The following is a 57,671-nucleotide window of genomic DNA, read 5'->3' as shown; positions in this document are numbered from 1 at the left end:
CTCATTGGCCATATTAACATGGATAGATAACCATAAAAAGCAAACAAATCTCCAACTGTAAGAGCACCTTTGATTACAAAAATACCTCCCAAAATTATCATTACAATTAATGATACATTAGTAAGAAATTCTATACGAGGATAATACTTACCAACCACGCGGTTTTGTTCCATATTAAGATTATAATTTTCTTTATTCATTGATAAAAACTTAGATATTTCATATTTTTCTCGGGCAAAAGCTTTTACTAATCTAACTCCTGCAATATTTTCCTGAGCTGTTGTATTTATTACAACAGCTTGATCACTTATTTTGCCGTAACAAGTGTCAACATCCTTTTCCAATTTTATTGCTAGATATGCTATTGGTAAAATAATTAGCATACAAACTGTAGCTAGTTGCCAATTCATATTAAATAATAGAAAAGTAACAATCACAAAGTATATTATATTTTCTACAAATAGTCTTAAACCAAATGAGATGGTTCTCCATATGATGTCTACATCTTCATTTATTCTTGACATCAGTTCGCCCGTATTCATGCTGTCAAAATAACTAAAGGAAAGAGTTTGTATATGATCGAAAAGATCCTGTTTTATATCCACATTAACTTTAGCTGAAAGAACATCAAATATATATTCTTTCACGTAGCCTAATATGGTTCGACCAATAGTCACTCCGAAGATTGATAGTAATACTCCAGTAAGAAGATAGATTTTTTTGTTTTTGATAATTTCGTCAATAACAATTTTCTGAAGATATGGATTAAACATATCCAAGATTATACTAAATAGCATTGCTAAAGATGGAACTATCAGTAGTAGTTTATACTTCCAAACATACTTAAAAATTCTTCGCATATATTTGTACCCCCCTTTAAAAAAAATAAAGCCATGAATTTTCCATGGCTTTACTCCGTTGACAACATAATAAAAGCCATGGATTTGATAATCCATGGCTACAAGACAAATTTATAAATGCGCTAATAGTTTTTTGCACGAAAATTTCTCGTAGGAGCAAGGTTATCAAAATTAGAAAATATAGTAAAATTACACGCTTGTTTGCCCAAATTTACATTCAAAGCAATAACACTACTGAATCTTGACATAACTCTTACCTCCTTAAAAAAATCATCGCTATTACAGATTAACGCTTTTATGTTAAGATGTCAATACAATTCTAATAATTATTAAAAGTGTTTTTTTATAGTAATTTATTTGCTATTTAAAAATCTTTCTCCCACTTCTGCTACATCCCCTGCTCCAACTGTTAACAGCAAGTCTCCATCATTCAGAATAGTTTTTAAATAGTTCGTTATTTCATCAAAGCTGTGAAAGTTTGTACATTTTTTTCCTCGTTTTCTAATAAGATTACCTAACATTTCTGAGCTAACGACCCCGGTATCTTTTTCTCTTGCTGGATATATGTCTGCAAGTACCAGCTCATCAGCATTGTCAAAGGCAGAGGAGAATTCATTAAGTAGAGCTAGAGTTCTGGAATAGGTATGAGGTTGAAATACACAAACTATTCTGTTATGAGGGTAATTTTGAGCAGTACTCAAAGTAGCTTTTATTTCTGTAGGATGATGAGCGTAATCATCTATAACCGTTATGCCATTAAGCTTACCTTTAAATTCAAATCTTTTATGAGTCCCATTAAATGATTGAAGTCCATTAATAATAGCTTCATTATTTATATTAAATATTAATGAAACAGCTATGCTTGCTAATGCATTTAATACATTATGTTTTCCTGGTACATTTAAACTTATATCAAACAATTTTATATCATTTCGGGTTACGGTGAAGGACGCACAGCCCTTTTTATTAAACTTTATTGAAACAGCTTTAAGTTCAGCGTTGTTAAAACCATAACCCAGAGTAGTGCATTTAGCTTTATCCATAAGCTCTTTCACTCTCTTATCTTCATTGAAACCTACTAAAAATCCGTTTGAAGGTATAAGGTTTGAAAACTTTTCAAAAGCATTTTGTATATCGTCAATATCTTTATAATAATCCAGATGATCCGCATCTATATTTAATATGATACCTACATAAGGAAAAAATTTAAGAAAAGAACCTTTATACTCACAAGCTTCTGTTATGAAGTAATCACTTTTGCCAGTGCGTACATTTCCATTAATTAAATCCAACTCTCCACCAACTAAAATAGTAGGATCCATAGAGGCATTTACAAATATATGAGAGAGCATTGAAGTAGTAGTAGTTTTTCCATGGGTTCCAGAAATAGCTATATTATTTTTGTGGCTTTTCATAAGGGCACCTAAAAATTCTGCTCTACTGACTAAAGGCATATTTAGTTCCTTTGCTGCTACAATCTCTGGATTGTCGTTTGAAACTGCAGCTGTGTAAACGACGATATCTGCCTGTTCAACGTTTCTTTTATTATGTCCTTCATATATTACGGCACCAGAATTCTTTAATTTTTGAGTCATAGGTGACAATTTCATATCTGATCCGGAAACTTTAAAACCATAGCTTAACAGTATTTCAGCTAGACCGCTCATGCTTATTCCACCTATACCTATAAAGTGCACTTTTTTATTTATGTCATCAATTAAACTAAAATTCAAAGATATCACTCCCTAAAAATTGTGTATTACTTGAGAAACTATATTCAAAAATAGCATCCAGTATTAATTATATACATCTTTTCATAAAAAAAATACTAAGAAGCTAACTTTTTAGCATAATATATAAAAATTAATGAATTAAACCAAAGTAATAGTACATAATAGCATTAAAGTATTTTTATTGACCTTATTTAAATAGAAGGAAAATAATTTTGTTAAAACTTTGAATATGACTTATAAATTTATATTTTAAACCATTTAATGTTGATATTATGTTAAATTTAGACTAAAATATGAATAATAATAAAAATGGCATTGTTGTCAGTGTCTTAACTGTTTTAAAGTATAAATTATATGTGTGGTGATAATGTGAGCAAGTTTAGCAGAAATAATAGAATTTCCGCTATAACAAAGATTCTAATGGATAATCCTAATAAAGTTATAAATTTGAATACATTCACAGAGATGTTGAAAGTTGCAAAGTCGACTATCAGTGAAGATGTTGTTATGGTGAGACAAACGTTAGCTTTATTAGAAATGGGTAGAGTAGAAACTGTATCAGGAGCTTCTGGAGGAATAAAGTACATAGTTAATATAGGTCAGGAGGAAACTGAAAGATTTATAGAGGAGTTATGTGCTGCTATGAGTGATAGCAGTAGAATAATACCTGGTAATTACATTTATATGTCTGATATAATGTATAATCCTGAAATAATTAATAAGGCTGGAATTATACTAGCTTCAAGATTTATAGATGCAAATCCGGATTATGTGGTTACAGTAGAGACGAAAGGTATACCTTTAGCGTATGAAGTAGCTAAAAAATTAGGAATACAATTAGTTATAGTCAGAAGGCATAATAATAATTTCACGGAGGGACCAATAGTTACAATAAACTATGTTTCAGGTACTAGTGGAAGAATTCAAAATATGTCATTGCCCAAACGAGCCTTAAAGAAAGCCAGTAGATGTATATTTATAGACGATTTTATGAAGGCCGGGGGTACAACTCTTGGAATTATTGATTTACTTAAAGAATTTGAAAGTGAGCTGGTTGGAATAGGAGTACTTGTAGATAATGTTGATACTCCTAAGAAGTTAGTAAGTAAATATATATCATTAGTAGAATTCTCTGGGATTGATGATGGAAATCAAGTAAAAGTATCTCCAGCAAAACTCTATAAAAGATAAATTTTAAAAAAAATAAAAAATTTTCAAAAAAAAGAGGAAAAACGAAATAAATATAGAAATAGTATACATAAAGCATCTCGGAGGTGGATTGAAATGGTTATAACTGATGTTAGAATTAGAAAAATTGCAGCAGATGGAAAGATGAAAGCTATTGTTTCCGTTACCTTTGATAATGAATTTGTTGTTCATGACATAAAGGTTATTGAGGGACAAAATGGATTATTTATAGCTATGCCAAGTAGAAAAACTCCTGATGGAGAATTCAAGGACATAGCACATCCAATAAATACTGAGACAAGAGAAAAAATACAGAATGCTATTCTAGATGAATATGCAAAAGTAAAAACCGAAGAACCTGAGGCTGCAGAAAGTAGCGAAGAATAAAAAGGAGTATTATACTCCTTTTTATTTTTGAATTTTCTAAAAACACTATAGAGGTTGAAAATGTACAAACGATAAAATATAATAATAAATGGAATGTACAGGATAACTAATAATAAGATAATAAATTAAAGATTTATAGTTGTTTATTTATGGATAAATATATTCATATACTATTATATGGATTTTATATAGCAGTAAAATAAGTAACACAAAGAGGTGTTGAAATGTATAATTGTGCGCTAATCCTTGCAGCAGGAGAAGGCAAGAGAATGAAATCTAATACTCCTAAAGTATTACATAAAGTGTGCGGAAAGGAAATGGTTAACCACGTAATAGATACATTGAAATCTGCAGGAATTGAAGATATAAATGTTATAGTGGGTAAGTCAGCAGAACAGGTAAAAGAAAAGACTGGAGATAGAAATGCAAGTTACTCCTTGCAAGATGCTCAATTAGGTACTGCTCATGCAGTCAAGTGTGCACTAGAATTTCTTAAAGATAAGAAGGGAACAGTATTGATATTTACTGGAGATGCTCCTCTTATTACTAAGGACACTGTAGAAAAACTCGTAAGCTACAAAGATGAGGAAGATTACAGTGGTGTTATAGTGACATCTATAATAGAAAATCCTTTTGGATATGGAAGAATTTTAAGGGATAGGGATGGAGTCAAAGGAATTATTGAGCATAAAGACTGTAATAAAGATGAACTTCTTATAAATGAAATTAATGCTGGAATGTATGCGTTTGATATAGAAGACTTAGTTGAGAATATTGGTAAGATAAGTAATGACAATGTTCAAAAAGAATATTATCTTACGGATATAATAAAAATATTTGTAAAACAGAACAAGAAGGTAGGGTCTTTGCCTGTTCCATTTGAGGAAACTCTGGGTGTAAATTCACCACTAGAACTCTCTAAGGTTGAAGCAATAATGAGAAATAGAATTAACACTATGCATATGATAAATGGCGTAAAGATAATAGATCCTGTGAGTACTTATATTGATGTTGATGTTAAAATTGACTCAAATACAATTATATACCCCGGCAATGTGTTGCAGGGCAATACAGAGATAAAGGAAGGAACTATTCTATATCCTAATAGCAGAATAGAGAATAGTATAATAGGTGAAAATGTAACGGTTCAATGCTCTGTTATTTTAGACAGTACTATTGGCAAAAACAGTACGGTAGGACCTTATGCATACATACGTCCGCAAAGTGTTATAGGTGAAAGGACTAGAATAGGAGATTTTGTTGAAATAAAGAAATCTGTTATAGGAAACGGTACCAAGGTTTCTCATCTGACATACATAGGAGATGCTGAAGTTGGTCAGAACTGCAATTTTGGCTGTGGAACTGTAGTTGTAAACTATGACGGTAAAAAGAAATGCAAAACAATTATAGGAAACAATGCATTTATAGGATGCAATACAAATTTAGTATCTCCAGTAGAAGTTAAAGATAATACTTATATAGCAGCAGGTTCGACAATAACTGAAGAGGTGCCAGAGGAAAGCTTGGCAATAGCAAGAGCTAGGCAGGTAAATATCAAAGGCTGGGTGAGTAAAAGAAAAACGAAATAAAGTTGCTTTATGAGCTTTATATATAATACAAAAGGAGGCTTTTTAATGATAACCCATGGTAAAAATATAAAGATTTTTGCGGGCAATTCTCATCCGCAACTAGCAAAGGATATATCCGATGCTTTAGGAATCGCCATAGGTAATTCACATGTAGGAACATTTAGTGATGGTGAAATATCGGTTGATATTAACGAGACAGTAAGAGGTGCGGATGTATTTGTTGTGCAACCGACTAATGCACCAGTGAACGACAATTTGATGGAACTATTGATAATGATGGATGCTTTTAAAAGAGCTTCTGCCGGAAGAATAACAGCTGTAATTCCATATTACGGATATGCAAGACAGGATAGAAAGGCTAAGGCTAGAGATCCAATAACAGCTAAACTTGTAGCAGATCTTATTACTACAGCAGGAGCGGATAGAGTTCTTACCATGGACTTACATGCAGCTCAGATACAGGGCTATTTTAATATACCATTAGATAATCTTATGGGTGCACCTATACTTGCAAGATATTTTGTGAGCAAAGGGTTTAAAGAAAACGATGACGTTGTAATAGTTTCTCCTGATTTAGGAAGTGTTACAAGAGCTAGAAAATTTGCAGACAGACTTCAGGCACCTATTGCTATTATAGATAAGAGAAGACCTAGAGCTAATGTATGTGAAATCATGAACATAATAGGCGATGTAAAGGGGAAGATTTGCATACTAGTTGATGATATGATAGATACAGCTGGTACGATAGCAAATGCTGCAAATGCATTAATGGATTTGGGAGCAAAAGAAGTTTATGCTTGTTGTTCTCATGGAATACTATCAGGTCCTGCTGTGGAGAGACTCGAGAAGTGTGCTATAAAAGAACTAGTAATGTTAAATACAATTGACATGCCAGAAGATAAAAAGATTTCAAAAATGAAGGCACTATCTGTAGCACCAATATTTGCTGAAGCTATTAAGAGGATATATGAGGATATTCCTGTAAGTAAATTATTTGATGACATCTAAGATATAACAAAATGTATAACTTCAATTGAGTAAAACTGACTAGGATACTATGTAAAAGCATCTTAGTCAGTTTTTATATTAGTTAATTATTTGTAACTTTTTATAAAATAACATATATATTTTTTGTAGATGTGATAAATTAGTTATAGTAGCTATTATTATGTAGATATAGTTTACATGGAGGGTTAATATGGATGGGAAAATTGCAAAAATATTAGTTGTTGATGATGATGTTAATATAAGCGAAGTAATAAAAATGTATCTTGAGAGTTCAGGATATTCTACGAAAGTGTGTAATGATGGTAAGGATGTTCAGCAAGCTTTCATTGAATACAAACCGGATTTGGTTTTGTTAGATATTATGCTTCCACACATAGATGGTATAGATATACTTAAGTGGGTAAGAAAAGAAAGTCAAGTACCGGTTATCATGTTGACAGCTAAAGGAGAAACGTTTGATAAAGTTCTAGGTTTAGAGCTTGGAGCCGATGACTACATAGTAAAACCTTTTGAACCTAAGGAACTTGTAGCTAGAGTAAAAGCTGTGCTGAGAAGGTCAAACTCTGAATCTATAGGCAAAGAAATATTAAAGTTTCAGGATATAACTATTGATGTAAACTCTTATAATGTTATTTATAAGAGTGAAGAAATAAAGATGCCACCTAAGGAATTTGAATTACTTTACTTTTTGGCTAACAATAAAAATAGAGTTTTTACTAGGGAGCAACTGTTGTGTGAGGTATGGGGTTATGATTATCCTGGCGATTCCAGAACTGTAGATGTGCATGTAAAACGTTTGAGAGAAAAGCTTCAAGGAGGACCTAATTGGCAGATTGAAACTGTTTGGGGAGTAGGATATAAATTTGAGGTGAAATAAATGCAGAGTAGAAGCCTTAAGACAAAGACAGTAACTGTTTTTATAATTATTTTATATTGTGTGTCTTTTACATTTGCATTTCTCCTGTCAATATGGTTTAATCATTATTATTTTGTATCAAGAAAAAAACAATATGATATGCAAGCAAAAGTACTTGTAAAGAGATATGTTAAGACGCTTAAAAACGACAATTATGATTCAAGAAAAAGACTTCATGATGATACAATACTTGTTGGAAGTTATGTAGATGCAGATGTATTCATAACGGATAATATGGGATATGTATCTACAGAGTCTAATCCTAAATTTAAAAACATTGAATTCCAAAACTTTATGGCACCAGATATTGAAGAACTTAGACAGGGACAATCAATAGAAAAAAAAGGTGCTTATAAAGATGTGTTTAAAGAAGATATGTATATATATATGAGACCGGCGATGGATAATGGTATGTTTAAAGGTGCTGTAGCTATATTTACACCAATAAGCCAGATGAGACTTGAACTTGCAAAAATATATTCGTTAATATGGTCTTTAGCAGTTCTGATAGGCATGGCAGGCTCTTACTTAATGTATTATTTTACGAAGAAGATTATAACAGGGCCTCTCGATGAAATAAATAAAGCTGCAACAAAAATATCTAAGGGCGAAGTTGAAAGACGTGTGTATTTAAAATGCAATAATGAAATAAATGAGCTGGCAGAAGCATTTAATTCTATGGCTGATTCTCTTGAAAAAGTTGAGAAAAATAGAAGAGAGTTCATTTCTAATGTATCTCATGAACTTAGATCACCAATAACATCGATAAAAGGGTTTATTGGAGGAATACTTGACGGAGTTATACCAAGGGATAAAGAAAATTACTATTTATCCATTACCTATGAGGAAATTCAAAGATTGACAAGACTTGTAAATGATCTCTTAGACTTATCTGCTATGGAAGCAGGGAAATTTACATTGAGCATCACAGAGGTTGATGTTAACGAAATTATAAGATTATGTGTTATTAAATTTGAAACGAGAATAAATGAAAAGAAGCTTAAGGTGGATGTAGTACTTGAAGATGAACATTTATATGTGTTTGGTGATAGAGATAGGCTAATACAGATTGTCACTAATATACTTGATAATGCGGTAAAATATGTTAATGAGGGCGGCAATATAAAGATATCTACGAGAACAAGGTCAGATAAGGTTTTAGTGTCAATTTTTAATGATGGACCGCAAATACCTGATGAGGATTTAAAAAATATATGGGAGAGATTCTATAAATCTGATAAATCACGAACTTCAAAACAAAGCACTGGTTTGGGACTCCCCATTATACGAAATATACTTACGCAACTTGGGCAAGATATATGGGTTGAGAATGGTAAGAAGTACGGAGTTACATTTTATTTTACGTTGAAAAAGGTATGATGAATAAAGTTTTTAATATTAATGGAGGTTCTTTATGGAAAGAGAAAAGAATTCTACCTTTGAAAATAGAATATGGGGAGAAGCTGGAAACAATAAGCTTTATTCAACCGACGCAATTTCCAATGAACAACTTAAAAATTTTGCTAACGCTATCAATGCTAATGGGTCAATTTATTTTAAAAAGAATAAAACTAAGGCTAAAATAAAGTTTCTTATGAAAACAGTTATATTCATAACTATGGCCTCTTTTTCAGGAGCAATAACTGCGTCTATAATAGTAAGAAATGAGCTTGGATCGATGAAGCCGCGAGTTAATTCTGAATATAATAATTATGTTGTAGGTGATGATAGTTTAACATCAGCAGTGGGAGAAAAAACCGATGTTACCAGAGTTGCTGAGATGGTTGGACCTGCTGTTGTAGGCATAAGTAATAGCGCGGAGACATTTCTAGGTCAACAGGAGAACAAATTTTCAGGTTCTGGTATAATATTTGATTCTAACGGATATATAGTGACAAATTATCATGTAATTGAAGGATCTAATAAAATAATGGTAAAGCTGGCTAGTGACAATACAAAACCAGTAGAGGCTAAACTTATAAAATTCGACAAGTCTACGGATTTAGCAGTTATCAGAATAAATAAAAAGAGGCTTATCGCAGCTAAATTTGGAGATTCCTCTAAGGTTAGGGTGGGGGATGATGCCATAGCGATAGGAAATCCTCTTGGTGAAGCATTTGCTGGTTCAGTAACTGCTGGTATTATAAGTGCTACAAACAGAAAAATAGATGTCACTGATTCGAGTACTAATGAAAAGAGGACTTATAAGATGCTACAAACGGATGCCGCTATAAACTCTGGGAGTAGTGGAGGACCATTGTGCAATAGTGCGGGAGAAGTAATAGGAATAAACAGTTTAAATTTGAAGGATTATGCAGAAGGTATGGGATTTGCAATATGCAGTAACGATGTGAAAAAACTTATAAGCTCTATTGGAAATAATACAAAGAATTTTAAAGTTGACTTTGGAACAACTGGCGGGCCTACCAATGACCCTAATAAGGGTATATATGTTTTATCTGTTTCTCAAGATTCAATTGCTGATAAGTTGGGGATTAAACCTACGGATATAATCAAAGAAGTAAACGGCAAGCTAGTTACTACTTATGAAGAAATCAACTCAATAATTAATAAAGTCAGTTGCGGCGGAACAATCAAGTGTAAAGTTTGGAGAAGTGGAAAAATAGTAACTAAAAGTATTATATTAAAAAATTAGAAATCGCATTTTGTGCAAAGGAACCTTTATATTATCAGTAAAATACTATTACTGATAATATAATAGGCTCTTTTTATTGTTTAATTATATAATATGTTATAATATGTGAGATATATTTAAAAAATGAAAGGACAAAATATAAATATAAGACGAACTAAACGCACAGGACGGAATAGTTAAGAGAAAGTGCATTAAATAGGTATGGGAGTTAAGAGTAAAGAGAAAAGAGATAAGAGAAAAGTGAAGGTTAAAATTCAGCTATGCTGAATTTTGATTGTATAGATAGTTCTAATTATTTTAATAATACTTTTGGAATATTAGGTATTATCTTAGTTTTTAAAAAGTTATCGCTGATAATCAGGTTTAAATTCTCAGAAATTCTGCACAGCAGAATTTCTTCCTTCACTTTTCTCTCTACTCTTTACTCTTTTCTCTTACCTATTTAAAGCATGCACTAACTACTAAATATTATCTCCTTTTAATCCACTTTCTTGGTTCGCAATTTATTTATATTATCTTGGAGGAAAATAAATGTTTTTGATAGTTGGATTAGGTAATCCTGGTTCTGAATATACAGGTACAAGACACAATATAGGTTTTGGACTTGTTGATTTAGCTGCTAAGAAGTATAATATTGTAATTAATAGGATAAAATTTAAAGGTGAGTATGGTGAGGGAAAAATAGGAAATGAAAAGGTTGTTTTACTTAAACCTCAGACATATATGAACCTTAGTGGTGAAAGCCTAGCTGAAGTAGTTAAGTTTTATAAAATCCCTTTAGAAAACATTATAGTTATATATGATGACATGAGTTTGCAGTTAGGCAGACTTCGTATAAGACCTAAAGGAAGTTCTGGAGGGCATAATGGAATCAAGAGTATAATAAAATGCCTTGGAAGTGATACCTTTCCAAGAATAAAAATAGGTGTAGGACAGCCTAAGGGAGATTGGATATCACATGTTATGGGTAAGTTTAACAGTGATGATAGAAACAAAATAGATACTGTATATGATCAAGTATTACTAGCGATAGAAACTATAGTTTCAAAAGGAATAGATGAAGCTATGAATAAGTTTAATAGCTTTTCTGCATAAAAGATTTAGGATGGTGTTTATAAATGAGACTTAAGGGACTTATGGACCCGCTAAAGGAAAATGAATTATTTGAAGAGTTTATGAAAAAAATTAGAAATAGAGAATATCCTGGGGCTGTATGTGGACTTGCAGAATCTTCAAAAGCATATGTAATGGATAGCATATATGAGGAGCTCGATGAAAATGTTTTTATCATTACTCATAGCGACGTTGAATGTAAAAATATTTATGAAGATTTGAGTTTATATCAGAATAATGTATATTATTTTCCAAGCAGAGAAATGGTTTTTTATAATGTGTACGCTATATCTGGTGATTTAAGATGGGAAAGGCTCAAGGTTATTAGAGAGATACTTAGAAGGGGAAGAAAAATAATAATCACTTCTGTAGAATCATTAGCTGCCAATTATACCCCTATAAATTTATACAAGAAATACATGTTTAACATAAAAGTAGGGAACACAATTAATTTACAGGATATAGCTTATAAGTTAGTTGAGTGCGGCTATGAAAGAATGGATATTGTAGATGGTAAGGGACAATTTTCTATACGTGGTGGAATAATAGACATTTTTTCACCAATATCTAATCTGCCATATAGAATTGAACTTTTTGGCGACGAAGTGGATTCTATAAGAAGCTTTAATATTGAATCTCAGAGAAGTATCGATAAAGTTGAGAAAATAGAAGTATTTCCTGCAAAGGAAATAATAATTGAACAGAATAGTATCGATAGAGCTGCTGATTTAATGGAAGATGATTTGAAAAATGTGCTTACAGCATTTGGTAGTGATGACTTTAAAGAGGTTAGACAAAAGATAAGCTCTATAGTTAAGTCAAATTTAGAAACATTAAGGCAAACGGGTAGTTTTGAAACTATAGATAGCTATTTACCGTATTTTTATAAGACCCCATCTAGTTTCTTTGATTATATTGGTAACGGAGTAATTTTCTTAGATGATTATAAAAGATGTGAAGGAAAGCTTGATAGTATATATTATGAGTTTCAGGAAACTTATAAGTCTTTTTTGGAAAGAGGGGATATATTAAAGCGTCAGAGCAAGCTATTACTAGAAAGAGAAGAGCTTAAGGTAAGACTTGAACAATCTAATTTATTAATATTTAGTTCAATAGATAAAAGATTTGGTGTACCGTATGAAACCTATCTAGATTTTTCACAGAAAACCCTGAGTGGATATGGCGGTCAATTAAAACTTTTAATAGATGACATCAGAGAAAAAAAGAAAAATGGATTTAGAACGATTATATTATCCGGAACTCGCCCTAGGGGGGAGAGGCTGGTAAATACATTAAAAGAAAACGGTATAGAGAGCATATATAAAGATGTTGTAAATGATATAGCATGTGGAGAAGTTGTTATAACATTTGGTAATCAATTAAAGGGATTCGAATTTCCAGAACTTAAAGTGTGTCTTATATCTGACAAAGAAGTTTTTGGTGAAGCAAAGAGAAAAGATAGAAAACGTGTTCCTAAAAAAGGTGTAGGTAAAATAAAAAGTTTTACAGAACTTAAACCTGGTGATTATGTAGTTCATGTAAACCATGGTATAGGCGTATATAAAGGGATAAAACAGCTAGAAGTTGAAGGCTTAAAGAGAGATTATCTAGAAATAAACTATGATGCTGATGATAGATTATATGTACCTGTTGATCAATTGGACATGGTACAAAAATACATAGGAAGTGATGGTAAATCTCCTAAGGTAAATAAGCTTGGAGGGAATGAATGGGCAAAAGCTAAGGAAAAAGTAAAGAAGTCTATCAACGAGATAGCTGAAGATTTAGTGAAGTTATATGCTGCAAGGGCTACAGTAAAGGGATTCAGATATGGCAAGGACACTGTATGGCAAAATCAGTTTGAGGGTGAGTTCCCTTATGAAGAAACTCCTGATCAAATAACATCTATTCAGGAGATTAAAAAAGATATGGAATCAGATAAACCAATGGATAGACTACTTTGTGGTGATGTTGGATATGGTAAGACTGAGGTAGCTTTAAGGGCTGCATTTAAGGCTGTAATGGACGGCAAGCAGGTAGCGTTTTTAGTGCCGACAACTATTCTAGCCGAACAGCATTACAACAATATGATAAAGAGATTTTCGGATTTTCCTGTAAAAGTAGATATGGTAAGTAGATTCAGAACTTCTGCACAGGTAAAGGATACTTTACAGGCTGTTAAAGAAGGTAATATTGATATACTTATAGGAACTCATAGAATATTGCAAAAAGATGTAGTCTTTAAAGATTTAGGATTGCTGATAGTAGATGAGGAGCAAAGGTTTGGTGTAACACATAAGGAAAAGATAAAGAATCTGAAGAAAAACATAGATGTATTAACATTAACGGCAACGCCAATACCTAGAACACTGCATATGTCCCTTACAGGTGTAAGAGATATAAGTGTAATAGAAACTCCTCCAGAGGAACGATACCCTATACAGACTTATGTAGTTGAATATAACGACCAGCTAATGCGGGATGCAATCCTTAGGGAAATAGGCAGGAATGGTCAAGTGTATTTTGTATATAATCGAGTTGAGGATATAATGTCAATGGCAAATTACTTAACCAAGCTGATTCCTGAGGCTAGAGTTATCGTGGCTCATGGACAAATGACTGAAAGACAGCTTGAAAAGGTGATGCTTGATTTTATGGATATGCAATATGACATATTAGTGTGTACAACCATAATAGAAACAGGAATTGATATACAGAATGTAAATACGATGATAATATATGATGCTGACAAGATGGGACTTTCTCAGTTATATCAATTGAGAGGACGTGTGGGTAGATCTAATAGAATGGCATATGCCTATTTTACCTATAAGAAAGATAAAATTCTTACAGAAGTAGCAGAAAAGCGTCTTAAAGCAATAAAAGAGTTTACAGAGCTTGGATCTGGATTTAAGATAGCCATGAGGGATCTAGAGATAAGAGGAGCAGGAAACATGATGGGTTCCGCGCAGCACGGACATATGGCTGCTATAGGATATGATTTGTATTGTAGAATGCTTGAGGATACTATTAAACTTGTAAAGGGCGAGATAGATAGAGAACAAGTGGAAACTACTGTTGATATTATGGTAGATGGATATATACCAAATGCTTATGTTAAAGATGAAATGCAGAAAATAGAGGTTTATAAAAAGATAGCCTCAATCGGAAGTTTCGAAGATTTTATGGATGTTAAGGAAGAGCTTGAAGATAGATTTTCTGAAATTCCTCAATCTGTCTACAATCTTATGAATATTTCGTATATAAGAGGATTAGGAAAGAAGCTGAACATAGTAGAAATAAAAGAAAAAGGTTCAGAAGTTCATTTGGTTTTTGAAAATAAAGAAGCACTTACAGAAGCTATAGTTAAGGCTGTCATGGTTAAATATAGAAAAAAGGTCGTTTTCAAGTTTGGAGAAGCACCAATAATAGCTTACAAGATAATAGATACTAAGAAAGAGCAGGTGCTTGATGATCTAAAGGCTATGTTAAATTTTATGATTAAGTTAGAGTATGGAGAGGAAGTGAACGAGGAGACTAGCATAGCTTTAAAGTCATAATTGAATTCTTTAAGGTTTATGTTTATAATAAATAAGAACTGTTTGAAAAATTATAACGAGCGGGGGAATAATGTTGAATAGATTGAAAAAGATAATGGCAATGAGTGTAGCGGTCATATTTACTCTAAGCCTTTCCGGATGTATAGTAAAAACTAAGGAAGCTAAGGAGAACACTGTACTTGCAAAGGTAGGAGATAACAAAATATTAGTGTCTGATGTTAATAAGGCATTAAAATCCAATATAGCTACATTAAAACAGCAATATGGTAATGATTATTTAGAAAATGAAGATGCCAAATCTCAACTTCAGCAGTATTATGAATCAGCTGTAGACCAATTAGTTGAACAAAAACTTTTGTATTTAGAAGCTAAGAAGAAAAAATTGGTTCCGGACTTAAATAATATAGATGCTGAAGTACAGAAAGAAATGGATATGACTAAGGAAGAAAACTTTAATAATAATGATAAACAGTTTGAAACTGGACTAAAAAACTACGGTTATACACTAAAATCATATAAAGCTCTGTTAAAGAAGGAAATGAAAAAAAGTGTTGAAAGTTTTGCTGCTAACCGAGTTGTTTATGAACTAGATAAAAATATAACAGTAACTGATGATGAAATAAAACAATATTATACAACTAATGTTTCTAAATACACAAATAAGCCAGGTGCTACATTGTATCATATTTTGGTAAAGACTAAGAAACAAGCTCAGGAAATAAAAGATAGGATTGATAAGGGAGAAAAATTTGCAGATCTTGCAAAGAAGTATGGTACGGACGGCACAAAGGATAAAGGCGGAGAGCTTGGCTATTATGCCTATGATACTACAGAGCTGGATTCTGATTTTATGGCTGCAGCTAAGAAATTAAAAGAAGGAGAAGTCTCAGGTCCTGTACATACCCAATTTGGGTGGCACATAATCAAAGCAACTGGTGTAAATAAGAAGTCAAAAGTTAAAAAACTTAGTGATGTTAAGGAAGAAGTAAAGAGTACAGTCTTAAGTAATAAAAAGACAGAAGCAAAGAACAACGAGATTACTAAGTTAAAAAAGCAATACAAAGTGAAGACTTACAAAAATAGAATTAGTAAGAATATGATATAGGTGTTGGATTCCAGCATAGTATATATAGATTAGCGGACAGAGCAAAAGAATATAAGAATATAGATATATAAATAAATATGGATATTGGCAATAACTACAATAACTACAATAACTACCTTAAAGGCTTTTATTATTGAAATAAAAGCCTTTATTTTATGCATAAAATTATATGCTTAGAAGGATAATATTAGTACAAATATATTAATTATAGAACTACAGGGTTTTTATATGGATAAGAGCCTATAGTATAAGGAGGAAGAGTTATGAAAGCTACAGGAATAGTAAGAAGAATAGATGATCTTGGAAGAGTAGTTATACCAAAAGAAATAAGGAGAACATTAAGAATAAGAGAAGGAGATCCTCTCGAGATTTTTACAGATAGAGAAGGCGGCATAATACTAAAAAAATATTCCCCGATAAATGAATTAAGTGATTTTTCAAGAGAATATGCAGACGCGCTTCAACAGTCAATTGGGCATATAGTTTTAGTAGCTGATAAGGATGCTATTATATCTGCTAGTGGAGCACCTAAAAAAGAGTATGCAGAAAAAAGAATTAGTGATGAACTTGAAAAGGTAATGGAAGAGAGGAAAAACTTCCTTGCTGATGAGAATGACGGAAAAATGATTCCGTTATATGATGATGAGGATGTAAAGGATAAATACTCATCTCAGGTTATTGCGCCTATTATATCTGAAGGCGATGCAATCGGAGCAGTAATCATTCTTTCCAAACAAAATGGGGAAAAGTTTGGAGAAGTAGAGTTAAAGCTTTCCGAGATTGCAGCATCCTTCTTAGGTAAACAAATGGAACAATAATTAAGTGGCTCATTTGTTTCGTTTAAATTATTGACAAACATATATTACATTATTCAATAAAACAGAAATATTTTATATAAATAGATACTATAACCTCCATAACACAAATATTAATAGATATATGAGTAATAAGTTTAAATCCAACGATTTTGTATACTTATTTCCAGTTTGTATTATGGAGGTGTTTTATGGTAAAGCAGTCATTAATAAAAGGTACTGTTATACTTGGAATAACTGGTGTTTTTGTAAGATTTCTTGGACTATTTTTTAGATGGCCCATTATAATGCTTATAGGAGATGAAGGTATAGGATATTATCAAATGACTTATCCCTTATATATGTTCTTTATAGGTGTAGCATCAGGAATGCCAGTTGCTATTTCAAAGATGATTTCTGAAAATAACGCTATAAATGATAGAGCGGAAATGTTCGAAATTATTAATAAAGCTATGTTGGTTATGATTATTTTGGGAGGTGGATTTTCATTAGCTTTTATTTTATTTCCTGCTCAAATAATAAAGGTGTTTAATTGGGATACGAAAACAGTTTATTCTTTGATAGGGATAGGTGCAGCACCTGTATTTATAGGAATCATGAGTGTATATAGAGGCTTTTTTCAAGGGATGCAGAACATGATTCCAACTTCTATATCTCAGCTTATAGAACAGCTTGGAAGAGTTATATTCGGAGTAGGTCTTGCATTCTTATTATTACCTAAAGGTATAGAATTCTCTGCCGGAGGAGCAGCATTTGGAGCAGCAGCTGGAGGAATTTTAGGAAGTTTTTATCTATACATAAAATTTAGGAAAATTAAAAAAAGTATAACTTTTGTAAAAAGGAAGAAGGATCATAAAGTACTTACTCAGTTATTAAACATAGCTATACCGATTTCTTTGGGTACATCTGTAGGTACGATAATGAACTTAATAGATTCAATACTTTTACCACAAAAACTTCTACAAGCCGGGTACAGCTATAAAGAAGCCACCATATTATATGGACAACTAACAGGAAAAGCCATGGTATTAATTAATGTACCTCTGACTCTTTCAATAGCGCTTTCATCATCATTGATACCTATTATAGCAGAGGCTGTGGCATTAAAAAAAAGGATGGAATTGATAAATAAAGTTGAGACATCCATAAAATTATCTATGGTCATAGCTTTACCCTCTACATGCGGTTTATTTTTTCTTGCATATCCTATTTTGGCTCTTATATTTCCAGGGCATTCAGGAGGGGATATGCTATTAAGGTATTCTTCACTAATAATACCGTTCATAATATTAACTCAAATTTCTACAGCATTGCTTCAAGGGACAGGACACTACAATATACCTATAAAGAATTTATTAATAGGGTGTATTTTTAAAATAGTTATAACGATATTAATTGTGCCAATAAAAAACGTTAATATTTATGGTGCTGTAATAGGAACATTGGTTGCATATTTCATTACGTCGCTACTTAATATGATAGCTTTACATAGAAGGTTAGGCATTACTGTTAATTATTATGATATAGTTATAAAACCTGCTTACGCATCCGTAATAATGACCATAGGTGTTGTCTTTATGTATCAGTATGTATATAATTATACAATAAGCAATGCTGCAGCCTGTATTACATCTGTATTATCAGGTGGATTATTGTATGTATTAATGATGTTATTATTTGGAGTGTTTAAATATCAGCATCAAAAGTAACGTTAAGGAGGAAATGATGGATGATTAGGATAGTAGGGTTAGGTCCAGGAAATTATGAAGCTCTCACGATAGGAACTATAGAAGCACTGAAAAATTGTCCATATACGATTCTTAGGACAGAAAAGCATCCTACGGTAGAGTATTTGAAGAAGGAAGGAATAGTATACAGTACGTATGATTATGCTTACGAGAAATTTGATAGCTTTGATGAGGTGTATGAGTTTATAGCAAATGATGTTATTAATAAATGGATAGAGCACGGAGACATTATTTATGCAGTTCCTGGGCATCCACTAGTAGCTGAAAAATCTGTATCATTGATAATAGATCATTGTAAAAATAATGGCATAAATTACGAGGTTATTCCGGCTGTTAGTTTTATCGATGTGATTATGGAGTCACTAGAGATAGATCCTATAGAAGGGTTCAAGATTATCGATGCATTTGATATTAAAAATCAGGTTATGGATAAAAGAACTGGAGTTGTTATATCGCAAGTATATGATAAGTTTATAGCATCTGAAGTTAAGCTTAACCTTCTTTCATATTATCGTGATGATACCGAAATATATTTTATCAGAGCAGCAGGAATAAAAGACATGGAAGTAGTAAAGAAAATTTCATTGTATGAATTAGATAGGCAAGAAGAAATAGATCATCTTACATCTATATATATTCCTAAGGATGAAAATAATGGTAAGGATTTTCAAGATCTTATAAATATAATGGATACTCTTATAGGGGAAAATGGATGCCCATGGGATAGGGAACAGACTCATGAATCTATAAAAAGGGCTCTAATAGAGGAGAGTTATGAAGCAGTGGAAGCTATAGATCAAAAAGACGACGATAAGATAGTTGAGGAATTAGGGGATGTACTCTTCCAAGTTGTTTTCCATGCCGCACTTGGAAAGGAAGAAGGCTATTATAACATCAATGATATTATAATAGCTATATGCGATAAGATGATTTTAAGGCATCCACATGTATTTGGTACTAAGAAAGTTGAAAATTCTGATGAGGTACTTGTTAATTGGGATGAAATAAAAAAAGAAGAAAATGGATATGAAACAATAACGGATGAGATGAAACATATTGCAAGGATTTTACCGGCATTAATTAGAGCAGAGAAAATTCAAAATAAGGCTAAAAAAGTTAATTTTGATTGGGACAAGGTAGAAGGTGCTCTAGATAAAGTAAAAGAAGAATATATTGAACTAAAAGAGGTATATAAAGGTAAAAATAGGGCAAGAATACTAGAAGAAATGGGCGATTTACTGTTTTCGATAGTAAATGTTGCTAGATTTATGAATTTAGATTCTGAGGAAGCATTGAATGCTGCTAGTGATAAGTTCATAAGGCGGTTTGACTACATGGAGAAAGCAGCTTTAAAGTCGGGTGTTGAACTTAAAGATATGACGCTAGAACAAATGAATTCATTGTGGGAGGAATCAAAAATAAAAAAATTAGACTTTAAAGAAGGAATTTAGCCTTTTACGGAGAATAATAGTATTAATTACAGAAAAAGCGAAACATTATTTATCGCATAACATCTTTTATATGGCATATTTGTTAAATAATTTGTTAAATCTATAGACTAGTAATATAAATAGATATATAATATGGAATGAGGTAAATTAAGTGTTTTAGCAAGATACCAATGAAGTTATACTTAGTATGACTTATATTACTCTAAATATTTAAGGAGGAAAATAAAGTGAATAAAGCGGATTTAATTTCAAGCATGGCTGAAAAGAGTAAATTAACAAAGAAAGATGCAGAAACTGCATTAAAGGCATTTGTTGATAGTGTTCAAGAGGCTCTTGCTGAAGGTCAAAAAGTTCAACTAGTTGGCTTTGGAACATTTGAAACTAGAGAAAGAGCAGCTAGGGAAGGCAGAAATCCTAGAACAAAAGAGAAAATATCAATTCCTGCAACAGTAGTTCCAGTATTTAAAGCTGGTAAGGAATTTAAGGACAAAGTTGCAAAATAACTTAAACCCGGAATTGTCCGGGTTTTTTCATTAATTGGGAACATCAACTTTGGATGTATCCCTCTTTCATTTTTAGGCATTATTAGCATTAATAAAATGGTATATATAACAATATGTTTTTATTGAGAATAAGGAGTGTTTTTATGAGGTTAGATAAATATCTTAAGGTTTCTAGAATAATTAAGAGAAGAACAGTAGCAAAGGAAGCCTGTGATAATGGCAGAGTGTTAATAAATGGTAAAGTTGCCAAGGCAGGAACTGATGTTAATCCTGAAGATATTATAGAAATAAGGTTTGCTGCTAAAATTTTAAAAGCTAAGATAGTATCCATAGATGATCATGTTAGAAAAGAAAGTGCTAGGGATATGTATGAAATATTAGTTGGAGAAGAAGATACTGATGAATAATATGTGAATATAGTAATAACTTTCACTCCCTATACATATATTATCAATAAGTGGGAGGGGATGAAAGTTGGAACTAAAAAAGGAGGTCAAATTAGAGGACAGAAAAAGTAATTTGACACTTGAAAATAGAAGTAAGTTATTCTTAACAGGAGTAATAGAGGTAATAAGTTTTAATGAAGAAAAAATTTTTTTCAATACCTGCAAAGGCTCACTAGTTATTAAAGGTTCCGGATTAAAAATGAATAAGCTGGATGTACAAAATGGAGAAGTGTTGATAATTGGTACAATTGATTCATGTGTATATACGGCTCAGCAAGTTAAAAAGGACAAAGAGACTATTATATCAAGGCTCTTTAGATAGAAGTATATGTTATTTACATTATATATGCAGATTAAATTAGTGAGCTATAGTTTTTTAGCAGGTATATTATTAGGCTTCATGTTTGATATATATAAAGTATTCAGAGGTTATGAGAATATATATAAGTTACTTATTGTTATCGAGGACATTTTATTTTGGATTCTCGCTGCTATAATAATATTTATTTTTTTATTATATACAAATCAAGCGGTTATAGGATTATATGTTTATCTTTGTATGGCGGTAGGGATATATATGTATTTTAGAACTATAAGCAGAAAATTCACTGCCTTGCAAAGCAAAATAAATTTTTATGTAGTTAAAATTTTAAGGATTTTAGCTAAATACATATCATATCCATTCAGAATTTTTCTGGACAAGATAAAAAAAATAAAATAATTAAATAAAATTTAACAAAATACCTTGAATAAATTTAGGAATCTAATTAAAATAGATAATAGGATTTATCTCAAAATATGAGGTGTAGTGCTATGAAAGGGAAAGAGTTAAATTTTAGAAAAATAATTGTATCATTGCTATTAATCTATTTTTCATTTATACTAGTTAAGCAGGAAATGTCGATGGTAAGACTTAATGCAGAGGCTCGTAGTGCTAGCATTGAATTCCAAAAAGTTAAGGCAACAGAGGAGCAGTCAAGAGCACAACTTGAAGAATCTAAAACTAACCCTAAAAGTTTTGCTGAAAGACAAGCGAGAGAGAAGTTGGGATATATAAAGCCTAATGAGACTCCAGTAATGCCTAAATATAATAATAAATAAGTCACCAATAAATTAAAATAATCATATTTTTAAGGAGGAGTCTTTTTAATATGACCTTAAAGGCAGGAAACATAATAGAGGGTACAGTGATAAATATCACCAACTTTGGTGCATTTGTTGATGTGGAAGGTAAAACAGGACTAGTGCACATTTCAGAGGTCGCAGATACATTCGTAAAGGACATAAGAGAACATTTAAAAGAAAAAGATAAGGTTAAGGTAAAAGTAATTTCTGTAGATGATAATGGAAAGATAAGTCTATCTATTAAACAAGCTATTCAACATCAGAAATCATCTAAACCAGTTGAAATAGATTGGTCAGCGGATAAGAATAAGCAAAACCCTTCTGATTTTGAAGATATAATGTCTAGATTTCTTAAAGACAGTGAAGAAAGGCAGCAGGATGTAAAAAAACATCAGGAAGCTAAAGGAAGAGGCTATAGCAGAAGAGGTTAATAATTTAGAATTTAAAGGACTAATTTAGTCCTTTTTATTATGTGTATATTCAGATTGTATGAGTCATACTATAATAGCTATTCTTTTCACTAATAAATTAGTGATTAACTGACTTTTTATATATTGTTTTTTAAATATACTTTGCTATCAGAAAAATAAATTAAAATATTATTATAAAAATAGTTGACAACACATATGATTCATATTATAATAACTTATGTCGTCAGCAAGCAGTAAGCGGTAAGCAGCTGACAGTAAGTGCTGGAGTGGCGGAACTGGCAGACGCACAGGACTTAAAATCCTGCGGGACTTACCTCCCGTACCGGTTCGATTCCGGTCTTCAGCACCAAATTATATATCGCGGGGTGGAGCAGTTGGTAGCTCGTCGGGCTCATAACCCGAAGGTCGTAGGTTCAAGTCCTGCCCCCGCAACCATTTAAATATTATGGCGGAATAGCTCAGCTGGCTAGAGCATTCGGTTCATACCCGAAGTGTCGTAGGTTCAAGTCCTATTTCCGCTACTACAGAGACTCACAGTTGTGAGTCTTTTTTTAGTTTCTAGGAATTTATGCTTTTACCAATTGTGGATAACTTTTGCATAATGTTAAGATATACTTTTGTTACAAGTGCTTAATGAACGGATCAGTTTTGGTAGTGCCACAACATTCCATTTTTATAGTCATATGACAAATTGTACTTAATAAAAAATATTACAATTAATTATCATCAAAAGAACTTAAAGAGTTACTAACGGTGACAAATTTATCGGTTCTTTGAAATATCCAGAAAATTTAGAAATAACAATATAGGATAGTATATAGAATTGCAATAACAATATGTAGTGATAACAGTATAAATCGAGAAGTTTTTTATGTCCGTTTTTATTAGTATTGATAAATATATGTCCTACGAAAAAATTTAAAATTCAGATTAATTGACATATAATTCCAATTGGCTTTGCTATAATAAAACTACACGTTTCAGGGATAAATATTCATAAGCAGATAATATAATGAACTTAATCCTTGATATATAGAACGAAATTAATTTATAAAGGTGTGGTGTATTAGATGCAATACGGAATGGAAGTTAATACATACAAGAGAAAAGGCACGGAGAATTATGCTCCTAAAAGTATAAAGAGTGATGTATATTTAAGTATTATTATATACTGCATATTTGGCTTTTTTATAAGCAGAGTTATGCTTACTAATCATAGGGCCCCTTTCGGTATAGCATTTATAATAGCTGTGTTAATGAATCGTGATAGGAAAACTCCTATGCTGATAGGGCTTGGAAGTTTTATTGGATATATTTCTATTTATAGTAATGTAGCGAATCTCACGGGTAATCTAATATTTGTTGTATTACTTGTATTCACTAATTATTTTATATATAAGATGTCTAAAAAAAGTAAGATTATAATATATATGGCTGCTATCATATGTGGTGACATATTAATAAGCTATTTATTAGAAAGTTGTACTTTACTTTCAAGTGTTTTATTTTCCTTGGGCGATAGTATATGTATACTTGTATTATATTATATTATGAATTATGCATTGTTATGCTATAAAGAGATAAAAACAAAATATGTATATAATAATGAGGAAATTATTAGTATGGTTATTTTAAGTGCGCTGGTTATAGCTGGTACATGGGGCATAGCACCTCTTGGAATCTCTTTAAGAAATATTTCAGGTCTGTGTTTTGTAGGAATATGTGCATACATAACTGGTACATCTATAGGATCAGCAGCAGGTGTTGCAGTAGGAATGATGATTGGAATAACCTCTGATAATGTAACGCTATATATAGCTATATATGGATTTTGCGGACTTACAATGGGTGTGTTTAGAGATACGGGAAAATGGATAAGTTCAGCTGCCTTCGCAGTAGCATTTTTCATTATAAAACTTTATGGAAATATTGGTGGTACGTTTAAAGGTGAAGAAGTTATTATTGCCATAGGAATACTTCTATGTATAGGAGATAAACAGTATTCCAAACTATCATTAATATTTGACTGGGAGACAAAGAATGATGAAATTAATAAAGACTATATTGAGAATGTTAAAAGCATATTTGTAGAGAGACTAAAAAATTTTTCTTACGTTCTCTATGGAATGTCTAATACAGTGAAGAATCTTGTAAATAACGACAGGCTTCTTATGAAGAGTAAAAGCGGTGCTATGATCGATAATTTAGCTGATAGCGTTTGTGCAAATTGCAGTATGAATTCTCTATGCTGGAAGAGAGAAATACATTACACATATTGTGCGTTTGGTGAACTGATAGAAAATTACCAAAACAATAATGGTAAGTTCCCAGATGAATTAGAAAGAAAATGTGTCAAAAAAAATATGCTGATTAAAAATGCCGAGGAGATAGTTGATAATTATGTATTAAATGAAATGTGGCATAATAGGCTTATCGAGGGGAGAAAAATAATATCGGGTCATATAAATAATATGGCAGATATTGTGGACGAATTAGTTCAGGACTTTAATACAAGTCTAAGTTTTAATAGAGAATCTGAGAAGAGAATTAAAAAATTGCTTGATGCTAAAGGCATAAGTTTTTCGGAAGTATTTTGCTACTCGAATAAAAGTGGTAAACTTAATATAAAAATCTCAGTTAAAGACGAAGAAAAAAATAAAGCATGTACTGATGAAATACTTCCAATTGTAAATGAAGCTGTAGGAATTAATATGAGTCCGTTAGATGATAAATTCAATAGCAAAACTTCTACCAAGTTATATACTATTGAATTTGAAGAAAAGCCTAAATATTCAATATCATCTTATGTAAGAAGAAAGTGCAAGGATGGAGAGAGCTATAATGGAGACAGCTACAGTTATGGAAAACTGAGAGATGGAAACTATATGGTCATGATAAGTGATGGTATGGGATCTGGCTCTGAGGCTGGAAAGGAGAGCAAGGCGGCCGTGGAATTAATTGAAAAATTCACTGAGGCGGGTTTTTCAAAAGATACAGCGGTTAATACAGTAAATTCTATTATGTCTATGAAGTTCTCCGAAGAGGAGAAATTCTCAACACTTGATATATGCAGTATAGATTTATACAATGGTGAAATGAACATAATGAAAGTAGGAGCCGTTTCTACATATATAAAAAGAAAAAATTTTGTTGAGACTATAAAATCAAGATCGCTGCCAATTGGTATTCTTGATAAAGTTGATGTAGATGTTGTTGATAAGAAACTCTCGTCAGGAGATATTGTAGTGATGCTTAGTGATGGCCTTTTAGAGTTAGTGGATAAAAACTTTAATATGGACGAGTGGATACGCATATATTTGGAAAACAGCAGAGAGCTAAACCCTAAAATAATTGCAGATGATATAATATCTAAAGCATTGTCGGTTAATAAAAATCGAGCTAAAGATGATATGACTATAATTGTTTCTAAGATATATGAAAGTGTTGGAGCTTAGAGTGATATTGTGAAATAAATGAGTACTTTATAATAAAAATAGTTTTAATGATATATAAATCCTCTAATATTAACTAGGAATGGCGAATTAGAAGTTAGGAATGAAGGTAAAAAATTCAGCTGTGCTGAATTTTTTCTTACGTTTGAGATCGATTCCTTTTCCTATTTTAATTCTAATTAGCAACGTATAGGTTAAAAAGTTTTTCTATGATATTGACAATTAAATGAGTAAAATGGTTATAATTAAAAAGACGAATAATAATATAGAGGTGTAGGTTATTGATAAATAAGGTTAAAAAATTTGTAGATAAACATGACATGATACAAAGCGGTGATAAGATAATAGTTGCCCTTTCGGGAGGACCAGATTCTATCTGTTTGATGCATATACTAAATGGTTTAAAAAAACAGTTTAACCTTACTTTATATGCTGCACATGTTAATCATTGTCTTAGGGGAAAAGAAGCTGATGAAGATGAGGAATATGTGAAGAATTTCTGTAGAAAAATCGGAGTAGATATTTTTACTAAGAGGGTAGATGTGAATGCTATAGCTAAAAGAGATAAGGTATCTAGTGAGACGGCCGGAAGAAATGCTAGGTATGAGTTTTTTTATGAGCTTAAAGATAAACTTCAAGCAGATAAAATTGCTATTGCACATAACAAAAATGACCAAGCTGAGACCATACTGATGAGATTGATGAGAGGAACGTCAATAGAGGGTCTTAAGGGAATAAGGCCTATAAGAGATGAAATTTTTATAAGACCTATACTATTTTTGAGCAGAGAAGAGATTGAGAGATACTGTGCTGAAAATGATTTGAAGCCTAGAATTGATAGAACTAATAGTGAAAATATATATAATAGGAATAGAGTGAGACTGGATTTGATACCTTATATAAAAGAAAACTTTAATCCAGACATAGTAGAGACACTTTATAGATTTTCCGACAGTATTACAAGAGATGAAAATTTTATTGAGATTATTGCAAAAGAAAAGTATAATAGTTTGTGCAGCAATAGAAATGGACATATAGTTATTGACAATAGATTAAAAGATGAGCATGAAGCTATCGCCACAAGGATAATAAGATTAGCGATACATAAAGTATATGGGTCGTTGAAGGATATAGACAGTGTTCATATATATGAAGTGTTATCTCTTTTAAGTTTGGGAACCGGTAGAAAAATAAACTTACCTAAAGGAATTGTTTGTGAAAATGTATATGGAGATCTTCACATAGGACTAGAAAACAATAGGGAGCTTAACTACAAGAGCGAGTACAATATATGTGAAAAAAACGATCTGGCAGGCGGAAAGAAAAAATCCGTTTTTATATCAGAAGCTAAAATCACAGTTAATTTAGAGGTCAAGCCCAATGACAAACAGATAGATTTTGATAATGAAGTATTAACTAAATATTTTGATTATGATAAAATAAGTTACAATGTGACTGTGAGGTATAGGAGAGAAGGCGATAGACTTTGTCCACTTGGTATGAAGGGAAGTAAAAAATTAAAAGATTTATTTATGGATTTAAAAATACCTAAGGAGTATAGAAATTCAATTCCACTTTTGTGTTTTGATGATGAGATTGCTTGGGTATTAGGATATAGGGTTAGTAATAAGTTTGCTGTTACCAAAGATACCAACAATATCCTTGAAGTAAAAATTGTGAAAGGGGAATAATACTAAATGATTGAAGACTTAAAAGAAATACTGCTTGATGAGAAAGAAATACGTGCAAAAGTTAAAAAAATAGGAGAGGAAATAAGCAGGGAATATAAGGGAAAAGATTTAGTGCTTATAGGAATTTTAAAAGGTTCTGTAATGTTTATGGCTGATTTAATGAAAGAGATTACAATACCATGTTCAATGGATTTTATGGCTGTTTCAAGTTATGGAAGTTCAACAAAATCATCCGGTGTAGTAAAAATAATAAAGGATTTGGATGTAGAGATAAGAGATAAGCATGTGCTTATTGTTGAGGATATTATAGATACTGGAATAACTTTAAAATATTTAATTGAGTATCTTAAAACTCGTAAACCTGCTTCACTTGAGATAGCTTGCCTTTTGAATAAGCCAGAGAGAAGAAAAGCAGAGATAGATGTTAAATATATTGGATTTCAAGTACCAGACTATTTTATAGTAGGATATGGACTTGATTATGATGAAATTTACAGAAATTTACCTTGTATAGGCATTCTGAAAGAAGAAATATATAATAACTAATTGTAAGTAAGATAAGTTATATGATAAAATTATTGTAATGAAAAATTTGTTATGATACAATCTTATGGTAACTAAAAGAGAGGGGGGCCAGATATATGAAGAAATTTTCAACCGCAACGGCCTGGGTATTGTTATTAATCATGACAGTAGTTGCAGCATTGGTATTAGTACATGGCACTAATGGTGCAAACACTATAACAGCTGACCAATTTGAAAAGTATTGGAATAATGATAAGGTAAAGCAGATACAAGTATCTTCAAACTTATTTAGTGTAGAAGGATCATTAACTGACGGAAGACAGTTCCAAGTAGATGTTCCATATGAGAGAGTACTGCAGATAATGCATAAACACCCTAATAATGGAAGTGTAGTAGAAAAATACGAGAAGGCTACTACTATACCTTTGTGGGTTCAAAGCATCCCTAATATATTACTGATAGTTATGCTTATTGCTTTCTGGTTTTTGTTTATGCAGCAGTCACAGGGTGGCGGCGGCAATAGAGGAGTTATGAACTTCGGAAAGAGCCGTGCTAAGATGGCAAATCCCGATAAAAAGAAAGTTACATTTAAAGATGTGGCAGGAGCCGATGAGGAGAAAGCTGAATTAGCTGAAATAGTAGATTTTCTAAAACAACCGAAGAAATATACCGATATGGGTGCGAGAATACCAAAGGGTCTTCTTTTAGTTGGACCTCCTGGAACAGGAAAAACACTTTTGGCTAAAGCTATTTCTGGCGAGGCTGGAGTTCCATTTTTTAGCATATCAGGTTCTGATTTTGTAGAAATGTTTGTAGGTGTTGGAGCTTCAAGAGTCAGAGATTTATTTGAGCAAGCTAAGAAACAAGCACCATGTATAGTTTTTATAGACGAAATTGATGCGGTAGGAAGACAAAGAGGAGCAGGATTAGGTGGTGGTCACGATGAAAGAGAACAGACACTTAATCAGTTGCTTGTAGAAATGGACGGCTTTGGTATAAATGAAGGCATTATAATCATTGCTGCGACTAACAGACCGGACATATTGGACCATGCATTGCTTAGACCTGGTAGATTTGATAGACAAATATTTGTTGGATCTCCAGATGTACGTGGAAGAGAAGAAATACTTAAGGTTCATTCTAAGAATAAACCTATTTCAAGTGACGTAAAACTAGATGTATTGGCAAAAACAACTCCTGGATTTACAGGTGCAGATCTTGAAAATCTCATGAATGAGGCTGCATTGCTGGCTGTAAGGAATAACAAGAAAGTTATTGAGATGGAAGAATTGGAAGAGGCTATGACAAGAGTAGTAGCTGGTCCTGAGAAAAAGAGCAGAGTGATGAGTGAACATGATAGAAAATTGACAGCATATCACGAAGCAGGTCATGCTGTTGTTATGAAACTACTTCCAGATCATGATCCAGTGCATCAAATAAGCATAATTCCAAGAGGTATGGCAGGAGGATTTACTATGCCATTACCTAATGAGGATAGATCATATACATCTAAATCTCATTTAGAAGCTGAGATGGTAAGCTTACTTGGGGGAAGAGTGGCAGAAAAATTAATAATTGGCGATATAAGTACTGGTGCTAAGAGTGATATTGATAAAGCTACAAGTATTGCAAGGAAAATGATAATGGAATATGGCATGAGCGATGTTATTGGACCTATATCTATGGGAGAAGATAGAGAAGAAGTGTTCTTGGGTAGAGACCTTGGCAGAAACAGGAATTTCAGTGAAGAGGTTGCTGCCACAATTGATAGAGAAATAAAGAGTCTCATAGATGACGCATATAATAAGGCAGAGAGTCTGCTTACAGAAAATATTAATAAACTTCATGCAGTAGCACAGGCTCTTCTTGAAAAAGAAAAGCTTGAGGGTAGTGAATTTGACGAGATATTCCAAGCTGCTGTGTAGTTAAAAACAAAAAAGTTTAAAGAAATGTATATTTCTTTAAACTTTTTTATTTTTCATGGAGTTTTAAATCGTATATATAAAAGAAAGGTTTTACATAATTATTTGTCAATTATATATTTTTTTTGATAAAATAAGATTATGATTTACAAAAATAATTGTTAAAATTGATTGGAGAATTTCATACTATATCTAAATAAGGAGATGTTTTGATGAAAACAGATATACAGATTGCTCAAGAAGCTGTTATGAATAAGATAAGTGATATAGCAGCTAAGCTAGATTTAACTGAAGATGATATTGAATTATATGGTAAATACAAATGTAAGATTTCATTAGAGACAATGGAGAAGCTTAAAGAAAAGAAGGATGGTAAGTTAATACTTGTTACTGCTATAAATCCAACCCCAGCTGGCGAAGGAAAATCAACAGTTACAGTGGGATTAGGTCAGGCACTTTGCAAACTTAATAAAAATGCAGTTATAGCATTAAGGGAGCCATCTCTTGGACCTGTCTTCGGAATTAAAGGTGGAGCAGCTGGAGGCGGATACGCACAAGTAGTTCCTATGGAAGATATTAATCTACATTTTACTGGTGATTTTCATGCAATAACTTCAGCAAATAACCTTTTATGTGCAGCCATAGATAATCATATACATCAAGGAAATTCATTAAATATTGATGCTAGAAGAATAGTATTTAAAAGAGTAATGGATATGAATGACAGAGCATTAAGACAAATTGTAGTTGGTCTTGGCGGTAAAATAAATGGCTTTCCAAGAGAAGATGGTTTTATGATTACCGTAGCTTCAGAGATTATGGCAATACTTTGTCTTGCAGAGAATCTTCAAGATCTTAGGGAGCGATTCGGTAACATAATCGTTGCGTATAATATGGACGGCGAACCTGTATTCTGCAGGGATTTAAATGTTCAGGGAGCTATGACGCTTCTTATGAAAGATGCTATTAAACCTAATATGGTTCAAACACTAGAGAATACTCCGGCATTAGTTCATGGTGGCCCATTTGCCAATATAGCTCACGGCTGCAATAGTATAATAGCTACTAAAATGGCACTGAAGCTTGGGGACTATGTAGTCACAGAAGCAGGTTTTGGCGCAGATCTAGGAGCGGAAAAATTTCTTGATATAAAGTGTAGATTCGGAAATTTAAAACCAGACTGTGTTGTCATTGTTGCTACTATAAGAGCACTTAAGCACCATGGAGGGGTTAAGAAGGATATGCTTAATACTCCAGATGTAAAAGCAGTAGCTAAAGGAATGGAAAATTTACATAAACAGATAGAGAATATAAACAAATTTGGTTTGCCGGCAGTAGTGGCTATAAATAAGTTTATTACAGATTCTGATGAAGAGATAAAGTATGTAAAAGAATATTGTGAATCTATAGGTGCCAAGGTTGCTCTTTCAGAAGTATGGGAAAAAGGAGGGCAAGGTGGTATTGAATTAGCAAACAAAGTCATCGAAACATTGGATAATTGTGAAAGCAATTTTAAACCTATATATGATGTGGATATGAGCATCAAGGATAAGATGAACAAAATTGCAAGAGAGATTTATGGAGCTGATGATGTTGTTTTTTCAAGCGGAGCAGAGAAGCAGATTGCTGAACTTGAAAAGTTTGGGTTAGATAAAAAACCATTATGTGTAGCTAAAACTCAGTATTCATTATCTGATAATCCTGCGCTTCTTGGAAGGCCAAGTGGTTTTACTATAGAAGTAAAAGAAGTAAGAATATCTAATGGGGCAGGTTTTATAGTTGTGCTTACGGGAAATATTATGACTATGCCAGGTCTTCCTAAGGTGCCTGCAGCTGAGAGAATGGATATTATGAAAGATGGTACTATAGTAGGACTATTCTAATTAGTAAATAAAATTGAGTTTGAATAATAACCTTGACAAACATAAATAAATTGCTAAAATTAAGTTGTCTTAGATATAATATATATTATATCGCTAAGAATATTTTAAAATAAAACATATTTGTCTGTGATACAGGTAGAGGCAATATAAAGAAGTTAATGTACAGTATGTTATTTAAATGTAAAGGTAGGTGATTTTCTACTTTTACATTTAATTTATATTGCAAGCAATATTGGAAATAGAAGGAATACTTATCGATTATATAAATTAGGATGGTGTTTTATGGTTTTAGTAATGGATGTAGGAAATACAAATATAGTACTTGGTATATATAACGGGGATAAACTTATTTGTGACTGGAGGTTATCAACAGACTCAAAAAGAAGTGCAGATGAATATGGAATTATGGTTGCAAGTCTATTTAATATTAATCATATTAATATAGAAGAAATAGAAGGAGTTATTGTATCATCTGTGGTACCTAATACAATGTACTCATTGGAGAGGATGATAAAAAAATATTTTCATACTAATCCTATTATAGTAGGTCCAGGTGTTAAAACAGGAATTAATATTAAATATGATAATCCCAAGGAGGTTGGCGCAGACAGGATAGTCAATGCTGTAGCAGTTCATGAGATATATAAAAGGGCATCGATAATAATAGATTTTGGTACAGCTACAACATTTTGTGCTATGACACAAAATGGAGATTACCTTGGAGGAACCATATGCCCTGGTATAAAAATAGCTTCTGAAGCTCTTTTTGAGAGAGCAGCAAAACTTCCTAGAATTGAATTAATAAAACCCGAAAAAATAATATGTAAGAATACAGTGAGCAGTATGCAGTCTGGAATAGTCTATGGTTATATTGGGCAGGTTGAATATATAGTAAAGCATATGAAAAAGGAAATGCAAGCAATAGGTGAAGATGAACCTTTTGTTGTTGCTACAGGTGGATTAGCAAAGCTAATTGCAGAAGAGTCCAATATGGTAGATAAAATTGACCCGTATTTAACTATTGAAGGACTTAAAATTATATACGAAAAAAATAAGGAGCAGACATGTGAATGAAGATAGGAAATGTGCAACTTGAGAACAATATTTTCCTTGCGCCTATGGCTGGAGTTACTGATATAGCATTTAGAGGACTATGCAAGGAAATGGGATGCGGTCTTGTTTACTCTGAAATGATAAGTGCTAAAGCACTTTTTTATGATAGTAAAAATACAAAACAAATGCTTAATGTATCCGCGGAAGAAAGTCCTATCGCTGTTCAGATATTTGGAAAAGAACCTGAAGTTATGGCAGAAGCATGTGATTATTTTAATGATGATGACAGGATATGTATAGTAGATATAAATATGGGGTGTCCTGCACCTAAAATAGTTAAGAATGGTGAAGGGTCAGCGCTCATGAATAATCCAAAGCTTGCATGTGATATTGTAAAGGCTGTAAAAAAAACTTCAAAAAAGCCGGTAACTGTCAAATTTAGAAAAGGATTCAATGAAGAAAATGTAAATGCAGTAGAATTTGCTAAAGTTTTAGAACAAGCGGGTGCAGATGCAGTTACAGTACATGGGAGAACAAGAGAGCAATATTACGATGGTAAAGCTGACTGGGATATAATACGAAAAGTAAAAGAGGCAGTTTCTATACCAGTTATAGGTAATGGCGACATATGTTCAGGTGAGGATGCTATAAGTATAGTAAAGCGAACTGAATGTGATGCAATAATGGTTGGAAGAGCCAGTATGGGCAATCCATGGGTGTTTAAACAAATGCTTCAGGGAATAATGGGAGAAGAAATAAAATATCCTACTTATGATGAAAGAATAGATTTGTGTATAAGACATTATGAGTTAGCCATTAAGTATAATGGTGAATATAAGGCTGTTAGGGAAATGAGAAAGCATGTAGCTTGGTATATTAAAGGTATGCCAAATTGTGCTGAGGTAAAGAACATGATAAATATGAAGAATGATAGCTCAGAGGTAATTGATGCTTTAGCTAATTATAAGATGCAGTTAAAGATATAGTTCTTTACTGAAAAAATTCACACGTATATTAATTATGACTTTTGATAATGAGGTATATATGATTTCATAGGTCTAAAAAACACTATAGGATTTAGGAATAATTTTATTGGAAATGTATAAAATGTATCAAGTAATTAAAACGGGTAGTCTCTCTATACTATACAAAGTTTAATGTTGACAATGATTATAAGCTGTTTTATAATTACTTAAATGCTGGGAAACAGAGTGATTGGGCACAAGTAATTAAGCTGCCCAATACTTTTATGTTTAAATATTTATTTGGAAGGTGTACTGCTGAATGAGGCAGTGAAGGAAAAAGGGGAGAAAACGATGAGTGATGTTAAAAAGTATGTTATGACTTATGAAGGTGTAAGAAAACTTGAAGATGAATTGGAAAATCTTAAAACTGTTAAAAGAAAGGAAATAACTGAAAAAATAAAAGTAGCTTTAGGTTATGGAGATTTGAGCGAAAACTCCGAATATGATGAAGCAAAAAATGAGCAGGCTTTTGTTGAAGGAAGAATACTTCAGCTTGAAAATATGCTTAAAAACGCTACAGTTGTTGATGATGCAGATATTCCTACTGATATAGTTAATGTTGGTTCAAAAGTAAAAGTCAAAGATTATGAATTTGATGAAGAAGTTGAATATACTATAGTGGGTTCAGCTGAGGCTGATGCTTTACATTTTAAGATTTCAAATGAATCACCTGTTGGAAATGCATTGATTGGTAAAACCATAGGTGACGTAGTAGAGGTACAAGTACCTGGTGGAACATGCAAATTTGAAATACTTTCTGTTACAAGAGAATAGAATTGTTTTACAAACTTGGTTCTCTATAATATACTTGAAGAGTGGGCAGAACGGAGAAAAATAAACTAGGAGGAATTTTGATGTCAAAGGATGATATGAATGTTAACATTGAAAAGGAAGAGCAGGCTTTTAATGAACTTATAAGGCAAAGAAGGCAGAAGTTAGCTGATCTTCAAGCTCAAGGGAAGGATCCTTTTGATGTTTATAAGGTAAACAGAACTCATACTTCTGAACAAATAAGACAGGATTATGAGAATTTAGAGGGAAAAGATGTAACTATAGCTGGAAGGCTTATGTCCAAAAGAGTTCATGGCAAAGCAGGTTTCTCTGATGTGATCGATAGAGATGGAAAAATGCAATTATATATAAAGATAGATGATGTTGGAGAAGAAAGACTTAAGGAATACAAAAGCTTTGATATAGGTGACTGGGTTTCCATAACTGGTATGGTATTTAAGACAAAGACAGAGGAAGTAACTATACATATAAAAGATTTTCAACTTATATCAAAATCTTTGAAACCATTGCCTGAGAAGTGGCATGGACTTAAGGATCCAGACTTACGATACAGACAAAGGGAAGTTGACCTTATAACTAATGCAGATGTTAAGAATACATTTATAAAGAGAACTAAAATAATCAAAGCTGTAAGAGAATTTTTGGATAATAGAGGATATCTTGAGGTTGAAACACCTATTCTATCACCGATAGCTGGAGGAGCATCTGCTAGACCGTTTACAACACATCATAATGCATTAGATATCGATATGTACCTTAGAATCGCTACAGAGCTTTATCTAAAGAGGTGTATTGTTGGAGGTCTTGAAAAGGTATATGACATGGGTAAAAACTTTAGGAATGAAGGTATAGATATACGACACAATCCTGAATTTACCATGATAGAGCTATATGAAGCATATGCAGATTATAACGATATGATGGAAATAACTGAAAACCTTGTGGCATATGCATGTGAGAAGGTTAATGGAACAACAAAGATACCGTATGGTGATGTGGAATTGGATTTAACACCTCCATGGAGAAGAATAACTATGGTGGATGCAGTTAAAGAGTATGCGGGAATAGATTTTAATACTATTGCTAGTGATGAAGAAGCACAGGCTATAGCAAAAGAAAAACATCTTGAATTTAAAAAGGAACTGAAGGACTGTACAAAAGGGGATATATTAAACGCTTTGTTCGAGGAATATGCAGAAGCTAATTTAATTCAACCTACATTTGTTTTGGATTATCCAGTAGAGATCTCACCTCTTACTAAAAAGAAGAGAGGTAATCCAGCATTTACTGAACGTTTTGAAGGATTTATATATGGAAGAGAGTTATGTAATGCATATTCAGAACTTAATGATCCAATAGTTCAAAGAGAGAGATTTAATCAGCAAGCTAAGGAAAGAGAACTAGGTGATGATGAAGCTTACGTAATAGATGAAGAGTTCATGGGAGCACTTGAAACGGGAATGCCTCCTACTGGTGGTCTTGGAATAGGTATAGATCGATTAATAATGCTGCTTACTAACTCAGTATCAATTAGAGATGTATTACTATTCCCTACAATGAAGCCACAGCAATAAATCTTATAAAAAAGTTAAAAAAATTTCAGAATAAGTATTGCAATTTTATACACAGCTGATATAATAATCATTGTAAACGCGTTCCGCGATAGCTCAATGGTGGAGCATTCGGCTGTTAACCGACAGGTTGGAGGTTCGAGCCCTCTTCGCGGAGCCATTTTTCTTTTCTGATAATTGAATAATTTGCAATGATAAAGTAAAGTAGTTTAGAGTATTCTTTCAAGAGAGATGGGGTAGGGTGAAAGCCGTTAAGAACTTTAAATGAAGAGGAGCTTTAGAGCATTATAAAGTATGAAGCAGGGCTTATGCCAAAAAGGGTGGAACCGCGGTCAATCCGTCCCTTATTGGTATAGGCTTTTTTTATTATCTTGGAAACCATTGATAAAGGTTTCTTTAACAGGAAGAGATTGTTTACTCTTTTACTTATGCATATTAAGATAAGTTTATTTAAAATATATAAATTTAGGAGGAATTAAAATGGCAGTTGAAAAAACTATGGATAAGATTGTATCTTTATGTAAAAATAGAGGAATTATTTTTCCTGGTTCCGATATATACGGAGGATTGGCTAATTCATGGGACTATGGTCCTATAGGGGTAGAATTTAAAAATAACGTAAAAAAAGCTTGGTGGAAAAAATTCGTACAGGAAAGTAAGTATAATGTGGGAGTAGACTGCGCTATACTCATGAATAGTGAAGTATGGGTTGCATCAGGACATGTAGGAGGCTTTTCTGATCCGCTAATGGATTGTAAAGATTGTAAAACAAGATATAGGGCTGATAAGCTTGTAGAAGATCATATGACAGAAAACGGAGCTGAAGTAGCATCAGCTGATGGATGGACTAATGAACAGTTAAAAAAATATATTGAGGATAATAACATAGTATGTCCTAAATGCGGAAAAAAGAACTTTACAGATATAAGAAAATTTAATCTTATGTTTAAAACTTATCAGGGTGTAACTGAGGATGCAAAATCTGAAATCTATTTAAGACCAGAAACTGCTCAGGGTATATTTGTTAATTTCAAGAATGTACAGAGAGCTTCAAGAAAAAAGGTACCTTTTGGTATAGCTCAAATAGGAAAATCTTTTAGAAATGAAATAACTCCTGGTAATTTTACATTTAGAACAAGAGAATTCGAACAAATGGAACTTGAGTTTTTCTGCAAACCAGGGACGGATTTAGAATGGTTTAAATATTGGAGGGATTACTGTTGGAACTTCCTATTAAACCTAGGAGTTAAAGCTGATAACCTTAGAGTAAGAGATCATAGCAAAGAGGAACTGTCATTCTATAGTAATGCAACTTCTGATATAGAGTATTTATTTCCTTTTGGCTGGGGAGAACTTTGGGGTGTAGCAGATAGAACAGATTATGATCTTAAGAAGCATGCTGAGCATTCAGGAACGGATATGTCTTATCTTGATCCCACAACAAATGAAAAATATGTACCGTATTGTATAGAGCCATCATTAGGGGCAGATAGAGTTGCGTTAGCATTTCTTGTAGATGCTTATGATGAAGAGGAGCTTGATAAAGGAGATGTAAGGTATGTGTTAAGACTTCATCCTGCATTGGCACCATTTAAAGCAGCTGTGTTACCATTGAGTAAGAAGCTTTCAGAGAAATCTGAACAAGTTTATGACATGCTTAGAAAACAGTTTAATGTGGATTATGATGAGGCTGGAAGCATAGGAAAGAGATATAGAAGACAGGATGAAATAGGAACTCCTTTCTGCATAACTGTTGATTTTGATACGGAGACAGATAATTCTGTTACAGTAAGAGAAAGGGACTCAATGACACAGATAAGGTTAAGCATAGATAAACTTGAAGAGTATATAGCAGAAAAGCTCGAATTTTAATAGGATAGGCTAACTTTATAGTTAGCCTTTTTCTTGATTATCTAAGTTCTATACATGTAGGTATTAGCTATTGTCTAGGTTTATAGTACTTTGAAAATATTTTAACATTTTTACCAATAGATGTTATAATAAATTACTAAAGGGATAAAATTATAGATAGTAATCTAGGAGGATATTTTAATGAAAGAGGATTTTGATATATTTAAGAAATTTATTAAAGGTAAGAACACCGCAGTTGTTGGCATTGGAGTAAGTAATATACCACTAATAAGGTTTTTACTTGATTTGGGTGCTGTAGTTACAGCTTTTGATAAAAAGACAAAAGAACAATTGGGAGATATAATAACAGAATTTGCTCAAAAAGGAGTGAATTTTAGTTTAGGCGAGGGATACATGGAAAACTTGAAGGGATTTGATGTTATATTTAAAACACCTTCAATGAGAATAGATAGTGAATACCTTTTAAAAGCAAAACAGGAAGGTACTTATATAACTTCTGAAATGGAGGAATTTGTGAAGTATTGTCCAGCTAAGATATACGGTGTAACTGGAAGTGATGGTAAGACAACAACTACCACTATAATATATAAGCTTTTAAAACAGGAAGGTTTTAACACATGGGTAGGTGGCAATATAGGTGCTCCGCTCTTTTCAAAAATAGAGGAAATAAAAGAGGATGATAGAGTAGTATTAGAGCTTTCAAGTTTTCAGCTTATGACAATGGATCACTCTCCGGAAGTAGCCCTTGTAACAAATTTGAGCCCAAATCATTTAGATATGCATAAAGGTATGGAAGAATATGTTGAAGCTAAAAAAAATATATTTAGATACCAAGACAAGAATGATGTTTTAGTTATAAATAAAGGAAATAGTATAACAAAGGAATTTGATAAGGAAGCTAATGGGCAGGTGAGATTCTTTACTAGCAAACAAGAATTGAATGAAGGAGCTTGTTACAAGGATGGAAAGCTTTTCATAGATGGTAAACTTATATGCAAAAAGGACGATATAAATATAAAAGGAATGCATAATGTAGAAAATTATTTAGGCGCGTTCTTAGCTGTAAAGGATGAGGTATCATTTGAAACAATGAGAAAGGTAGCAGAAACTTTTGCTGGAGTTTCTCATAGAAATGAATTTGTTAAGGAAGTTAATGGCGTAAAATATTATAATGATTCCATAGGTACAAGCCCAACAAGATGCTTAGCAACCATATCAGTATTCGATAAGCCTATTATTTTGATTGCAGGTGGATATGATAAACATATACCTTTTGAACCTTTGGCGGAGCAAGGTGTTGATAAGATTAAAACTCTTGTTCTAGTTGGTAATACAAAAGATAAGATAAAAGCTGTATTCCATAAGGTACTTAAGGAAAGAGATATAAAACTTCCTATTTACGTTGCTGAATCTTTTGAAGACGCAGTATATAAGGCAAAAGAAGTTGCTGAAAAGGGAGATTATGTTGTATTATCGCCAGCTTGTGCAAGTTTTGATATGTTTCCTAACTTTGAGCAAAGAGGCAATAAATTTAGAGAGATTGTAAACTCTTTCAAATGATAAGATCATTTAATAGCTTTAGACGTGATAGAATATAAGGAGAGATAACATGGGCAATATTAACAGGATTGCGGTAGTGGCAGATATACATGCTAATATGCATGCCTTCAAGATGTTTATAGATTATTTAAATGCTAGACCTGATATAGGTACAGTATTAAATCTTGGAGATTTTCTTCAACTTGGTCCTAATCCAAATGAAGTTTTTGATATAGTAATGAATGATAAAAGATTTATTAATATATTGGGAAATAATGAAATAGAACTCTTTGAGGATATTGATGATGAAGAGAATAATGATAGGTATAAACACAAGACTTGGACTAAAGATACTATAGGAAATGATAGGATAAATAAGCTTGCTCAAATTCCACGATCTAAATGTGTAGAAGTTTGGGGCAAAAAATTTATGCTTATTCATACAGTAGTGGAGCAATATGTAGATTTGGATGAACTTAAGAATTGTGAATATGTGTTTATGGGACATACACATCAGCAAACCTTCGGCAGTTATTGGAAGGAAAGGAAGGTTATGAATCCTGGGTCTATAGGATATAATCCTAATGGTATAATTAATTTCGCTATTATAGAATTTGATGGTGATATCATGAATTTTATATTTAAAACGATGAAATATAATCCTCAATTACTTAAAAAGGATTTAGTAGAAAACGAGGTGCCAGGAACTAAAGGCATAGTGAGATATTTAGTGGATGGAGACTAAAAAGGCATAAATTAGAGAACATCTTTCTATCACTTTTTAATTACGTTAAAAAAGGAACCAGTATTTTTACATACTAGTCCCTTTTTTTATTTAACTATGGTTGGTAAAGTGTAATCAGCACTGTTTTGAGCATAGATTTTATTGTTTATATTTTCTATTTCTGCAGTAGAAACATCATATGCTACCGTTAGATTTTTTCCGGAAAGACTTGATTTATAAACTTTATCGTTATCCGATCCGTTAATAAAATAAAGTGATTTATTAGTTATGCATATTTGTTTTGCATTTATATCCATTATTCTTTTCTTATTGTTTCCTATAAAATCAATCTTATATAATCCACCTTGTCCTTGCTGAGTGTAATAATATATATTTTTTTTACTAATAGCAAAACAATATATTCTATCGTTTGATAATTTTTGACTTATAGTACCATCACCATTAGCTATATATAAAGTGTAATTGTCAGATATATTTTGGTATATTATGTAGTTGTTTGCTATTTGATATTTTGAAACAGGTGAAGTAGTTACCCTCAATCTATTTTTGCCTTTGTCATCTATTCTATATAATCGATCTCCATCACTTTTATTTATGTAGTAAATCCAATTATTATTTACTACTATAGAAGATACTTTATCGTTAGTAAGCTTAACCTGCTTTTTGCTTTTTAAATTTATTTTATATAGTGTACTATTGTCTGTCCAATTATCAAAATAAAGCCAATTACCATTGACGTCTATCGAAGTGCATGCCTGTTCAAGCCAAGCGGAGTTAGGCGAAGTTGAAGATTTTATGTTACCAGCAGAAGCTTTAAAAATAAGATTTTTTATAGCGTAATTCGAGTAATATATATTTTTTCCAGCAACAGCTACGCTACCGAAATTGCGTTTTATATCTGTTGCTGATAAGAGACCGCTGTTTTTAAAAGCTGACTTATTCTTAGTGCTAGTATTTGAAATAACAGTAGAACCACTAGAGCTTGAACTGCTTGGAGAAGCAGTGCTTGTATCTTGTGCGGTATTGCTAGAATTAGTTCCGGTTGACGGTGCAGCTTTTTTTGAACAAGATGCTAAAGAAGATATAGATAGTAATAAACAAATTATATAAATTAATTTTTTCTTTTTTGTCATATAAATCTCCGTTAATAAAAAACGGAACCCACCACCTTTCAATAAATTATCGTACTTAATTACTAAAAGCTTTATCCTGTAATCACGTATCCGGGAGTATCATCATAAGATATATTAAAGAAACTCACAGTAAACGTAGAAAAAAGAAGCTAATATTAAAAATAAGCTTAAATATCAAATATTTATTTCAAAATCTATGGTAATATAAATCACGGATTCGCTTTAATGCGTATGGCGCTATAGCCAAGTGGTAAGGCAGAGGTCTGCAACACCTTCATCCCCAGTTCAAATCTGGGTGGCGCCTCCATTTATAAAGGTAGTTTGATTGATATTTATCGGTCATACTGCTTTTTTTATTTTATCTAACTTATCTAGTCAATTAATATAATAAGTGACCTTTTGGGGCGTTTTTTAGCCTGCAGAGGTCACTCATGTTTCTTTATTAGAACATATCTTTTTTATTCAATATAATTATTGTAATGCAGCAAATACATACTACTATGGCACACACAGCCCAAAAACCATATTTAAACGCACTACTTCCTACTGCAAAAGGTATACCTGTTACATTCATACCAAATAGTCCCGAAATCATGTTTGGTATGGACATAACTATTGTTACAGATGCTAACAATTTCATAACAATGTTAAGATTAGTAGAGATTACTGAAGCAAAAGCGTCCATTGTGCCTGAAAGTATATTACTATATATATTAGCCATTTCTATGGCCTGTTTATTCTCTATTATTACGTCCTCTAGTACATCTTTATCTTCCTCGTATCTGGTTATAAATTCTAACTTTAGCATTTTTTCCAATGTGATTTCATTTGATTTTAATGAAGTAGAAAAATATACAAGAGATTTTTCCAATGAGAGTAATAATATAAGTTCTCTGTTTCGCATTGATTTATGAAGCTTTTTTTCAAACATAAGACTTTTTTTATCTATCTGCCTGAGGTACAGCAAATAATACGTAGCTACGCGATATAGAATCTGCAAGATAAATCTAGAGCGTTTAAAAGTAAAGAAGGAGCGTACCTTTCCATCTATAAAATCAGTGAGAATTTTACTGTTTTTCAAACATACAGTTATAATTTCCTTCTCTGTATGTATTATTGCTAGAGGATACGAATCGTAAGTCAACGAGTTATCTTCCATTTCTGTGAAAGGTATATCTACTATTACTAAAACATTGTTATCCTCTGTTTCAAGTCTTGAAGTTTCTTCGTCATCTAGAGGAGCTCGTAGGAACTCTAGAGGTACATTAGTTTTTTTTGATATAAATGATAACTCCTGATTTGTAGGTGCTACAATGTTTATCCAACAACCAGCTTCTATATTTTCGATTTCCTGAAGGGAGTTGCTTTGACCATCATAACTTTTATAGATGTTAATCATTTTTACACCTCCTTGGATTCATTAATATTTCTTTTGATTTCTGTTATGAAACTACAAAAACGGAGGAATATCCACCGAAATAATTATACAGCTATATAAACAGGCTGTATACACTAAAAAAACATTAATACAATATATTTTAATTAATTTTAACAAAATTTCAAAATAAAAATGTGGACAAAATAAATTTTTGAAGAATCGTGAATACAATATAATGTAGGAGCTAATAATTTCATATATATGGATTATAGCAAGGAGGTGCATGCCATTTTGCTGATTACTAAGTCTGCAGAAGGTCGGCTTATGAGAAAACAGAAATGTATAATTTGTAGGAAAGAATTAAATAGTGGTATAATAATAAATGGAAGAGTGATTTGTAAAGCTTGTGAAAAAAGACTCCTCAGTGTAGGATTAAATACGGACTTTTATGATTTCTACAGAGATTGCATAAAGAAGGCTATGGTGCAAACGATTTTGAATGAAAGAACTGAGGTTCAAAAAAATTATAAATAGGAGTTGTGAAATATAAAGTAATGGCGAAAACACCTATAATAGATGCTCTATTAGAGTACACAAAAGAAAAAAATGCACCTTTCTCCATGCCTGGACATAAAGGCGGAAGAGGTATGTTTGAAAAGTATAGTCATAAAAATTTGAAAAATATGATTATAGATATGGATATTACAGAAGTTGAAGGTTTAGATAATCTTCACAAAGCTGAAGGAATAATTAAGGAGTCAGAGGAGTTACTAAGTAATTTATATGGAAGTGAAAAATCTTATTTTTTAGTCAATGGAAGCACTAGTGGTAATTTAGCTATGATATTTTCGGCATTTAATGAAGGAGATAAAGTTATCGTAGAAAGAAATTGTCATAGATCCATATTTAATGGTATAGTTTTGAGAAAGCTAAAACCTGTGTATGTTGATAATATAATAGATGATAGTTATAATGCTCCTGTTACTATTAATATGGAGCATTTTTTTGAAACATTATATAATAATACGGATGCTGCAGGTGTTATAGTCACCTATCCTAATTATTATGGAATTGCTTGTGATTTAGAAAGAATAGTTTATGCTTGCAAACGCTTGAATATGATGGCGCTGGTAGATTGTGCACATGGAGCACATTTTGGAATATCTGAAATGCTGCCAGAAAACCCATTAAAGCTAGGGGCTGATATGGTTGTGATGAGCGCACATAAAACGCTTCCTAGTTTAACTCAAACTGCATTTTTGCATGTGTCGAATAGGCATAAAATAAAAGAATTAGACTTCTATGTAAGTGTATTTTCAACTACAAGTCCCTCATATATTTTTTTAGCTGCAATGGATTATTGCAGGGCTTATATGGAAGAATACGGAAGAGAGGATTTTGAAAAATGCATACACATGGTTGAAAAGTACAGTAAAATTATAAATACGGAAACTGTTTTTAACGTCATGAATCAAGAGGATATATCTAAGATATGCATCCCGTACAATGTAAAGCTTGATAAAAGCCGTATGGTTATTAATTGTGGAAAAAGTTTAGATGGATTTAAAATAATAGAATATCTTAGAGAATGTGGTGTTCAGTGTGAGATGAGTGATGGAAGTAATATAGTTCTTATAGCAGCTCCATTTAATTCGAAGGAAGATTATGATAAGTTGGTTAACGCTCTTAAGAACATTGAGGAGAAACGATTTACATGTAATGAAATAGTATTAAAAGTTAATAGAATGCCTATGCAGAAACTAGCACCTTACGAAGCTGTAGATATGGAAAGTAATTATGTTCCGTTGGGTGAAGCATTAGGACAAATAGCTGCAGCAAATATAGTCCCGTATCCACCAGGGATACCAATAGTTGTTATCGGGGAAGTAATAGATAAGGATTCACTAGGAATAATTAATTATTATGTGAATAAAGGAACAACTATATTAGGTTTAGATAATAGAAAAATAAATGTACTAAAATAGGGGATTAGGAAGGATGAACTATATGAAGGGAAAACTTATAATTATTGATGGTTGTGATGGAAGTGGAAAAGCTACTCAGTCGAAGCTTCTTGAGAATAGACTAAGGGAAGAAAGCAAAAAGATAAAAAGGATAGAGTTCCCTGATTACAGCAGTGAATCTTCTGCACTTGTTAAAATGTATCTTGATGGCATGTTTGGCAAGAATGCTGAAGATGTAAACCCATATGTTGCTTCTACTTTTTATGCTGTAGATAGATATGCTTCATTTAAAACTAAGTGGAAAGATTTTTATGAAAATGGTGGTATAATATTAGCAGATAGGTACACAACATCAAATATGCTTCACCAGGCAGCGAAGATATCTGATACGAATGAAAAAAACAAATTCTTAAAATGGTTATGTGACTTTGAATATAACTTATTTGGATTACCAACACCCGATTTGGTAATATTTTTGGATGTACCGCCTGAGTATACAATAGAGTTAATGAAAAATAGAAATAACAAGTATTCTGGCAGGAAGGATAAAGACATACATGAAAGAAATTATCAATTTGTAAAAGAGTCATATCAAAATGCCTTACTTGTTTCTAAGGAATATGGTTGGGAAAGAATAGAGTGTCTTAAGAATGGTAAAATGCTTAAAATAGATGAGATACATAGTATAATTTATGAAAAAATTATGTCCATATTTTAAATTGAGACTATATATTAGTTAATATAAATATGATAAAATAGTTATATAGTATAGCTATAAGTGCTGTACAATTGCCTAGATGAGGAGGTATAAATATGAAACTGATAATTGCAATAGTTCAGGATGATGATGCTAGTGATTTGATAGATGTACTTACAGATGACGGATTTAGAGTTACAAAGCTTGCTACTACTGGAGGTTTCCTAAAATCAGGGAATACTACACTTATGATGGGTGTTGAAAAAGAAGACGTTGATAAGGTACTGTCAGTGATTGAAGATGTGTGCAAGACAAGAGATCAGGTAGTAACTTCTCCTTCACCAATGGCAGGAGCAACAGGTGTATATGTTCCATATCCTGTAGAAGTCGAAGTAGGCGGCGCTACTATTTTTGTTCTAGATGTAGATAATTTCATTAGATTCTAAAATACCAAATATAAAATTAACATGTTGAAAGTCTTTAATGGCTTTCAACATGCTTTTTAATAACAGTAAATTATTTATGGTCTTTTTGCTGGCATAGCTGGTTGTTTAGGAGGAAATTAAGTGCAAGATACAGATATTATTGGTCACAATGATATACGGGAATATTTTAAAAAGCAGATTTTGGACGGTAGTTTAGTTCATGCTCATCTGATCATAGGTAAGGATGGCATAGGCAAGAGTCTTATAACTAAAGAAACAGCAGTAAAGCTCATAGGTAAGAGCGAAATTAAACAATATGTAGATATTTGCGAATTTAAATTGAGTAAGAACAAAAAGAGTATAGGTATAGACCAAGTTAGAGCCTTAATAGATGAAGTTAACAAAAAACCATATGAAGGCGATAAGAAAGTAATAATAATTTACAGTGCAGATAAACTTACAGTACAGGCACAGAATGCTGTATTGAAGACTATTGAGGAACCTCCTGCTGGAGTTTATATATTTATATTATGTGAAAATGTTCAAATGATTTTAGATACTATAAAATCTAGGTGTCAAATTCATAAATTAAATCCACTCAGCAGAGAGGAAATGCTAAAGTTTATATATAGGAAGTATCCAGAATTAGATGGTAAACAGAAAGAAAGTCTATTGGTTTTTGCAGAGGGAATCCCAGGAAGATGCGAATATTTGAAGGAAGATGAAGATTTTAGAGTGATAAGGGATACTTTGGCTAAGCTTATAGTTGATATAAATAAAACAAAAGAATCTGAATTTATAAATAAATATATTAATTTTTTTATAAAATACAATCATTTATATTCAGAAATATTTGAAGCTATACTATCATATGTAAGAGATATTATTTTATATAAGGATATTACAGATGATAAAATTATAATAAATAGGGACAAAATTGATGTTATAAAGCAATGTTGTGATTTATTTTCTTATAACTCTTTGCAGAAGATTGTCAGTGCTGCAGAAGAAGCGAGGAAGAAAATAGTCAAAAATGTAAATTTTAATTTAGTATATAATGTATTTTTAATAGATATTTTTAATGTATAATATAACTGCTTTAGTAAAGAAAAAATTGACGAAAGGTTCAATTATGGAGGAAAGTTATGATAAAAGTAGTTGGAGTAAGATTTAAGAAGGCTGGGAAAATATATTATTTTAATCCTGGCAGTTTGCATATACAAAAAGGTGACAGTTTAATAGTAGAGACAGCTAGAGGTGTAGAGTTTGGAGATTGCGTTATAGGTCCTAAGGATATCAGTGAAAATGAGGTAATAGCTCCATTGAAGGATGTACTTAGAGTAGCTTCTGAAGAAGATATCAAAATAAATGATGTAAATAATAAAAAAGAGAAGGATGCATTTAATATATGCGCGAATAAGATTATTCAGCATAAACTTGATATGAAGCTAATAGACGTAGAATATACTTTTGATAACAATAAGGTTATATTCTATTTTACAGCTGATGGAAGAGTAGATTTTAGAGAATTGGTAAAAGATCTTGCTACAATTTTTAAAACAAGAATAGAATTAAGACAGATAGGAGTAAGAGATGAGGCTAAAATGGTAGGAGGATTAGGTCCTTGTGGAAGAACTATGTGCTGCTCTGCATTTTTAGGTGACTTTGCATCTGTTTCAATTAAAATGGCGAAAGAGCAAAACTTGTCACTTAACCCTACAAAAATATCTGGAATCTGTGGGAGACTTATGTGCTGTCTTAATTATGAACAGAAAACCTATGAAGGTATAAGAAAGAGATTACCTAAAGTGGGTTCTCTAGTTAAAACAGATATGGGAGAAGGAAAAGTTATTTCTAACAGTGCAGTGAAGGAAATGGTAAAAGTAAAAATAGAGATGAAAGATGAAGATGATATTATTGAAGATTTTAGAATAAATGAAATAGTACTTGTTTCAGGCAGCTATGAAGGAACAGTTTCAGAGGACGATATAAAGCTGGAGACCGATGGAGAAGTTAATGAAGTTGAAATAAAGAAACTTTTAAAAGAAAATTGAGGTGAAAGTTGTGAAAGCTGTGCTTAAAGTAAGAGGAATAAGCAATATAAGTGATGTGAACAAAATAAGAAGGGCCATAGCTGAGAATGAAGGGGTAGTTGCCTGCGAAATAAGTCGCCAAAAAGAAGAAATAAGTATTGTATATGATAATCATTCTGTTAGTTTAGATAGTATAGCTATATCTATCGAAGATTTAGGCTATACTGTTATATAAAAAAACTTTTAAAAGTTATATAAACATGGTAGAATATAAATGACGTATAAAATGTGAATTTAAGGAGGTGTTCGTATATGGCATATAAAATTTCAGACGCATGTGTAAGCTGTGGTGCTTGTGCATCAGAATGTCCTGTAAGTGCAATAAGTCAAGGAGATACTCAATTTGTTATAGATGAATCCGCTTGTATAGAATGCGGAAATTGTGCAAATGTCTGTCCAGTTGGAGCACCAGCTCAGGAATAGTACTTAGTGAAAAAAAGACCGCTTTAAGCGGTCTTTTTTTATTTGCAATTTAGTAACAGCACCTTATTTATTTCTGATACAGATGAAGATATTTCTGTAAAGTTAGAATTAAGCTTTGAGACATTTCCCATAGCGGATATAAATTTTTCAGCTCCTTCTATAGGTAATAGCAGGGATTGGGTTTTGTAATGCATTGGAATTATAATGTGACTTTTTATTCTTTTAGATATTTCAGCAGCTTCTGTTCCATCGATGGTGAAGTTACCGCCAATAGGAATAAGCAGCGCGTCTATATCCTGCAGATATGAATAGAATTCCTCATTGGGAAGATGTCCTAAATCACCTAAATGGCATATTCTTATATTATCGCACTCATATATGTAAGCAATATTTTTTCCTCTTTTAAGCCCTTTGAATTTATCATGGTAACAAGGGATACCTTGTATAGAAAAGCCGTTTAAATTACATTTCACTAAAGAATCTATGATTTTAGGAGTACCTTTTAAGTAATCAGTACAATCATGATCATAATGATGATGACTTATTGTTACAATATCTACACTATCGGATATAGCACTATATCCGATAGATGGATCAAAGGGATCTGTTAAGAGCTTTTTACCTGATGAATTTTCCAATAGGAAACACGAGTGCCCATACCATGTAATTTTCACATTCTCACCTTCTTTAATTATATAATAATCATTTATAGTATTTTATTTTAATACTATTTTATATTAATGAAAATAGAAATAATTTTAAGTAAAATGAAGAAAGATAAAGAAAATGAGAGATATTATTGGAAAAAGTTAGTATACGTCGTAAATAATAAAATTGTAAAGTTGTTAAACAATAGTTATTATTATATTAAGGTCAAAGAAAGACAAAGTCTGGAGGTGATGCTATGGCGAGGTTGTCAGATACTATAGAACAATTTATAAAGGCTCTTTTAGAAGATAATACGGAAAGAGAACTTATGATCCAGAGGAATGAATTAGCTAATCATTTTAGTTGTGCACCTTCACAGATCAATTATGTATTAACCACAAGGTTTACATCAGATAAAGGATATTTTATTGAAAGTAAGAGAGGCGGCGGCGGCTGCATAATTATAAAAAAGGTCGAATGTTCTTCTGACGATGATCTTCTAGAAATAATAATGGATAAGATAGGAGATTATATAACAAACGATAAAGCAATTCAGATAATTAGTGGGTTGTTAGAATCTGGTTTGATTAGTGATAGAGAGGCTAGTTTGATGAAAGTTGCTACTAATAATAGAATATTAGCTTTATGTGAAAATATAAATAAAGTAAGAGCAGACATGCTTAAGACTATGATTATGGTAATATGGCAATAAATGTAGTTATAGGAGGTTTAATATGATTTGTGATATGTGCAAAAAGAATGTTGCATCGGTTCATATAGTTAAAATCATCAATGGAGTAAAACAAGAACTAAATCTATGTGAAAACTGTGCAAGAGAAACCAATCAGCTTGGTATTGGCATGGGTATCAATTTTGTAAATCCTTTTTCATTTCAAAATATTTTTGGCGGGCTTGCAGATTATATTGATCAGTCTTCTCAAGGTATGGTATCTAATGCACTAACTTGTCCATCTTGCGGCACTACTTATAGTGAATTCAGGGAAAAAGGATTAGTTGGGTGCTGCAATTGCTATAAAAATTTTAATGATAGCATAGTACCTGTTATAAAGAGGGTTCAAGGAAATAATATACAGCATTCAGGTAAAATACCAGGTAAGTTTTCTAGTGAGATAATAAATAAGAGAAAGATGGTTAAACTTAAAGAAGAACTTCAGAAAGCTATACTACTTGAGGAGTATGAAAGAGCAGCTCAAATAAGAGATGAAATAAAGAAGCTTCAAAAGGAAGGGGGGGATTAACATGGATAATTGGCAAGAATATGACAATGCCCCAGAGGATCTTGTGCTGAGCAGTAGAATAAGGCTTGCAAGAAATATAAATGGTATTCCTTTTCCTAATAAGCTAGATGTAGCATCAGGTAAAGAGGTAGTAAATAATATTGAGAAAGCTTTTTATACTTCGGATGAAATGAGGGAAAACTATAAAAGTATTTATCTTTGGAATAATGATTCCCTGCAAAACAGTAAATATTTTGAGCAGCATTTAATTAGTCCTGATTTAATAAATCATAAGGATGCAGCGGCATTTATTTTGAATAAAGACGAAACTATAAGTATAATGCTTAATGAGGAGGATCATATAAGACTTCAGGCGATTACAGGTGGATTAAATCTTCCAGAATGTTATAAAATGGCTAATAAACTTGATGATAAGCTTGATGAAAATTTGGATTTCGCTTTTGACGAAAAGCTTGGATATATAACAGCGTGTCCAACCAACTTGGGAACAGGAATGAGAGCGTCCGCAATGGTTCATTTACCAGCTTTGACTATGAATAACCAGATGAATGAAATATTAAAAGTTCTTACTCAAGTCGGGATGACGATAAGAGGACTTTATGGAGAGGGCACAAAGGCTCAAGGAAATTTATATCAAATATCTAATCAAATAACTTTAGGCTACACTGAAGAAGATATAATAACAAATCTTGAAGTTGTTGTAAGACAGGTTATTAATCAGGAACAGGCTACTAGAGAAAGCCTAATTAAAGCATATAAGTATGATATAGAAGATAAAATATATAGATCAATTGGTATATTAAAAAATGCTGTTTTACTAAATTCTACAGAGTGTTTGGACTTATTGTCTAATGTGAGGATGGGTGTAGAGCTTGGTATAATAAAAGATGTGAAGAAGGGTACACTTAATAGCCTTATTATAGATACACAACCGTCAACACTCCAAAGTAAATTAAACACTAAACTAAACGAGAAAGAAAGAGATATAAACAGAGCGAGAATAGTTAAAGAGGCGTTTAACAAAGTATAAAAAACCAAATGGAGGTGTGAAAAATGATGTTTAGTAGATTTAGTGAGAGATCTCAGAAGGTCCTAATATATGCTCAAGAAGAAGCTAAAAGTTTCAGACATGGGTATGTTGGAACAGAGCATATACTTCTAGGGCTGCTAAGAGAGGAAGAGGGTATAGGCAGAAAGCTTCTGGAAAAAATGAATGTAAACCTAGAGAACGTTAAAAATATGGTGAATCAGTTTGAAGGCCAGGGCGATCTGGAATTTTACAAAAATGAGGTCCCTCTTACTCCAAGAACAAAGAGACTTCTTGACCTCAGTTTAGTGGAAGCAAGAAATTTAAATCACAATTATATTACACCAGAACATATACTGCTGGCTTTAGTAAGAGAATCAGAGGGTGTAGCATATACTATCTTAAGTAATCTGGGTGTAGATTTTGAAAAGCTTAGAAAAGAAATAATTCAAAGCATTACGGGAGAAGAGAGTGGTAAAAATGGTGAAAATACGTCTCATGAAGATCCGGCTACACCTAATTTGAATCAATTTGGTAGGGACTTAACAGAACTTGCTAGAGAGGGAAAGCTAGATCCAGTAATAGGTAGAAGCAGTGAGACTGAAAGGGTACTTGAGATACTCTGCAGGCGTATGAAGAACAATCCGTGTCTCATTGGAGATCCTGGAGTAGGTAAAACTGCTATAGTTGAGGGGCTAGCTCAGAGAATAGTCGAAGGAAACATTCCGGAAATAATAAAAAATAAAAGAGTAGTTACCCTTGATCTTTCATCTATGATAGCTGGTTCTAAATATAGAGGCGAATTTGAGGAAAGATTGAAGAAGGTAATGGAAGAGATAAGAAGTGTAAATAACGTTATACTTTTTATAGATGAAGTTCATACCATTATAGGTGCTGGTGGAGCTGAAGGGGCAATAGATGCATCCAATATTTTAAAGCCTGCATTAGCTAGAGGAGAACTTCAATGTATTGGAGCTACTACGATAGATGAATACAGAAAGTATATAGAGAAAGATTCTGCTTTGGAAAGAAGATTTCAGCCTGTAAATGTAGGAGAACCTACAAAAGAAGAGGCTATTCAAATATTAAAGGGACTTAGAGACAAATATGAAGCTCATCATGGAGTAAAGTTTACTGATGAAGCTGTTGAGGCTGCTGTTAATCTATCAGATAGGTATATAACAGATAGATACTTACCTGATAAGGCTATAGATCTTATCGACGAAGCAGGAGCTAAAGTCAGAATACAGAATCTTACTGCACCGCCTGATCTTAAGGAAATTGAGGAAAGGATGGAAAAGACTGCAAAAGAGAAGGAGGATGCAATAAAAGTACAAGATTTTGAGAAAGCAGCTAGACTTAGAGACTTAGAAAAAGAGCTTAAAGATAAGCTAGAAAATCAGAAAAAAAATTGGATGACTCAAAGTGGTGTTTCAAAGCAGATAGTATCTGAGGAAGAAATCGCTGCAGTTATTTCTAGATGGGCCAATATACCAGTTCAAAAGTTAACTGAGAAAGAGTCAGAAAGACTTTTAAAACTTGAAGAAACTCTTCATAATAGAGTTGTAGGTCAAGATGAAGCAGTAAAATCTATAGCTAGGGCAGTAAGAAGAGCAAGAGTTGGATTAAAAGATCCTAAAAGACCTATTGGTTCATTTATATTTTTAGGACCTACTGGAGTTGGTAAAACGGAACTTTGCAAAGCTTTAGCTGAAGCTATGTTTGGTGATGAGAACAATATGATAAGAATAGATATGTCAGAATACATGGAGAAACATACTGTGTCGAGACTTATTGGTTCGCCTCCAGGATATGTAGGCTACGAAGAAGGAGGTCAACTTACCGAAAAGGTTAGAAGGAGACCATATTCTGTAGTACTGTTGGATGAAATTGAAAAAGCTCACCCAGACGTATTTAATATATTGCTTCAGATACTGGAGGATGGAAGGTTGACAGATGGAAAAGGAAAGACAGTTAACTTTAAGAATACAATAGTAATAATGACGTCTAATGTAGGAGCATCTACAATAAAGAAACAACAATCAATGGGATTTTCAACTAATGCTAAGAACGAATATTCAACAGAATACGAGAAGATGAAGGAAAATATACTTGAAGAATTAAAAAAGAATTTCAGACCAGAATTTCTGAATAGGATAGATGATACTGTAGTTTTCCATCAATTAGAAGAGGAAGATTTAAGAGAAATAGTATCACTGATGTTAAAATCTGTTAGTGAGAGACTTTCACAAAGAGGAATAGAAATTGAATTTTCTGATGAAGCTGAGACACTATTAGCCAAAGAAGGATTCGATCCTGTATATGGTGCAAGACCTTTGAGAAGGGCTATAACTAAGATCGTAGAGGATAGATTATCTGAAGAGATACTAAGTGGAAACCTAAAAACGGGCGGTAGAATCGTAATTTCTGCGGAAAATGGTGAATTCAAATTTCAAAATGAGCTGCAATATAACTCATAGTTATCAAAAAGCTGCCATGATATTATGGCAGCTTTTTAGTGGTATAATGTTATAAAGTTATGAAATGTAAGGAGCTGGTTTTGGGTGGTCAAAACTAAAACTGTCTATGTATGCCAGCAATGTGGGTATGAATCGCCTAAATGGTTAGGAAAGTGCCCGGATTGTGGAACTTGGAACAGTATGAGCGAAGAAGAAAAAAAAGAAAAGCCTAGTACTAAATATACGGATATACTAATAAAAAGCAATCCTCAAAGTATTGTGAATATTAAATCAGGAAATATAGAAAGATATGATACTGGCATAGAGGAATTGAATAGAGTTTTAGGGGGAGGGCTTGTAAAAGGATCACTTACTCTTATATCTGGTGATCCTGGCATAGGGAAATCAACCTTACTTCTTCAAACAGCTAGTAATATAGCTGAAAAATATGGAATTGTTTTATATATATCAGGTGAAGAATCAGAGGAACAGATAAAGATAAGGGCCGATAGATTAAATATAACGTCTAAGAACTTATATATATTATCAGAAACAAACCTTGAGATAGTAGAAAGGCATATTGAAGATATTAAACCGTCATTTGTTATAATTGATTCAGTTCAAACTATGTATATAGATACCATGTCATCTGCGCCTGGTAGTGTTTCGCAGGTAAGAGAATGTTCAAACCATATGATGCGTGTCGCAAAAAACAATAACATACCATTTTTTATAGTAGCACATGTAACGAAGCAGGGAGAGCTAGCAGGCCCAAGGGTCTTAGAACACATGGTTGATACTGTCCTTTCTTTTGAAGGAGAAAGAACAGAAGAAATAAGAATATTAAGATCTGTCAAAAACAGATTTGGAACTACAAGTGAAATAGGTGTATTTGAGATGAGAGATAAGGGACTAATTCAGATATCCGATCCATCTAGGCTATTTCTTGAAGATGCAAGCTTTAATGCTGAAGGCTCAGCAGTAATAGGTATTATGGAAGGAACAAGGCCAATACTAGTTGAGATTCAAGCATTAGTAACAGAAACAAAAATGGTTAATCCTAGAAGAACAGTTGTTGGTATAGATACGAGTAGACTTAATTTGATATTAGCTGTATTGGAAAAAAAGCTTAGACTACCGTTTTATAAATATGATGTATATGTAAACGTAGTTGGAGGTCTGAATATTGATGGGACTTTTGCTGACTTGGGAATGGCAGTGGCCCTTATTTCCAGTATTAATGCTAAAGAAATAAAACTAGAGAAGCTTATGATAGTAGGAGAGGTTGGATTAACAGGAGAGATACGTCCGATCGCCTCTTGTGATAGATTAGTAAAAGAGGCAGCAAAACTTGGATTCAAGAATGTATTAATACCAAAAAAGAATAAATTATCTATAAATGGAGAAAATATAAATATAATAGCACCTTCAACATTAAAAGAATCTCTACACAATATTTTCTAAAGGCAACGGTTATAATGTAGTCTAATTATTGAAACCTAAAGTATACTATTAGCTATATGGTGTGAATAAATTGTATTTAGCAATAAATTTTACAATTAGTGAATAATAATTTAATAAAATGTTTAATATTTATAAATGAAAATATAAATTATTTACATTTATATAGCTTATAATAGTAGGTGATAGTATGAGGTTAGAAAAAGACAAAGAGTTGAAAAATATTTTGAAGATTTTAGCTCCAGGCACTCCACTTAGAGAAGGAATGGAAAATATACTGAGAGCTAACACTGGAGCACTAATTGTATTAGGGGATAATGAGAACATACTAAAAATCGTTGACGGTGGTTTTAGTATAAATTCTGACTATAATCCGGCGTATATATATGAACTTGCTAAAATGGATGGGGCCATAATAGTAAGCAGTGATCTAAAAAAAATAGTGTTTGCAAATACACAGTTGATACCTGATTCGTCTGTTCCTACATTCGAGACAGGTACTAGACACAGAACTGCACATAGAGCAGCAAAACAAACTGGTGCCATTGTTATAGCTATTTCCCAGAGAAGACACATAATAACTATTTATAAAAATGACTTTAAGTATATACTTAGGGATAGCAGTGTTATTTTAGCGAGAGCTAATCAAGCTATACAGACTTTAGAAAAATATGTAGCAGTATTAAATAAGGTTATAGATAATTTGAATTTATTGGAATTTCAAGATATTTGTACATTATATGACGTTGTAACAGCGATACAGAGGACGGAAATGGTGATGAGAATTGTAGGAGAGATTGAGAGGTATATCTGTGAGCTTGGGAATGAGGGCAGACTTATTTTTATGCAACTTAATGAACTTATACAATGTATAGAAGAAGACGGTGTATTACTTATTAGAGACTACTGCAGAACGAATTTGCAATTTAACGATATTTACAAAAGCATTCAGCAAATGAATTCGGTAGATATATTAAATTCGGAAAATATAGCAAAACAAATGGGATATATAGGCGTACCATTAATGGATACGTTAATTTCTCCAAGAGGGTATAGAATGCTTAATAAAATTCCTAGAATACCAGTTAACGTTATAGAAAACCTAGTTAAAAACTTTAAAGAATTAAAATCCATAATGGTAGCCTCAATTGATGAACTTGATAAAGTAGAGGGCATAGGGGAGGCTAGGGCTAGGAGTATAAAAAATGGACTAAAAAAAATATATGATAGACTTCAGCTTAATAAATAATATAATTCAGTAAACATTACTATAAGCATTATATCTAATCTGCTATAATTATCTTAAATTATATTTACCAAGAGTAGTTATTTTATCAGCTTCCCTAATTAATATATCGTAAATATTTATATCGAGTAAGTTACATAAAGCTGTGAGATAAAATATGTTATTACCTATTTCAAATTCTATTCTTTCTCTGCAATTGTCACAAAGTTTTCCTTGTAAATGAGAGCTTAGACACTTATTTAAATCTTCTAATACATCTTTGTCAGTTGGCATATGCTGTTTGCCTGCATTGACTTCAATACATCCGCAACTTGTAACTGCTTTTGCTATAGCTCTATTTACTCGAGAATTCGACTCCTGAAATTTTGTTAATGTATCAAGAATGCTTTTATGTCTAATTAGGGAGTTTTCTACTTCATCTTGGAATTCATCTAGAAGAATATCTTTTATAACATTTTTCATAAATATCAGCTCCTTACAGCACTATAATATCTTAAACTTAGAAAGCTTCATAGGGGGATATTAATGTATTTTAAAAATTTCTAGGCAAGTGTAATAAATTGGAAAAAACCTACCTGGAATTATTTAAACCGATATAATTCTGAGCATACCTAAATTGCTTTTCTATATCGTATATATATTTTGCAAAAATTAAAGATAACAGTTAAGGAGGTGATTATGAAAAATAATTTGGGTTGAAAAGCAGGGGTAAGTAATATATAGTATAAATAACAGTAAGTAAACTGTTATACAA

52 protein-coding genes and 5 tRNA genes (1 of these 57 running past the window's edge) are annotated in these 57,671 nt (G+C 32.3%); 50 read left to right on the top strand and 7 right to left on the bottom strand.

Annotated elements, in window-relative coordinates; translation table 11 throughout:
• The 3 genes from CLORY_RS12445 to murC form a co-directional block, all read right to left on the bottom strand.
• On the bottom strand, window positions 1–860 hold the beginning of the coding sequence (locus CLORY_RS12445; protein ID WP_079424897.1) for an ABC transporter ATP-binding protein. The gene continues 877 nt to the left of window position 1, outside the view; only the first 860 of its 1,737 coding nucleotides appear in the window; it begins with the start codon at window positions 858–860; its stop codon lies beyond the left edge, outside the window.
• 122 nt (window positions 861–982) lie between these two features.
• Window positions 983–1,108 carry a hypothetical protein gene (locus CLORY_RS23995; RefSeq protein ID WP_278335332.1) on the bottom strand — a complete coding sequence of 42 codons (126 nt, stop codon included), beginning with the start codon at window positions 1,106–1,108 and terminating at the stop codon, window positions 983–985.
• 105 nt (window positions 1,109–1,213) lie between these two features.
• A complete protein-coding gene (gene murC, locus CLORY_RS12440) occupies window positions 1,214–2,593 on the bottom strand; it encodes a UDP-N-acetylmuramate--L-alanine ligase (protein WP_079424894.1) in 1,380 nt (459 codons plus the stop codon).
• Between the two features lie 369 nt (window positions 2,594–2,962).
• On the opposite strand from murC, the gene purR reads away from it, so the two are divergent.
• The 35 genes from purR (at window position 2,963) to CLORY_RS12265 (ending at window position 40,704) form a co-directional block, all read left to right on the top strand.
• Window positions 2,963–3,784, top strand: coding sequence for a pur operon repressor (gene purR, locus CLORY_RS12435; protein WP_079424892.1), 822 nt, complete (start codon window positions 2,963–2,965; stop codon window positions 3,782–3,784).
• A 93-nt stretch (window positions 3,785–3,877) separates the two neighbouring features.
• Window positions 3,878–4,168, top strand: a complete 291-nt coding sequence (gene spoVG / locus CLORY_RS12430; protein ID WP_079424890.1) for a septation regulator SpoVG — start codon at window positions 3,878–3,880, stop codon at window positions 4,166–4,168.
• A 224-nt stretch (window positions 4,169–4,392) separates the two neighbouring features.
• Window positions 4,393–5,757 carry a bifunctional UDP-N-acetylglucosamine diphosphorylase/glucosamine-1-phosphate N-acetyltransferase GlmU gene (glmU, locus tag CLORY_RS12425; RefSeq protein WP_079424887.1) on the top strand — a complete coding sequence of 455 codons (1,365 nt, stop codon included), beginning with the start codon at window positions 4,393–4,395 and terminating at the stop codon, window positions 5,755–5,757.
• A 45-nt stretch (window positions 5,758–5,802) separates the two neighbouring features.
• Entirely contained in the window at window positions 5,803–6,765 is a 963-nt protein-coding gene (locus CLORY_RS12420) for a ribose-phosphate diphosphokinase (RefSeq protein WP_079424884.1), read from the top strand.
• A 190-nt stretch (window positions 6,766–6,955) separates the two neighbouring features.
• A complete protein-coding gene (locus CLORY_RS12415; RefSeq protein ID WP_079424881.1) occupies window positions 6,956–7,642 on the top strand; it encodes a response regulator transcription factor in 687 nt (228 codons plus the stop codon).
• Window positions 7,643–9,061: a sensor histidine kinase gene (locus CLORY_RS12410; protein WP_079424879.1), complete on the top strand. Its 1,419-nt coding sequence runs from the start codon at window positions 7,643–7,645 to the stop codon at window positions 9,059–9,061.
• Between the two features lie 34 nt (window positions 9,062–9,095).
• Entirely contained in the window at window positions 9,096–10,337 is a 1,242-nt protein-coding gene (locus CLORY_RS12405; protein WP_079424877.1) for a S1C family serine protease, read from the top strand.
• Window positions 10,338–10,868: 531 nt separating this feature from the next.
• Window positions 10,869–11,432: an aminoacyl-tRNA hydrolase gene (gene pth / locus CLORY_RS12400; RefSeq protein ID WP_079424875.1), complete on the top strand. Its 564-nt coding sequence runs from the start codon at window positions 10,869–10,871 to the stop codon at window positions 11,430–11,432.
• A 23-nt stretch (window positions 11,433–11,455) separates the two neighbouring features.
• The gene (gene mfd, locus CLORY_RS12395; RefSeq protein WP_079424873.1) at window positions 11,456–15,010 is read left to right on the top strand and encodes a transcription-repair coupling factor; all 3,555 of its coding nucleotides are present in this window, start codon (window positions 11,456–11,458) and stop codon (window positions 15,008–15,010) included.
• A gap of 73 nt (window positions 15,011–15,083) precedes the next feature.
• A complete protein-coding gene (locus CLORY_RS12390; protein ID WP_169911613.1) occupies window positions 15,084–16,115 on the top strand; it encodes a peptidyl-prolyl cis-trans isomerase in 1,032 nt (343 codons plus the stop codon).
• A 263-nt stretch (window positions 16,116–16,378) separates the two neighbouring features.
• Window positions 16,379–16,933, top strand: coding sequence for a stage V sporulation protein T (spoVT, locus tag CLORY_RS12385; RefSeq protein ID WP_079424869.1), 555 nt, complete (start codon window positions 16,379–16,381; stop codon window positions 16,931–16,933).
• Between the two features lie 188 nt (window positions 16,934–17,121).
• Entirely contained in the window at window positions 17,122–18,639 is a 1,518-nt protein-coding gene (locus CLORY_RS12380) for a putative polysaccharide biosynthesis protein (protein ID WP_079424866.1), read from the top strand.
• Between the two features lie 20 nt (window positions 18,640–18,659).
• Window positions 18,660–20,129, top strand: a complete 1,470-nt coding sequence (gene yabN / locus CLORY_RS12375; protein WP_079424864.1) for a bifunctional methyltransferase/pyrophosphohydrolase YabN — start codon at window positions 18,660–18,662, stop codon at window positions 20,127–20,129.
• 227 nt (window positions 20,130–20,356) lie between these two features.
• Window positions 20,357–20,632 carry an HU family DNA-binding protein gene (locus CLORY_RS12370; protein ID WP_079424862.1) on the top strand — a complete coding sequence of 92 codons (276 nt, stop codon included), beginning with the start codon at window positions 20,357–20,359 and terminating at the stop codon, window positions 20,630–20,632.
• A gap of 143 nt (window positions 20,633–20,775) precedes the next feature.
• Window positions 20,776–21,039, top strand: a complete 264-nt coding sequence (locus CLORY_RS12365; RefSeq protein ID WP_079424860.1) for an RNA-binding S4 domain-containing protein — start codon at window positions 20,776–20,778, stop codon at window positions 21,037–21,039.
• Between the two features lie 67 nt (window positions 21,040–21,106).
• The gene (yabP, locus tag CLORY_RS12360) at window positions 21,107–21,400 is read left to right on the top strand and encodes a sporulation protein YabP (RefSeq protein ID WP_079424858.1); all 294 of its coding nucleotides are present in this window, start codon (window positions 21,107–21,109) and stop codon (window positions 21,398–21,400) included.
• Window positions 21,401–21,406: 6 nt separating this feature from the next.
• Entirely contained in the window at window positions 21,407–21,799 is a 393-nt protein-coding gene (gene yabQ / locus CLORY_RS24230; protein ID WP_079424856.1) for a spore cortex biosynthesis protein YabQ, read from the top strand.
• A gap of 92 nt (window positions 21,800–21,891) precedes the next feature.
• Window positions 21,892–22,179, top strand: coding sequence for an FtsB family cell division protein (locus CLORY_RS12350; RefSeq protein WP_169911611.1), 288 nt, complete (start codon window positions 21,892–21,894; stop codon window positions 22,177–22,179).
• Window positions 22,180–22,229: 50 nt separating this feature from the next.
• Window positions 22,230–22,634 carry a S1 domain-containing RNA-binding protein gene (locus CLORY_RS12345; protein ID WP_079424852.1) on the top strand — a complete coding sequence of 135 codons (405 nt, stop codon included), beginning with the start codon at window positions 22,230–22,232 and terminating at the stop codon, window positions 22,632–22,634.
• A gap of 260 nt (window positions 22,635–22,894) precedes the next feature.
• Window positions 22,895–22,983, top strand: a tRNA-Leu gene (locus CLORY_RS12340).
• A 10-nt stretch (window positions 22,984–22,993) separates the two neighbouring features.
• Window positions 22,994–23,069 (top strand) — tRNA-Met (locus tag CLORY_RS12335).
• A gap of 12 nt (window positions 23,070–23,081) precedes the next feature.
• Window positions 23,082–23,155 (top strand) — tRNA-Met (locus CLORY_RS12330).
• Window positions 23,156–23,704: 549 nt separating this feature from the next.
• Window positions 23,705–26,089, top strand: coding sequence for a stage II sporulation protein E (spoIIE, locus tag CLORY_RS12325; protein ID WP_079424850.1), 2,385 nt, complete (start codon window positions 23,705–23,707; stop codon window positions 26,087–26,089).
• 278 nt (window positions 26,090–26,367) lie between these two features.
• On the top strand, window positions 26,368–27,777 hold the full coding sequence (gene tilS / locus CLORY_RS12320) for a tRNA lysidine(34) synthetase TilS (RefSeq protein WP_207652206.1): 1,410 nt from the start codon (window positions 26,368–26,370) through the stop codon (window positions 27,775–27,777).
• 6 nt (window positions 27,778–27,783) lie between these two features.
• Window positions 27,784–28,323 carry a hypoxanthine phosphoribosyltransferase gene (gene hpt, locus CLORY_RS12315; protein ID WP_079424847.1) on the top strand — a complete coding sequence of 180 codons (540 nt, stop codon included), beginning with the start codon at window positions 27,784–27,786 and terminating at the stop codon, window positions 28,321–28,323.
• A 95-nt stretch (window positions 28,324–28,418) separates the two neighbouring features.
• Window positions 28,419–30,227, top strand: a complete 1,809-nt coding sequence (ftsH, locus tag CLORY_RS12310; RefSeq protein ID WP_079424845.1) for an ATP-dependent zinc metalloprotease FtsH — start codon at window positions 28,419–28,421, stop codon at window positions 30,225–30,227.
• A gap of 209 nt (window positions 30,228–30,436) precedes the next feature.
• Window positions 30,437–32,107, top strand: coding sequence for a formate--tetrahydrofolate ligase (locus CLORY_RS12305; protein ID WP_079424844.1), 1,671 nt, complete (start codon window positions 30,437–30,439; stop codon window positions 32,105–32,107).
• Between the two features lie 282 nt (window positions 32,108–32,389).
• Window positions 32,390–33,181, top strand: a complete 792-nt coding sequence (locus CLORY_RS12300) for a type III pantothenate kinase (protein WP_079424843.1) — start codon at window positions 32,390–32,392, stop codon at window positions 33,179–33,181.
• Window positions 33,178–34,146 (top strand): tRNA dihydrouridine synthase DusB, encoded by a 969-nt coding sequence (gene dusB, locus CLORY_RS12295; RefSeq protein ID WP_079424841.1) that lies wholly within the window; start codon window positions 33,178–33,180, stop codon window positions 34,144–34,146. The genes CLORY_RS12300 and dusB overlap by 4 nt, the downstream gene beginning before the upstream one ends.
• Before the next feature lie 330 nt (window positions 34,147–34,476).
• Window positions 34,477–34,959: a transcription elongation factor GreA gene (gene greA, locus CLORY_RS12290; protein WP_079424839.1), complete on the top strand. Its 483-nt coding sequence runs from the start codon at window positions 34,477–34,479 to the stop codon at window positions 34,957–34,959.
• A gap of 80 nt (window positions 34,960–35,039) precedes the next feature.
• Window positions 35,040–36,551: a lysine--tRNA ligase gene (gene lysS, locus CLORY_RS12285; protein WP_079424837.1), complete on the top strand. Its 1,512-nt coding sequence runs from the start codon at window positions 35,040–35,042 to the stop codon at window positions 36,549–36,551.
• 82 nt (window positions 36,552–36,633) lie between these two features.
• Window positions 36,634–36,708, top strand: a tRNA-Asn gene (locus CLORY_RS12280).
• Between the two features lie 320 nt (window positions 36,709–37,028).
• Window positions 37,029–38,420, top strand: coding sequence for a glycine--tRNA ligase (locus CLORY_RS12275; protein ID WP_079424835.1), 1,392 nt, complete (start codon window positions 37,029–37,031; stop codon window positions 38,418–38,420).
• A 180-nt stretch (window positions 38,421–38,600) separates the two neighbouring features.
• The gene (murD, locus tag CLORY_RS12270; protein ID WP_079424833.1) at window positions 38,601–39,980 is read left to right on the top strand and encodes a UDP-N-acetylmuramoyl-L-alanine--D-glutamate ligase; all 1,380 of its coding nucleotides are present in this window, start codon (window positions 38,601–38,603) and stop codon (window positions 39,978–39,980) included.
• 49 nt (window positions 39,981–40,029) lie between these two features.
• Complete coding sequence (locus CLORY_RS12265; RefSeq protein ID WP_079424831.1) at window positions 40,030–40,704, top strand: metallophosphoesterase family protein; 675 nt, start codon at window positions 40,030–40,032, stop codon at window positions 40,702–40,704.
• An 86-nt stretch (window positions 40,705–40,790) separates the two neighbouring features.
• Here CLORY_RS12265 and CLORY_RS12260 read toward each other — a convergent pair whose 3' ends face one another.
• A complete protein-coding gene (locus CLORY_RS12260; RefSeq protein WP_079424828.1) occupies window positions 40,791–41,837 on the bottom strand; it encodes a DUF5050 domain-containing protein in 1,047 nt (348 codons plus the stop codon).
• Between the two features lie 233 nt (window positions 41,838–42,070).
• Here CLORY_RS12260 and CLORY_RS12255 point away from each other — a divergent pair.
• Window positions 42,071–42,144 (top strand) — tRNA-Cys (locus CLORY_RS12255).
• Window positions 42,145–42,279: 135 nt separating this feature from the next.
• On the opposite strand, the gene CLORY_RS12250 is transcribed toward CLORY_RS12255, so the two are convergent.
• A complete protein-coding gene (locus CLORY_RS12250) occupies window positions 42,280–43,236 on the bottom strand; it encodes a magnesium transporter CorA family protein (RefSeq protein ID WP_079424826.1) in 957 nt (318 codons plus the stop codon).
• Between the two features lie 270 nt (window positions 43,237–43,506).
• Here CLORY_RS12250 and CLORY_RS12245 point away from each other — a divergent pair, with 270 nt between their 5' ends.
• From CLORY_RS12245 to CLORY_RS12210, 8 genes are all read left to right on the top strand, one after another.
• Complete coding sequence (locus tag CLORY_RS12245; protein WP_423236520.1) at window positions 43,507–43,749, top strand: sigma factor G inhibitor Gin; 243 nt, start codon at window positions 43,507–43,509, stop codon at window positions 43,747–43,749.
• A gap of 5 nt (window positions 43,750–43,754) precedes the next feature.
• Window positions 43,755–45,200 carry an aminotransferase class I/II-fold pyridoxal phosphate-dependent enzyme gene (locus CLORY_RS12240; protein ID WP_341456642.1) on the top strand — a complete coding sequence of 482 codons (1,446 nt, stop codon included), beginning with the start codon at window positions 43,755–43,757 and terminating at the stop codon, window positions 45,198–45,200.
• Between the two features lie 13 nt (window positions 45,201–45,213).
• The gene (locus CLORY_RS12235; protein WP_079424821.1) at window positions 45,214–45,897 is read left to right on the top strand and encodes a deoxynucleoside kinase; all 684 of its coding nucleotides are present in this window, start codon (window positions 45,214–45,216) and stop codon (window positions 45,895–45,897) included.
• A gap of 95 nt (window positions 45,898–45,992) precedes the next feature.
• Entirely contained in the window at window positions 45,993–46,322 is a 330-nt protein-coding gene (locus CLORY_RS12230; protein ID WP_079424819.1) for a cyclic-di-AMP receptor, read from the top strand.
• A gap of 120 nt (window positions 46,323–46,442) precedes the next feature.
• Window positions 46,443–47,390, top strand: a complete 948-nt coding sequence (locus CLORY_RS12225) for a DNA polymerase III subunit delta' (RefSeq protein WP_079424816.1) — start codon at window positions 46,443–46,445, stop codon at window positions 47,388–47,390.
• 56 nt (window positions 47,391–47,446) lie between these two features.
• A complete protein-coding gene (locus CLORY_RS12220; protein WP_079424814.1) occupies window positions 47,447–48,355 on the top strand; it encodes a PSP1 domain-containing protein in 909 nt (302 codons plus the stop codon).
• 10 nt (window positions 48,356–48,365) lie between these two features.
• Complete coding sequence (locus tag CLORY_RS12215; protein WP_079424812.1) at window positions 48,366–48,569, top strand: heavy-metal-associated domain-containing protein; 204 nt, start codon at window positions 48,366–48,368, stop codon at window positions 48,567–48,569.
• Between the two features lie 77 nt (window positions 48,570–48,646).
• Window positions 48,647–48,817, top strand: coding sequence for a DUF362 domain-containing protein (locus CLORY_RS12210; RefSeq protein ID WP_079424809.1), 171 nt, complete (start codon window positions 48,647–48,649; stop codon window positions 48,815–48,817).
• Between the two features lie 38 nt (window positions 48,818–48,855).
• Here CLORY_RS12210 and CLORY_RS12205 read toward each other — a convergent pair whose 3' ends face one another.
• Window positions 48,856–49,491, bottom strand: a complete 636-nt coding sequence (locus CLORY_RS12205) for an MBL fold metallo-hydrolase (RefSeq protein ID WP_079424807.1) — start codon at window positions 49,489–49,491, stop codon at window positions 48,856–48,858.
• A gap of 230 nt (window positions 49,492–49,721) precedes the next feature.
• Here CLORY_RS12205 and CLORY_RS12200 point away from each other — a divergent pair, with 230 nt between their 5' ends.
• The 6 genes from CLORY_RS12200 (at window position 49,722) to disA (ending at window position 56,920) form a co-directional block, all read left to right on the top strand.
• Window positions 49,722–50,177, top strand: coding sequence for a CtsR family transcriptional regulator (locus tag CLORY_RS12200; protein ID WP_079424805.1), 456 nt, complete (start codon window positions 49,722–49,724; stop codon window positions 50,175–50,177).
• Between the two features lie 22 nt (window positions 50,178–50,199).
• Window positions 50,200–50,724, top strand: a complete 525-nt coding sequence (locus tag CLORY_RS12195; protein WP_079424802.1) for a UvrB/UvrC motif-containing protein — start codon at window positions 50,200–50,202, stop codon at window positions 50,722–50,724.
• Between the two features lies 1 nt (window position 50,725).
• Window positions 50,726–51,754, top strand: a complete 1,029-nt coding sequence (locus CLORY_RS12190) for a protein arginine kinase (protein ID WP_079424799.1) — start codon at window positions 50,726–50,728, stop codon at window positions 51,752–51,754.
• A gap of 23 nt (window positions 51,755–51,777) precedes the next feature.
• Window positions 51,778–54,231 carry an ATP-dependent Clp protease ATP-binding subunit gene (locus tag CLORY_RS12185; RefSeq protein WP_079424797.1) on the top strand — a complete coding sequence of 818 codons (2,454 nt, stop codon included), beginning with the start codon at window positions 51,778–51,780 and terminating at the stop codon, window positions 54,229–54,231.
• A gap of 84 nt (window positions 54,232–54,315) precedes the next feature.
• Window positions 54,316–55,674 carry a DNA repair protein RadA gene (radA, locus tag CLORY_RS12180; protein WP_079424795.1) on the top strand — a complete coding sequence of 453 codons (1,359 nt, stop codon included), beginning with the start codon at window positions 54,316–54,318 and terminating at the stop codon, window positions 55,672–55,674.
• A 187-nt stretch (window positions 55,675–55,861) separates the two neighbouring features.
• Complete coding sequence (gene disA, locus CLORY_RS12175; RefSeq protein WP_079424792.1) at window positions 55,862–56,920, top strand: DNA integrity scanning diadenylate cyclase DisA; 1,059 nt, start codon at window positions 55,862–55,864, stop codon at window positions 56,918–56,920.
• Between the two features lie 48 nt (window positions 56,921–56,968).
• Here the strand turns inward: disA and CLORY_RS12170 are convergent, their stop codons facing one another.
• Complete coding sequence (locus CLORY_RS12170) at window positions 56,969–57,367, bottom strand: nucleoside triphosphate pyrophosphohydrolase family protein (protein ID WP_079424903.1); 399 nt, start codon at window positions 57,365–57,367, stop codon at window positions 56,969–56,971.
• Between the last annotated feature and the right edge of the window lie 304 nt (window positions 57,368–57,671).

It is taken from the genome of Clostridium oryzae (genome assembly GCF_002029235.1).
GTDB lineage: Bacteria > Bacillota > Clostridia > Clostridiales > Clostridiaceae > Clostridium_AE > Clostridium_AE oryzae.
This window is presented reverse-complemented; position numbering and strand designations above follow the sequence as displayed.

Excerpts from the sequence above, each read along its gene's own strand:
- yabN (WP_079424864.1), top strand. The coding sequence starts at position 18,660 with ATGATTAGGATAGTAGGGTTAGGTCCAGGAAATTATGAAGCTCTCACG.
- CLORY_RS12345 (WP_079424852.1), top strand. The coding sequence starts at position 22,230 with ATGACCTTAAAGGCAGGAAACATAATAGAGGGTACAGTGATAAATATC.
- CLORY_RS12305 (WP_079424844.1), top strand. The coding sequence starts at position 30,437 with ATGAAAACAGATATACAGATTGCTCAAGAAGCTGTTATGAATAAGATA.
- CLORY_RS12410 (WP_079424879.1), top strand. The coding sequence starts at position 7,643 with ATGCAGAGTAGAAGCCTTAAGACAAAGACAGTAACTGTTTTTATAATT.
- CLORY_RS12190 (WP_079424799.1), top strand. The coding sequence starts at position 50,726 with ATGGATAATTGGCAAGAATATGACAATGCCCCAGAGGATCTTGTGCTG.
- CLORY_RS12230 (WP_079424819.1), top strand. The coding sequence starts at position 45,993 with ATGAAACTGATAATTGCAATAGTTCAGGATGATGATGCTAGTGATTTG.
- CLORY_RS23995 (WP_278335332.1), bottom strand. The coding sequence starts at position 1,108 with ATGTCAAGATTCAGTAGTGTTATTGCTTTGAATGTAAATTTGGGCAAA.
- CLORY_RS12380 (WP_079424866.1), top strand. The coding sequence starts at position 17,122 with ATGGTAAAGCAGTCATTAATAAAAGGTACTGTTATACTTGGAATAACT.
- dusB (WP_079424841.1), top strand. The coding sequence starts at position 33,178 with ATGAAGATAGGAAATGTGCAACTTGAGAACAATATTTTCCTTGCGCCT.
- CLORY_RS12405 (WP_079424877.1), top strand. The coding sequence starts at position 9,096 with ATGGAAAGAGAAAAGAATTCTACCTTTGAAAATAGAATATGGGGAGAA.
- greA (WP_079424839.1), top strand. The coding sequence starts at position 34,477 with ATGAGTGATGTTAAAAAGTATGTTATGACTTATGAAGGTGTAAGAAAA.
- pth (WP_079424875.1), top strand. The coding sequence starts at position 10,869 with ATGTTTTTGATAGTTGGATTAGGTAATCCTGGTTCTGAATATACAGGT.
- CLORY_RS12235 (WP_079424821.1), top strand. The coding sequence starts at position 45,214 with ATGAACTATATGAAGGGAAAACTTATAATTATTGATGGTTGTGATGGA.
- CLORY_RS12300 (WP_079424843.1), top strand. The coding sequence starts at position 32,390 with ATGGTTTTAGTAATGGATGTAGGAAATACAAATATAGTACTTGGTATA.
- spoIIE (WP_079424850.1), top strand. The coding sequence starts at position 23,705 with ATGCAATACGGAATGGAAGTTAATACATACAAGAGAAAAGGCACGGAG.
- CLORY_RS12365 (WP_079424860.1), top strand. The coding sequence starts at position 20,776 with ATGAGGTTAGATAAATATCTTAAGGTTTCTAGAATAATTAAGAGAAGA.
- glmU (WP_079424887.1), top strand. The coding sequence starts at position 4,393 with ATGTATAATTGTGCGCTAATCCTTGCAGCAGGAGAAGGCAAGAGAATG.
- mfd (WP_079424873.1), top strand. The coding sequence starts at position 11,456 with ATGAGACTTAAGGGACTTATGGACCCGCTAAAGGAAAATGAATTATTT.
- yabQ (WP_079424856.1), top strand. The coding sequence starts at position 21,407 with ATGTTATTTACATTATATATGCAGATTAAATTAGTGAGCTATAGTTTT.
- CLORY_RS12420 (WP_079424884.1), top strand. The coding sequence starts at position 5,803 with ATGATAACCCATGGTAAAAATATAAAGATTTTTGCGGGCAATTCTCAT.
- spoVT (WP_079424869.1), top strand. The coding sequence starts at position 16,379 with ATGAAAGCTACAGGAATAGTAAGAAGAATAGATGATCTTGGAAGAGTA.
- CLORY_RS12200 (WP_079424805.1), top strand. The coding sequence starts at position 49,722 with ATGGCGAGGTTGTCAGATACTATAGAACAATTTATAAAGGCTCTTTTA.
- CLORY_RS12415 (WP_079424881.1), top strand. The coding sequence starts at position 6,956 with ATGGATGGGAAAATTGCAAAAATATTAGTTGTTGATGATGATGTTAAT.
- spoVG (WP_079424890.1), top strand. The coding sequence starts at position 3,878 with ATGGTTATAACTGATGTTAGAATTAGAAAAATTGCAGCAGATGGAAAG.
- CLORY_RS12265 (WP_079424831.1), top strand. The coding sequence starts at position 40,030 with ATGGGCAATATTAACAGGATTGCGGTAGTGGCAGATATACATGCTAAT.
- disA (WP_079424792.1), top strand. The coding sequence starts at position 55,862 with ATGAGGTTAGAAAAAGACAAAGAGTTGAAAAATATTTTGAAGATTTTA.
- CLORY_RS12350 (WP_169911611.1), top strand. The coding sequence starts at position 21,892 with ATGAAAGGGAAAGAGTTAAATTTTAGAAAAATAATTGTATCATTGCTA.
- CLORY_RS12195 (WP_079424802.1), top strand. The coding sequence starts at position 50,200 with ATGATTTGTGATATGTGCAAAAAGAATGTTGCATCGGTTCATATAGTT.
- CLORY_RS12185 (WP_079424797.1), top strand. The coding sequence starts at position 51,778 with ATGATGTTTAGTAGATTTAGTGAGAGATCTCAGAAGGTCCTAATATAT.
- lysS (WP_079424837.1), top strand. The coding sequence starts at position 35,040 with ATGTCAAAGGATGATATGAATGTTAACATTGAAAAGGAAGAGCAGGCT.
- murD (WP_079424833.1), top strand. The coding sequence starts at position 38,601 with ATGAAAGAGGATTTTGATATATTTAAGAAATTTATTAAAGGTAAGAAC.
- CLORY_RS12250 (WP_079424826.1), bottom strand. The coding sequence starts at position 43,236 with ATGATTAACATCTATAAAAGTTATGATGGTCAAAGCAACTCCCTTCAG.
- ftsH (WP_079424845.1), top strand. The coding sequence starts at position 28,419 with ATGAAGAAATTTTCAACCGCAACGGCCTGGGTATTGTTATTAATCATG.
- CLORY_RS12260 (WP_079424828.1), bottom strand. The coding sequence starts at position 41,837 with ATGACAAAAAAGAAAAAATTAATTTATATAATTTGTTTATTACTATCT.
- CLORY_RS12210 (WP_079424809.1), top strand. The coding sequence starts at position 48,647 with ATGGCATATAAAATTTCAGACGCATGTGTAAGCTGTGGTGCTTGTGCA.
- CLORY_RS12220 (WP_079424814.1), top strand. The coding sequence starts at position 47,447 with ATGATAAAAGTAGTTGGAGTAAGATTTAAGAAGGCTGGGAAAATATAT.
- CLORY_RS12275 (WP_079424835.1), top strand. The coding sequence starts at position 37,029 with ATGGCAGTTGAAAAAACTATGGATAAGATTGTATCTTTATGTAAAAAT.
- hpt (WP_079424847.1), top strand. The coding sequence starts at position 27,784 with ATGATTGAAGACTTAAAAGAAATACTGCTTGATGAGAAAGAAATACGT.